Genomic DNA, 57,671 nt, shown 5'->3' with positions numbered 1-57,671 from the left:
CAGTACGGTCTGAGCCCGATCTCCGCAGGCTACTACACCGCCGCCTGCGTCTTCGGCGGCAGCCTGATGCGCCCTCTGGGCGGCGCCCTGGCCGACCGTTTCGGCGGTATTCGCACCTTGCTCGGCATGTATAGCGTGGCGGTGGTGTGCATCGCCGCCGTGGGCTTCAACCTGCCCAGTTCCTATGCGGCGCTGGTGCTGTTCGTCTGCACCATGCTCGGTCTCGGCGCAGGCAATGGCGCGGTATTCCAACTGGTGCCGCAGCGCTTTCGCCGGGAAATAGGGGTCATGACCGGGCTGATCGGCATGGCCGGCGGCATCGGCGGTTTTGCCCTGGCGGCGGGCATGGGTGCGATCAAGCAGAGCACCGGCAGCTATCAACTGGCGCTGTGGCTGTTCGCCAGTCTCGGGGTCCTGGCCTGGTTCGGCCTGCACGGGGTCAAGCGCCGCTGGAGAACCACCTGGGGCTCCGCCGCCGTGACTGCGGCGCGGGTCTGAGGGCGTCATGGGCCTGCAATTGAGCCACGCCGAGGCCAGCGCCACCGGACCGCGGGCGGAAAATCAGGACGCCCTGCGCCGGGTCACCCCGGCGCCGGACCTGGCCGCAAGCAAAGGCCTGTTGTTCGCCATCGCCGACGGTGTGAGCCAGTGCGCCGACGGCGGCCTCGCCGCCCGTTCAAGCGTGCAGGCCCTGGCCCTGGACTACTACGCCACCCCGCAAACCTGGGCTGTGGCCCAAGCCCTGGAACGCCTGCTGGTCGCCCAGAATCGTTGGCTCCAGGCCAACGGCGGCGGCCAGCCACTGCTCACCACCCTCAGCGCTTTGGTGTTGCGGGGCCGGCGCTTCACCCTGGCCCATGTCGGCGACTGCCGGGTCTACCGCTGGCACCGGCAGCAGTTGCAACGCATCAGCCAGGACCACGTCTGGGAGCAACCGGGCATGCAGCATGTGCTCAAGCGTGCCCTGGGCCTGGACCAACATCTGGTGCTGGACTTCCTCGACGGCGAACTGCGCCAGGGCGAAAGCTTCCTGATGCTCAGCGATGGAGTCTGGGCCACCCTGGGCGACAGCGCCATCGCTGCCATTCTGCGTGACCAGACGGACCCGGACAGCGCTGTACAGACCCTGGTCCGCGCCGCCCACCTGGCAGGCAGCCAGGACAACGCCAGCGCGCTGCTGGTGCGAGTCGATGAGCTCGGCGAAAGCAGCCTCGGTGACGCCCTGCTGCAGCTGCAGCAATGGCCCCTGCCGCCGCCGCTGAAACCCGGCCAGCGCTTCGAGGGCTGGCAAGTCGAGGCATTGCTCAGCCACAGCCAGCAGGCCTTGCTGTATCGGGTACACGACGAACAGCAACAAACCTGGCTGCTGAAGACCTTGCCCCCGGCCCTGCACAACGACCAGACGGCCTGCCAGGGACTGCTATGCGAAGAATGGCTGCTGCGCCGCGTTGCCGGGCGTCACTTTCCCCAGGTACACCGCGCAACTTCACGCCAGCACCTGTACTACCTGATGCGCGAATACCCGGGCCGCACCCTGGCACAACTGCTTCGCCAGAACGGCCCCTTGCCCCTGGCCCAGTGGCAGCCCCTGGCCGAGCATCTGCTACGGGCAATCGGTCTGCTGCACCGGCGGCAGATCCTGCACCGGGATATCAAACCGGACAACCTGCTGCTGGGGGACGATGGCGAACTGCGGGTACTGGATTTCGGCCTGGCGTACTGCCCCGGCCTCTCGGCGGACCCGGCACACCTGCTACCCGGCACCCCGAGCTTTATCGCCCCGGAAGCCTTCGACGGTGAACCTCCCGGCCCGCAACAGGACCTCTATGCGGTAGGCGTCAGCCTGTACTACCTGCTGACCGGGCACTACCCCCACGGCGAGATCGAAGCCTTCCAGCGCCCGCGTTTCGGCGCAGCGACGAACCCCGGCCGCTACCGCCCGGACCTGCCGGAATGGTTGGCACAAAACCTGGAGCGCGGGGTGAATGCCGATCCGGCACAGCGCTACGAAACTGCCGAAGAATGGCTGCTGGCGCTGGAACAGGGCGAACGCCGCAGCTTGAGCACCAGATCGCGGCCATTACTGGAACGCGAACCGCTGAAAGTCTGGCGCGGCATCGCCCTGCTCGCCTTGCTGCTCAACCTGATCTTGTTGCTGTCACTGCTGCATCACTGAGGCCATCGGGTGGGTGGCCTTGCCCCTCAAACTCCCGACAAACCTCAGGCCCCTGCGTCCCTAGGAGCCGTTGATCCAAACGCGACCCGATCTGCCACAAAGAGCCGAAACAGGGCATAGCGTCTCAATTCAGTGCAACAGCCGAGATCAGCACGCACAGAACCTTCATCAAAGCTCAATAAAACCAGCACCTCGGCCACTTGGCACAGGCGCTGCATTGCGTCAGGCAACAGACATAAAGCCCGGCCTTCAACGACGAAGGCAGGCTTCCCGAGAGAACGGGATCGGACAAAGGCGTCCTCGTCAGGCCACTGACGGGACGCCTTTTTTGTTTGCGCGCATTTTGTCGAGCCAGGCGTCACTGACCCTGCCTGAGCTCCGGAGAAGCCCATGAAAAGACTCAAACTGGTGATGATCGGCAACGGCATGGCCGGGGTCCGCACCCTGGAAGAACTGCTCAAGCTGAGCGATGAGCTGTACGACATCACGGTCTTCGGCGCCGAACCCCACACCAACTACAACCGCATCCTGCTGTCGCCGGTGCTGGCCGGTGAACAGACGTTCGAGGACATCGTCCTCAACGACCTGGACTGGTACCTGGACCACCACATCAAGCTGCTGCTCAACCGCAAGGTGGTAGAGATCGACCGGATCAGGCGCCGGGTGATCGCCGAGGACGGCAGCGAAGCCGAGTATGACCGTCTGCTGATCGCCACCGGCTCCACGCCCTTTATCCTGCCGATTCCCGGCAAGGACCTGCAGGGGGTGATCGGCTATCGCGACATTGCCGACACCCAGGCGATGATCGACACGGCCAAGACTCACACGCATGCGGTGGTGATCGGCGGCGGCCTGCTGGGGCTGGAGGCCGCCAACGGCCTCAAGCTGCGCGGCATGGATGTGACCGTGGTGCATATCGGCGAATGGCTGCTGGAACGACAACTGGACCAGACCAGCGGCCAGTTGCTGCAAAGCGCCCTGGAAAGCCGCGGCCTGAAGTTCCGCCTGTGCGAACAGACCCAGGCCCTGATCGATGCCGGCAATGGTCGGGTCGGGTCGGTGCAGTTCAAGAATGGCGAGATCATCCCCGCCGATCTGGTGGTGATGGCCGCCGGCATCCGCCCCAACACCGAGCTGGCGGAACGGGCCGGCCTGCCCTGCAACCGCGGGATACTGGTCAACGACACCCTGCAAACCTTTGACCCGCGCATCTACGCCATCGGCGAGTGCGCCAACCACCGCGGTATCGCCTACGGCCTGGTGGCGCCGTTGTTCGAACAGGCCAAGGTCTGCGCCAACCACCTGGCCCAACTGGGCTTCGCCCGCTACCAGGGCTCGGTGACGTCCACCAAGTTGAAGGTCACTGGCATCGATCTGTTTTCCGCCGGGGATTTCATGGGTGGCGACGGTACCGAAACCATCACCCTCGCCGACCCCATTGGCGGGGTCTACAAGAAGCTGGTGATCAAGGACGACGTGCTGGTCGGCGCCTGCCTGTATGGCGACACCGCGGATGGCGGCTGGTACTTCCGGCAGATCCGCGAGCAGCAGGCCATCGGCGAGATCCGCGACCACCTGATGTTCGGTGAGAACGCGTTGGGCGACGTCGGCCATCAGGGCCAGGACAAGGCCATGAGCATGGCCGACACTGCCGAGGTCTGTGGCTGCAATGGGGTGTGCAAGGGCACCATCGTCAAGGCCATTCAGGAACAGGGGCTGTTCAGCGTCGACGAGGTCAAGAAGCACACCAAGGCCGCCAGCTCCTGCGGCTCCTGTGCCGGGCTGGTGGAACAGATCCTGATCAATACCGTGGGCGGCGCGGCGGACGTCAAGCCGAAAAGCGAAAAAGCCATCTGCGCCTGCAGCGACCTGAACCACGGGCAGATCCGCCAGGCGATCCGCGACCAGCACCTGCTGACCATCGCCGGCACCATGAGCTACCTCAACTGGCGCACCCCTAACGGCTGTGCCACTTGCCGTCCGGCGCTGAACTACTACCTGATCTCCACCTGGCCGGGGGAAGCCCGGGACGATCCGCAATCGCGGCTGATCAACGAACGGGCCCACGCCAACATCCAGAAAGACGGGACCTACTCGGTGGTGCCGCGGATGTGGGGCGGCGTGACCAATCCGTCCGAGCTGCGACGCATCGCCGATGTCGCCGACAAGTACCAGGTGCCCATGGTCAAGGTCACCGGCGGCCAGCGCATCGACCTGCTGGGCATCCGCAAGGAAGACTTGCCCGGAGTCTGGAAAGACCTGGACATGCCGTCCGGCCACGCCTACGGCAAATCCATCCGCACCGTGAAGACCTGCGTCGGCAGCGAGTTCTGCCGCTTCGGCACGCAGAACTCCACCCAGCTGGGAATCGAGCTGGAACACGACCTGTTCAACATGTGGTCGCCGCACAAGGTCAAGCTGGCGGTCTCCGGTTGCCCGCGCAACTGCTCGGAAGCCGGGATCAAGGACGTGGGCATCATCGGCGTCGATTCGGGCTGGGAGATGTACATCGGCGGCAACGGCGGGATCAAGACCGAGGTGGCGGAGTTTTTCGTCAAGCTCAAGACCGCCGAAGAAGTGCGCGAATACAACGGCGCCTTCCTCCAGCTGTACCGCGAAGAAGCCTTCTACCTCGAACGCACCGTGCACTACCTGCAACGGGTCGGCATGGAACACGTGAAAAAGGCCGTGCTGGAAGACCCGCAGCGGCGCAAGGCGTTGAACGAGCGCCTGCAGTTTTCCCTGTCCTTCGAGCAGGACCCATGGCAACAGCGCCTGGCCGAGCCGCAGCTGAAAAAAGAGTTCGAGTCGATCCCCGTAAAACAACTGGAGGTGCCGGCATGAACTGGCTGGATATCTGCGCCCTGGAAGAGATCAATACCCTGGGCTCGCGCATCATCAAGGGCCCCAAGGGCGATATCGCGATTTTTCGTACCAGCGATGATCAAGTCTTCGCTCTCGACGATCGCTGCCCGCACAAAGGCGGCCCCCTGTCCCAGGGGTTGATCTACGGCAAGCGCGTGGCCTGCCCGCTGCACAACTGGCAGATCGACCTGGAATCGGGCCAGGCCCAGGCCCCAGACCACGGCTGCGCCCACCAGCATCTGGCCCGAGTGGAAAGCGGCCGGGTGCTGCTGGCCCTGCAGGATGCCGGGTAATGGAGCGCCAGAGCACGGCCTCGACCTGCTGCTACTGCGGGGTCGGCTGCGGGGTACTGATCGAGCATGACGGCCGGCATATTCTCGGGGTCAGTGGCGACCCGACGCACCCGGCCAACTTCGGCAAACTGTGCAGCAAGGGCGCCAGCCTGCACCTGACCGGCGACCACGCGGCCCGCGCGCTGTACCCGGAACTGCGCCTGGGCAAGGCCCTGGCCCGCAACCGCTGCGACTGGGACAGCGCCCTGGAACATGCCGCCGGGGTGTTCGCCCAGGCCATCGCCGGGCACGGCCCGGACAGCGTGGCGTTCTATATTTCCGGGCAACTGCTGACCGAGGACTACTACGCCTTCAACAAACTGGCCCGGGCCCTGGTGGGCACCAACAACATCGACAGCAATTCCCGGCTGTGCATGTCTTCGGCGGTGGTGGGCTACAAGCGCAGCCTGGGGGCCGACGCGCCGCCGTGCAGCTATGAGGATCTGGAGCAAAGCGACTGCGTGATGATCGTCGGTAGCAACATGGCCTACGCCCATCCGGTGTTGTTTCGTCGCCTGGAACAGGCCAAAAGCCAACGCCCACAGATGAAAGTCATAGTGATCGACCCGCGTCGTACCGACACTTGCGACCTGGCTGACCTGCACCTGGCGATCTTGCCCGGCACAGATGTCGCTTTATTTCACGGCATCCTTCACCTGCTGCTGTGGGAGGACTGGATCGACCGGGATTTCATCCAGCAACACACCGAGGGCCTGGTGCAGCTCAAGGCGCTGGTCCGCGACTACACCCCGCCGATGGTGGCCCAGCTGTGCGGCATCAGCCTCGAGCAATTGCAGGAATGCGCCCAGTGGGTGGGCAGTGCGCCAAGTTTTCTGTCCCTGTGGTGCATGGGCCTGAACCAATCCAGCGCCGGCAGCGCGAAAAACAGTGCATTGATCAACCTGCACCTGGCCACCGGGCAAATCGGCCGCCCCGGTGCAGGCCCCTTCTCGCTCACCGGTCAGCCCAATGCCATGGGTGGGCGCGAAACCGGCAGCTTGAGCAACCTGCTGCCTGGACACCGCGAGGCTGCCGACCCGGAACACCGCGCCGAAGTCGCCGCCTACTGGGGCGTGGAGCAACTTCCCGCCAGCCCTGGCTTGAGCGCAATGGAGCTGTTTGAACAGATGCGCAGCGGCCGCATCAAGGCCTTGTGGATCGCCTGCACCAACCCGGCGCAATCCCTGCCGGACCAGAACCGAGTGCACGAGGCGCTGCTGAACTGCCCTTTCGTGGTTCTGCAGGAAGCCTTTGCCACCACCGAAACCGCGGCATTCGCCGACCTGTTGCTGCCAGCCGCCAGTTGGGGCGAAAAACAAGGCTCGGTGACCAACTCCGAGCGCCGGGTTTCCCATGTCCGCCAGGCCGTTGCCGCCCCCGGCGAGGCCCGAGCGGATTGGGCGATCACCGTGGATTTTGCTCAACGCCTGGAGCGATTCCTGCGCCCCGGCCTGCCGAGCCTGTTTGCCTTCGATAGCGCCGCCCGGGTGTTCGATGAGTACAAGGGCCTGACCCGCGGCCGCGACCTGGATCTGAGCGGCCTCAGCCACGAGTTGCTCGACCGCCTCGGCCCACAACAATGGCCCTTCCCTGAAGGCGCGACCCAGGGTACTGAGCGCCTGTATGTACACGGGATCTTTCCCACCGCCAATGGCCGTGCGCGTTTTGTCAGCGACCCTTATGTAGCAGCCAAGGAGCAGCGGGACGCACGCTTCCCCCTGACCCTGATCACCGGCCGCCTGCGCGACCAATGGCACGGCATGAGCCGTACGGGCACTGCGGCGCAGTTGTTCGGCCATGTCAGCGAAGCCTTGCTGAGCCTGCATCCGGACGAACTGCGGCGCCAACGCCTGCGAGATGGAGAACTGGTGAACCTGAAGAGCCGGCGCGGCAGCGTAATCGTGGCAGTGACCGGCGATGACAGCGTGCGCCCCGGGCAAGCCTTCCTGCCCATGCACTTCGGCGATCGCTTCCTCAAGGGCGGGGTCAATGCCGTCACCCAGCCCGCCTTCGACCCCTTGTCCAAACAGCCGGAACTCAAGCACAGCGGCGTGCGCCTGGAACCGGTGCAACTGCCTTGGCAACTGTTCGTGCTGATTGAAGGTGATGTGCAGGCGCATTTCCGGGCCCTACGCCCTCTTTGCCAGGCTCTGGCCTATGTCAGCCTCAGCCTGACCGGTCGCGAGCGCCCGGCACTGGTGATTCGCGCCGCCCATGCGCAAGCACCACAAGCGGCACTGCTTCAGGCCATCGACCGGCAATTGCAGCTCGACACAGGCCCGGTACTGGCCTACGACGACCTCCGCCGGGCCATCGGCAAGCGAGTGCGGATCGAACAGGGGCGAATTATCGCCATCCGCTTGTCCGGGGAAACCCTGGCACAGCATTGGCTGCACGAGCTGTGGCAGCAAGGCCGCGCCGATGAACAACTAAGGCGCTGGCTGCTGGCGCCGATGAGTGCACCGCCAGACGCCAGCGGCCTGGGAGGACAACAGGAGCGCATCTTGTGCAATTGCAGGAACGTCAGCCACAGCGCGGTCTGCGCCGGAATCGCGCAAGGCCTGGATATGGAACAACTGAAACAGCAACTGGGTTGCGGCAGCCAATGTGGCTCCTGCGTGCCGGAGATCAAGCGCCTGCTCGCGGCTTGCGTGCAACCTGTCGTCGCCCTGGAGTGAGGAAACCCTATGAATGCAAAAGTCTGGTTGGTAGGCGCTGGCCCCGGAGACCCGGAGCTGCTGACCCTCAAGGCCGTACGCGCCCTCGGTGAGGCCGATGTGGTGCTGATCGATGACCTGGTGAACCCTGCCGTGCTGGAGCATTGCCCCGGGGCGCGTGTGATTCCGGTGGGCAAGCGCGGCGGTTGTCGCTCGACGCCCCAAGCCTTTATCTACCGCTTGATGCTGCGCTACGCCCGACAGGGCCGCTGCGTAGTGCGCCTCAAAGGCGGCGACCCGTGCATTTTCGGGCGTGGCGGCGAGGAGGCGCAGTGGCTCAAGGCACGGGGCATCGAAGTGGAGCTGGTAAACGGCATAACCGCCGGCCTGGCAGGTGCCACACGCTGTGATATTCCCCTGACCCTACGCGGCGTTGCTCGAGGCGTGACTCTGGTAACTGCTCATACGCAGGACGACAGCCAACTGAACTGGCAGGCGCTGGCACACAGCGGAACGACCCTGGTGATCTACATGGGCGTGGCGAAGCTGGCGGAGATTGCCGAGCAGTTGCTCGGTGGTGCACTGGCGGCGGATACGCCGGTGGCGATGATTGAAAACGCCTCGCTGCCGCAGCAGCGCGAATGCCGCAGCGTACTGGCGAACATGGAACGCGACGCCCAGGTTTTCGCCCTCAAGAGCCCGGCAATCCTGGTTATCGGGGCAGTCGCGGCAACCGCGTCGGTCACGGCCCCTACCTCTGAAACCCAGGTGCAACTGGCCTGACTCTCGCGCCAGGAAGGCAAATCGCAGGCAAAGAAAAACCCGGCCTAGGCCGGGTTTTTCCAAGCTACAAGGCTAATTACTTAGCTTGAGCTTCTACCGAGGCTTCTACGCGACGGTTAACTGCGCGACCAGCTTCAGTTGCGTTGTCGGCAACTGGGCGGGACTCACCGTAACCAACGGATTGAACGCGGTTAGCGCCAACGCCGTACTGGTTAACCAGAACTTGTTTAACGGCGTTTGCACGACGCTCAGACAGCTTCTGGTTGTAAGCGTCAGGACCGACGGAGTCAGTGTGACCTTCAACAACGGTGGTGGTCTGTGGGTACTGCTTCATGAAGTCAGCGAGGTTCTTGATGTCAGCGTAGCTGTTAGGCTTGACGACCGACTTGTCGAAGTCGAACTTCACGTCCAGCTCAACACGAACCACTTCAGCAACTGGAGCTTCTGGAGCTGGCTCTGGAGCTGGAGCTGGTGCTACTGGAGCTGGAGCGACTTTGCCGCCGCTGCCACCGAAGTTCACACCCAGACCGATGGTAGGAGCGTAGTCCCACTTGCCGTTGTCCAGCTTGTAGTCAGCTTCAACGCCAGCACGGGCGAACAGGTTGTCGGTGATGTACCACTTAACACCAGCGCCTGCAGTCAGGAAAGTCGACTGGTCGCGACCGCTGTGGCCGTCGGCCTCAACGTTGGTCATGCTCTTGTGAGCAACACCGCCGGAAACGTATGGACGCAGAGCGTCACCCACGGTACCAAAGTGGTACTGAGCGTTCAGGCCGAAGTTGTCGCCTTTGATTTTCTGGTTACCAGTACCGTCGTTGGAACGGGTGTGGTTGGTCTTGTCGTAGGTGGCGTTCAACGACAGATCGTCGGTCAGGAAGTAGCCGATCGATGCGCCTGGGTTGAAGCCGTCTTCAACGTGATTAACGCTGTCGTTGTACTGTTTTTTGTAAAACAGTTCACCCTCGACCGCGCCTTGGCCTTGCGCCAGAACGCCGAACGAAGTCACGGCAACAATAGAACCAATGGCAATGCCCAAGGTGTTTTTCAGTTTCATCCGTTAAATCCCCATCTGGTGATTGTAAAGCAGTCCCACATACCGGGGGACAACTCGGCGGTAAGTCTATCAGAACTCACCTAGACGTAAGAGATATTTGCGCCGAACTAAGTTTCAGCAATACCTGCAAATTTCTCACGCAATTTATCAAGAGCACGTTTGTAACGCATCTTTGTAGCACTCAACCCCATATGCATGATGTCCGCGATCTCTTGAAATTCCAGCTCTGCGACAAATCGTAGCACCAGAATTTCCCGATCAATCGGGTTCACATGCACCAACCAGCGATCAAGTCCACCCTTTTCCTCAGGTTTCGGCGCCTTCTCTTCAGACGCCTCCTCGAGGGGGTCAAGACTTAAAGCGTCCATCAACCGACGCTTGCGCCGCTCCTTGCGATACTGCGTGATGCATTCGTTGTACGTGATGCTATATAGCCATGTCTTGAACTTCGATTTACCCTCAAAGTTCTTAAGGCCATACAGCACCTTCAACATCACTTCCTGACAGACATCATCCGCATCCCGATCGTTCCCCAGATAACGTGCACAAACATTAAATAGGGTCCTCTGATAGCGCCGCATCAACTCTTCATAGGCGCGTGTTACGTGAAACAGCTCCGTATGCGAGCGCGCAACCAACTCCTCATCAGAGAGCTCACGGGGGTCATAGCGCGTGGATAGCGATTGGGTTTTATTCAAAACGAGTCGTGCCGACAGTCAGGTCAATGTCCGCCGCAGCCCGATGACGAGCATTTTGCGGCGGCATACATTAGCAGGGTTTGCCGGGTTAGCGGCTACTTACATGCTGCTCCAGCAGGATCCGATTGGAGAGAGAGACTAGCTCACCCTCATCGGTCAGCAATGTAGTTTTAACCGTGCCAATCTCTTCGATCTGGCCTTCGACCTCACCAACACGTACTTGTTGCCCAACCTGATACAACTCACGCACATAGATTCCCGCAAGAATCTGCCCGGCAATTTCCCGGCTTCCCAACCCCATGGCCAGTGCAACAGCCAGACCAACGGTAATCAATACAATGACGATCACATGGTTGAGCAGGTCGGTTTTAACCTCCAACTGACTGATCGCCACGGAAATACTGATGATGATCACCAGCCCCTGGGCAATTCGCCCCAGGCCGCTGGCGTAATCCAGGCCTACGCCTTCTGCGGCGCCGCGCACCAGGCCATTGGCCAGTTGCGCCAGCAAAACCCCCACCAGCAGCACCAGCGCAGCACCGAAAACCTTCGGTAAATACAGCGCAAGCATATCGAGCGTAGCCGAAACTCGCTCAAGGCCAAGGGATTCAGCAGCAGAAACCAGAAAAATCAGCAAAACGAACCAATAGACGATCTTGCCGATCAGGGTCGAGATGGGTACCTGCAAACCCGCACGAGACAGCAACTTGGTCAGGCCGGTGCCGCCCATGAGGCGATCCAGGCCCAGCTTGGCCAGCAATTTCGAGAGCAGGGTATCGAGCAGCTTGGCCACCACGAAGCCCAGCAACAGCACCACCAACGCGCCGAACAGGTTCGGAATGAAGTTCGCCACCTTGGTCCACAAGGCGGTCATCGCCGTGACGAGGCTCTGCGTCCAGAGATCCAGTTCCATATTCAATCAGCCTTATCAGCAGTGCGAGCAGAAGATTTACGACGAGAAACCGGCGCAATATGAGCCGATCCGTTATTCAAGGCGATCATCAGCGCCGGCAGCCAGCGGCCCAGAAGGCTGAACAGATCCCCCGCCCCCACCTGACGGTTGGCGGTTTTCAGTACGCGGCCCAGGCAGGCATCGTCATCGCGGCTCGATGGCGAGGCTTTGAGCATGTCACGCAAAGACTGTTCAAACGGATCGTGCATACGCACCTCTGGTGATGTCTGAAAAAGACGCGATCAGATTTATTCGGGTCACATGAAGCATCATCACACCCAGCGCAAACGACGAAACAACCACCATTGCCCCACGGCCACCGCCAACAATAAAAGGCAGGCGATGATGAAACCATAAGGGCTGGCCGAGAACGGAATGCCGCCAACGTTGATCCCCAAAAGGCCGGTGAGAAAACTCATCGGCAGGAAGATCCCGGTAATGATCCCGAAGCGGTACATGGTGCGATTCATGCGCACGCTCAAACGCCGGTCTTCGGCCTCCAGCACAAGCCCCACGCGCTCTCGGGTCAATTCCAGCTCTTCCAGGTAACGGGTCAGACTGTTGTGCAACTCGTTCCAGTAATCACCATCATCCACGGCGAACCAGGGCAGTTTTATCCGGCTCAACTGGGCGAAGATATCCCGCTGCGGAGCAAGGAAGCGCTTGAGCCCGGCAGCCCGCCGACGGATCTGCAAAATGCTGCCGTGCTCGGGGGTATACCGTTCGTCGGCATCCAGTTTTTCTTCCTCGCCATCGACCACTTCCGAGAGGTCGCTGACCAGATTCTGCACCTTGTGGGTCAGGTACTCGGCCATATAAAGGAGGAGTTCGGCAGACGTCTTCGGCCCTCGGCCCTCGGCAAGCTGCACCAGCAGCTCATCGGTGGCGCGCAACTGACGCAGGCGCAAGGAAATCACCCGCTGGGCAGAGGCAAAGATCCGCACCGAGACCATGTCTTCCGGCTCGGCCCCCGGGTTCAGGTTGATACCCCGCAGAAACAGCAGCAACTCCGAGTCCGGGAGCGCCAGCAAGCGTGGCCGGGTGTTTTCCTCCAGCAGCAGGTCACAGCTGAACTCGCTCAGGCCGCTGGAGCGACGCAACCAGGTCTGGGTCTGCGGATGGCTGCGATCCCAATGCAGCCACAGGCTTTCATGGGCCTGCAGTTGCAGGTCGTCGAGCTCAGTCCGGGCAATCGAACGCGCACCGCCTTCACCATCCAGCACCAGGGCATGTACCAGCCCCCATTGCGCGTTTTCTTCCTCGAACATCCGCATCCCTTGTCAGGTCGATTGTTTATTCAGGCATTTTCAGCGGGCTTGGCGAAACGATCACGCCATTGTTGTCGGCGTAGACATACTCGCCAGGGCGGAAAGTCACACCGGCAAAGGTAACCGCCACATTGAGGTCGCCGATGCCGCGCTTGTCAGTCTTCATCGGGTGGCTGGCCAGGGCCTGGACGCCAAGATCGGTCTGGGCGATGACATCCACATCACGGATGCAACCGTAGATCACCAATCCTTCCCAACCGTTTTTTGCGGCTTTCTCGGCCAGCATGTCGCCCAGCAGGGCGCGGCGCAGTGAGCCGCCACCATCCACCACCAACACCTTGCCCTGCCCCTTGAGTTCCACTTGTTCCTTGACCAGCGAGTTGTCCTCGAAGCACTTGATGGTGACGATTTCACCACCAAAGGAATCGCGACCACCGAAATTGCTGAACATCGGCTCTACCACCTGCACCAGGTCCGGGTAGGCGTCGCACAGGTCGGGAGTGAGGTAATGGTTCATCGAGAAACTCCTGTAACAGAAAGAACACGATCGAAGGTGTCGGTGCTGCCTTATATAGATACGCGCCCAGACCGCAGATGTTTAACCTGCAAGGCCTGATGAGCGAACCCGCCTGCCCCGTATTTTCGCAGCCAGGCCAGCGGAACGGAAAGCCGACTCAATAACTGAATGTGACCAGAACAGCGCAATGCGTCATATCTTAGCCGCAAGCGCTATCGAGCGAAATGCCCTTGTCAGAGCCTTCGCCTCAAACCGCAGCCACGGGTTCGGCAACAGAAACCAGCAATGGAGCCTGCTGATCCTTGAGCCAGCACGCGACCAGCGGCCAGACCTCAGTCTGCGCCGGTTTGCTCACCAGCATCTCGACGTGACCGAAATTACCGCTGAATCCCTGCTCGCGTCCCAGGCAGACAAATTGTTTCTGCTCGCTGCCCAACTGCTCGAACAACTTGCGACAGGCCCAGGTCGGATCCTGATGATCCCCTGCGGCACTGACTGCCAGTGCCGGCACCGTAACCTGCGCCAGGCCCGCCCACCAATCCTTATCGGCATCGCCGAAACGACCAAACAATCCATGCCAACGCATGCTCTCCAGAGCCAGCCCGATGGGCTCGTCCTCGGGGCCACGTTTGAGCCGCGAGCCGGACAACTGAGCAAAGCGCTTGATCACCAGGCGCCCACCCCACTCCACCATCGGGATCTTCAAGGGCCAGTAGGTACGGCTGATCTGGGTACCGAAAAACGCCGCCGAAGCCACGCCCGCATCACCCAGGTACTGCCCGCCCAAGGCCGCCGCCAGGGTAGTGCCGCCCAGGGAATGACCGATCCAATGGGGAACCTGCGCACTTTGCTCACGGACGAAGGCGGCAATTGCCGGCAAATCGTACCGAGCGTAGTCGGCGACACGGTTCTTGCGGTAGTCGGCATTGCGGCGCGACAAACCGTGACCGCGCATTTCAGGAATCCACACATCGAAGCCTGCGCGGGCCAGATAGGCCCCCAGCCCGATGCCCTTGGGCGAATACCAGAAACGTCGATTGGAAAAGCTGCCATGCAGCAGGACCACGGGGATCCCCCGGGCTTCAGGCTCATCGGCCAGCCCCAGGCGGGTGACGGCCAACTCCACGGAAGGGTCGGGACTGTTGCCGGGCTTCAAGCGATAGACATCTTCGCTGAGGTCGCCTCGACGCTCGGCACTGATCAAGGCGACCGGAAATAGGTTGCTGCTGCTTTGCATATTCTTCTTGCACAAAAAAGGGCGGCATCCAGAAGAAGCACGCCCTGCTTGAATCTTCAAGAGCCAGCCAGCCTTGCGACCGACCGGCTCTGCACTCACCGATTACGCCGCGCCCTGACCTTCAGCCAGGAAGAACCAGGTTTCCAGTACCGAGTCCGGGTTCAGCGAAACGCTTTCAATGCCCTGCTCCATCAGCCACTTGGCCAGGTCCGGGTGGTCCGAAGGCCCCTGGCCGCAGATGCCGATGTACTTGCCAGCCTTGTTGCAGGCGGCAATGGCATTGGCCAGCAGCTTCTTGACCGCAGGATTACGCTCGTCGAACAGGTGGGCGATGATCCCCGAGTCACGGTCCAGGCCCAGGGTCAGTTGGGTCAGGTCGTTGGAGCCGATGGAGAAACCATCGAAGTACTCCAGGAACTCGTCAGCCAGAATGGCGTTGGACGGCAGTTCGCACATCATGATCACGCGCAGGCCGTTCTCGCCGCGCTTGAGGCCGTTTTCAGCCAGCAGATCAACTACTTGGCTGGCCTCGCCCAAGGTGCGCACGAACGGCACCATGATTTCGACGTTGGTCAGGCCCATCTCGTTGCGCACGCGCTTCAGGGCGCGGCATTCGAGCTCGAAGCAGTCACGGAAGGATTCGCTGATGTAACGCGAAGCACCGCGGAAGCCCAGCATCGGGTTCTCTTCTTCCGGCTCGTAGAGCTTGCCACCGATCAGGTTGGCGTATTCGTTGGACTTGAAGTCCGACAGGCGCACGATGACCTTCTTCGGTGTGAACGCCGCAGCCAGGGTGCTGATGCCTTCAACCAGCTTGTCGACGTAGAAGTCCACAGGATCGTGGTAGCCGGCAATACGCTTGTCGACGCTGTCCTTGATCTCTTGTGGCAGCCCGGCGTAGTTCAGCAGTGCCTTGGGGTGCACGCCGATCATGCGGTTGATGATGAACTCCAGGCGGGCCAGGCCCACGCCGGCGTTCGGCAGCTGGGCGAAGTCGAAGGCACGGTCCGGGTTGCCGACGTTCATCATGATCTTGAACGGCAGCTCCGGCATGGCATCCACCGAGTTCTGCTTGATGTCGAAGCCCAGTTCGCCTTCGAAGATGAAACCGGTGTCGCCTTCAGCGCAGGAAACGGTCACGCCCTGGCCATCTTTCAGCAGCTCGGTGGCGTTGCCGCAACCCACTACTGCCGGAATGCCCAGCTCGCGAGCGATGATTGCTGCGTGGCAGGTCCGGCCGCCGCGGTTGGTGACGATGGCGCTGGCGCGCTTCATCACCGGTTCCCAGTCCGGGTCGGTCATGTCGGAGACCAGCACGTCGCCGGCCTGGACCTTGTCCATCTCGGACACGTCCTTGATGATCCGCACCTTGCCGGCGCCAATGCGCTGGCCGATGGCACGGCCTTCCACCAGCACGGTGCCGGTTTCCTTGAGCAGGTAGCGCTCCATGACATTGGCCTGGGTACGGCTCTTCACGGTTTCCGGACGAGCCTGGACGATGTACAGCTTGCCGTCGTCGCCGTCCTTGGCCCATTCGATGTCCATCGGGCACTGATAGTGCTTCTCGATGATCATCGCCTGCTTGGCCAGCTCGCTGACTTCAGCATCGGTCAGGCAGAAACGCGCGCGATCGGCGGCGTCCACGTCCACGGTTTTCACCGAGCGACCAGCCTTGGCTTCGTCGCCGTAGATCATCTTGATCGCCTTGCTGCCCAGGTTGCGGCGCAGGATGGCCGGACGACCGGCTTCAAGGGTGTTCTTGTGGACGTAGAATTCGTCCGGGTTGACCGCGCCCTGGACCACGGTTTCACCCAGGCCATAGGCGCCGGTGATGAAGACCACGTCACGGAAGCCCGATTCGGTGTCGAGGGTGAACATCACGCCGGCGGTGCCGGTTTCCGAACGCACCATGCGCTGCACACCGGCAGACAGGGCCACCAGCTTGTGGTCGAACCCCTGGTGCACGCGGTAGGAAATGGCGCGGTCGTTGAAGAGCGAGGCGAACACTTCCTTGGCAGCGCGAATCACATTGTCCACGCCACGGATATTGAGGAAGGTTTCCTGCTGGCCGGCAAAGGAGGCGTCCGGCAAGTCTTCGGCGGTGGCCGAGGAACGCACGGCCACGGCGATGTCGGGATTGCCCGCCGACAGTGCGGCGAAGGCGGTACGGATCTCGGTGTTGAGGCGCTCGGGGAACTCGGCCTCCATGATCCACTGACGGATCTGCGCGCCGGTCTTGGCCAGGGCGTTGACGTCATCGACATCCAGCGCATCGAGCGCTGCATGGATCTGGTCGTTCAGACCACTCAACTCAAGAAAATCACGATAAGCCTGAGCTGTCGTGGCGAAGCCACCAGGGACCGATACGCCCGCACCTGCGAGGTTGCTGATCATCTCGCCCAGGGATGCGTTCTTGCCCCCCACATGCTCAACATCGTGTTTGCCGAGCTTATCGAGGGAAACTACGTACTCTACCAAGGTGATCTCTCCACTAACTGTGTTGGAAAAGCTCAGAAGCCGGCTGCTCCAGGGAGCGTTTGCCCGCTATATGGCCTGGACCTGGAAAATAAGTGAGAATGCGGGCCATTCCCGGCCGACAAATCGCGCCTATCATATCCAAGAATCGTCACTAGCTTAAGGCCCAAGCCGCAAATGAAACGATCTGCTTTCTTTATCTCCGACGGTACCGGCATCACAGCGGAAACCCTCGGCCAGAGCCTGTTGGCGCAGTTCGAAAACGTTACCTTCAGCAAATTCACGCGGCCGTATATCGACAGCATGGAAAAAGCGCGGGCCATGGTACAACAAATCAATATAGCCGCCGAAAAAGACGGCCATCGCCCGATTATCTTCGACACCATCGTCAATCAGGACATTCGTGAGATCCTCGCGACCTCCAATGGTTTCATGATCGACATCTTCTCGACCTTCCTCGCGCCCCTGGAACAGGAGCTGAGCGAACATTCCTCCTACTCCGTCGGCAAATCCCATTCCATTGGCCACAACTCCAACTACATGGAGCGGATCGAGGCGGTGAACTTCGCCCTGGACAACGACGACGGCGCCCGCACCCACTACTACGACAAGGCCGACCTGATCCTGGTGGGCGTGTCGCGTTGCGGCAAGACCCCGACCTGCCTGTACATGGCCATGCAATTCGGCATCCGCGCGGCCAACTACCCGCTGACCGAGGAAGACATGGAGCGCCTGCAGCTGCCCAATGCCCTGCGCGCCCACAAGCACAAGCTGTTCGGCCTGACCATCGACCCCGACCGCCTCACGGCGATCCGCAACGAGCGCAAGCCCAACAGCCGCTATTCCAGCTACGCCCAGTGCGAATTCGAAGTGCGCGAAGTGGAAAACCTGTTCCGCCGCGAAAACATCCCCCACATCAATTCCACCCATTTCTCGGTGGAAGAGATCTCGGCCAAGATCCTCGTGGAAAAAGGCGTGGAACGGCGCTTCAAGTAACCTCTGCGCGACCGACGGCGAGGCCCGCACTGCCCCTCGCCTGCCGCCCTACCAGCGGGACAGCCCGCTCTCCTGCTTCAAGGCCGCGGCCAACGCGGCAAAGCCGTCCTGCAGCCGACGATCATCCGCGGAGGTATTGCAGACACTGGCCCGGACGAATTGCGGCACCGCCGCCTGGCCCACGGCAAAGGCTTCGGCAGTGGCCACCAGGTATCCCTGATGCTTGAGATCCGCCTCGATTTCAGAGGCACGCCACGGCTCCGGAACCCTGATCCAGAAATGCGGGCAACCCTCCGGACTGCGCCACTCCAGCCCCTGCAACACCTCCGTGACCAGCTCCTTGCGCCGGGCGATTTCAGCCATCTGCTGCTGACGCAGGCGCTCGGCAACTCCCGTGTCGATCCAGCCCGCTACCAGCTCCAGCGGCAAAGGCGTGGCCATCCAGCAGGTGGCGCGTACCGCTGCGGCCAAACGTCCCACCAGGGGCGACGGTGCATGCAGGAAACCGACCCGCAGCCCTGACGCCACGGCCTTGCTCAGGCTGCTGATCAGCACCGTGCGCTCCGCTGCGAAATGGGCCAGGGGCGCCGGGCGCCGCTCCATCAGCACGGCGTGGGTTTCATCCTCCAGAATCAACAGGTTATGCCGGCGACAGAGCTCCGCCACGGCCTCGCGCCGCGCAGCGGACTGCACCGCAGCCGTGGGGTTTTGCAGGGTCGGGGTGCAATACAGCGCTGAAATGCGGTGCTGCCGGCACGCTTCGTCCAGGGCCTCCGGCAACAGCCCCTGTGCGTCCATCGGCAACCCCAGGAGCTTGATGCCCAACATTCGCGCCGTGCTGATCAGGCCCGGATAGGTCAGGTGTTCAGTGGCCAGCGTATCGCCGGGCTTGAGCAGTGCCAGCAAGGCGACATGCAAGCCGTGCTGGGCGCCGTTGACGCAAATCACCTGCTCGGGATCCGCCTGCAGGCCATCCTGGGTCAGCCAGCGCGCACCCGCGGCGCGATACCGCGCCAGACCGGCCTCGGCGCTGTAACGGGCGATTTGCTGCAGTCCCAAAGGATCTTCTGCCAATGCCCGCAAGCCCTGAGCGATGAAATGGCTTTCCTGGCCGGGAATATGGGTGTTGCGGCTCATGTCGAACAGCGCCTCCGGCTCCTCGGCGACGTTGCGAAAGCCGCTGTCGCGCTGGCGCTGCAAACCGTCCTGGCGCACATAAGTACCATCGCCGACCCGTGCCACCACCTGTCCCAGGCGTTCCAGCTCGGCGTACGCGCGGCTGATGGTGCCAATGGTCACGCCCAGCTTGTCCGCCAGCAGGCGATGAGGCGGCAGCTTGCTACCGGGGGCCAGCGTACCGTCGGCAATGGCCTTTTCCAGGGTCTCGGCCAGTCGCTTGTACTTGGCGCCCACCCCTTCCTGCAGTGCGGAACGCATCATTGACACTGTATCAATACTTACTTTGACAGCCATCATTTTCACCAATAGCGTTACTCAAGGGCTCAATTACCGCAAATGACTCGCCCAATATAGAGGTCAATTGCCCATCACGAAAGGAATGCCAGCGTGAATACCAGCACCGTCATATCCGACACCCGCGCCCTGCCCCGCCCCTGGCTTGCCACCCTGGTGACCTGCACCCTGTTCCTGATTGTCTGCCTGAGTTGGGGCAGCACCTGGCTGGGCATCAAGATTGCCGTGCAAAGCGTGCCGCCACTGACCGCCGCCGGCCTGCGCTTTCTGATTGCCTTTCCGCTGTTCGCCTGTTTTGCCTGGCTGCGCCGCGAGCCGTTGATGTTTCCCAAGGGCAGCCGGGGGTTCCTGGCATTCGTCACCCTGTGCTATTTCAGCCTGCCCTACACCCTGCTCAACTACGGCGAGGTGCACGTTTCCTCCGGCCTGACCGCGCTGCTGTTCAGTTGCATGCCGGTGTTCATCCTGATTTTTTCCGCCCTGCTGCTGCGGGAAAAGATTCACCTGGCGCAACTGCTCGGCATCGCCATCGGCTTTGCCAGCCTGTTCCAGATCATTCGCGGCCAGGGCCTGCTCAGCGACCACAATGAACTCTCGGGAGTAATGGCAATTCTCGGCGCGGCGCTGCTGCATGCACTGTGTTACGTGGTCACCAAGAAACACGGCAGCGCCATCAGCGTCATCACCTACAACACCTTGCCGATCGGCATCGCCGGTCTACTGCTGTGCCTGGCAGGGTTGGGGATCGAGCACCCGGACTTTTCCGCCATCAGCCCGCGTTCCTGGGGCGCCCTGCTGTATCTGGGGCTGGCGGCTTCGGTGGGTGGGTTCATTGTCTATTTTTTCCTGCTGAAACGACTGAACCCGGTGATCCTGTCCTTCGTGTTCATCATTTTTCCGGTGTTCGCGGTGATCATCGGCGCCTGGTACGAAGGCCAGAGCCTGTCCCGGGACCTGCTGCTGTATTCCTCGACCTTGCTCGGCGGTTTCGCCATCACCAAACTGCCCCTGGACAAATGGCTGTCCGGAAAGCCCGCCCGACGCTAAAGAGATTCTGTAGGAGCGAGCTTGCTCGCGAAGGCTTTGAGGACACCGCGTCCGCCCAGTGAGCCCGCGTCATCATTGACGTTCATCGCGAGCAAGCTCGCCCCTACAAGGGTGGGTTTCAGATCACCAGCAGGTCGACGAACCGGTGCACCGGCGTCGCCTCAAGCCGCGCCTGATCCTTGCACAGCTGGAAAATCTGCGTCGCACGCTGGGCTGTGAAACGCGTGGCCAGGTTGGCCTTGAACTTGTCTTCCAGCAGCGGGATGCCTTCGGCGCGGCGGCGCCGGTGGCCAATGGGGTATTCCACCGCGACCTGCTCGGTGCTGGAGCCGTCCTTGAAGAACACCTGGATCGCATTGGCAATGGAGCGTTTGTCGGCTTCCAGGTATTCACGGGTGTAGCGAGGCTCTTCGACGATGTGCATCTTCTCGCGCAACTGATCGATGATCGGGTGCGCGGCATGGAAATCGTCCTCGTAATGCTCCGCCACCAGGGTGCCGAAGGCCAGGGGCACGGCGGTCATGTATTGCAGGCAGTGGTCGCGGTCGGCGGCATTGGCCAGCGGCCCGACCTTGGAAATGATGCGGATCGCCGACTCATGGGTGGTGATGACGATGCGGTCGATTTCGTGCAGGCGGTTGCGCACCAGAGGATGCAAGGTCACCGCCGCTTCGCAGGCCGTTTGCGCATGGAATTCTGCCGGGAAACTGATCTTGAACAGCACGTTTTCCATCACGTAGCTGGCGTATTTCTGCGTCAGGCTGAACTGCCGCTGGCCCTCGGGTTTGAGTGCCAGGTCCTTGTTGGTATGGCTGAACAGCACGTCATAGAAGCCCCACTGCGGCGCCGTCAGGACGCCGGGAATGCCCATCTCGCCACGCAGGGCGATATCCGCCAGGCGCACTCCACGGCTGGAGGCATCCCCCGCCGCCCAGGATTTGCGCGAACCGGCATTGGGTGCATGGCGATAGGTACGCAGCGCCTGGCCATCGACAAAGGCCTGGGACAGTGCCGCCAGCAACTGCTCGCGATTGGCCCCCATCAGCTTGGCGCACACCGCGGTGGAAGCCACTTTCACCAGCAGCACATGATCGAGGCCGACACGGTTGAAGGAGTTTTCCAGGGCAATCACGCCTTGAATCTCATGGGCCATGATCATGGCCTTGAGCACATCATTCATGGTCAGCGGTGCTTCGCCATTGGCCACGCGCTTTTGTGACAGGTGATCGGCCACCGCGAGAATTCCCCCGAGGTTGTCCGAGGGGTGGCCCCATTCGGCCGCGAGCCAGGTGTCGTTGTAGTCCAGCCAGCGCACGATGCAGCCGATGTCCCAGGCCGCCTTCACCGGGTCGAGGCGATAGCTGGTGCCGGGCACCCGGGCACCGAAAGGCACCACGGTGCCTTCGACGATCGGCCCCAGGTGCTTGGTGCATTCGGGAAAACGCAGGGCCAGCAGGCCGCAGCCCAGGGTGTCCATCAGGCAATTGCGTGCGGTATCGAGGGCTTCTCGGGAGTCTATGGAATAATCCAGGACGTAATCGGCAATGTCCTGCAGGACCTGGTCGTAATCGGGACGGTTGTTCAGGTCAACGTTGCTGCTCATGAGCGCTTCACTCCAGTACAGGATGGTAGGTGGTGTCGATTCCTCAGTGACAGGTTCAGGTCAATAACGGCATCGCAGGTCTGCGCCTGCTCAGCGATTCAATCACAACCAGCGGCTGTGGCGAGGGAGCTTGCTCCCGCTGGACAGCAAGCCCCTCCACAGCAAGCGCTTCTCTTCCTAGAAACTGTCGCCGGGCACTCGCACCCAGCCTTCCATCAGCACCCGCGCGCTGCGGCTCATGATGGCCTTGACCACCGTCCAGTCACCGCCGCTCCGGGTGGCTTCGGCGCCGACGCGCAAGGTGCCCGAGGGATGACCGAAACGTACCGCGCTGCGCGCGCCACCACCGGCCGCCAGGTTGACCAGGGTCCCGGGAATCGCCGCCGCGGTACCTATGGCCACCGCCGCGGTGCCCATCATCGCGTGGTGCAGCTTGCCCATGGACATGGCCCGCACCAGCAGGTCAACGTCCCCGGCCTTGATCGCCTTGCCGCTGGAGGCCTGGTAGTCCGCAGGCGCGGCGACAAAGGCCACTTTCGGCGTGTGCTGGCGCTGGGCGGCTTCATCCAGGTGTTTGATCAGGCCCATGCGCAGGGCGCCATGGGCGCGGATGGTCTCGAACATCGCCAGGGCCTTGGGGTCGCCATTGATATCGCCCTGCAGCTCGGTACCGCGATAGCCGATGTCTGCCGCGTTGACGAAGATCGTCGGAATCCCGGCATTGATCAGGGTCGCCTTGAAGGTGCCGACACCGGGCACTTCCAGGTCGTCCACCAGGTTGCCGGTGGGGAACATCGAACCGCCCGCGCCCTCTTCCTCGGCCGCAGGGTCAAGGAACTCCAACTGCACTTCGGCCGCCGGGAAAGTCACGCCGTCCAGCTCGAAGTCGCCGGTTTCCTGGACCTCGCCGTTGGTGATCGGCACGTGGGCGATGATGCTCTTGCCGATATTGGCCTGCCAGATGCGCACCACCGCCACGCCGTTCTGCGGAATGCGCGCCGGGTCCACCAGGCCGCTGCTGATGGCGAAGGAGCCCACTGCCGCCGAGAGGTTGCCGCAGTTGCCGCTCCAGTCGACAAAGGCCTTGTCGATGGCCACCTGGCCGAACAGGTAGTCGACGTCGTGGTCGGCCTTGATGCTCCTGGACAGGATCACCGTCTTGCTGGTGCTGGACGTGGCGCCGCCCATGCCGTCGATCTGCTTGTCATAGGGATCGGGGCTGCCGATCACCCGCAACAGCAGGGCGTCACGGGCTGCGCCCGGCAGTTGGGCCGCCTCGGGCAGGTCCTGCAGGTTGAAGAACACGCCCTTGCTGGTGCCGCCACGCATGTAGGTGGCGGGAATCTTGATCTGCGCTACGAATGCCATGAATTTCAGGTCCCGATAATGACCGGGGCGGCGCCTTGCGGCCCGCCCCCGGTACGTTGCTTAGCTGGCTACTGCCGATTCCAGGAAGTCCTGGGCGAAGCGTTGCAGCACCCCGCCCGCCTCGTAGATCGATACCTCTTCGGCGGTGTCGAGGCGGCAGGTCACCGGCACCTCGAGCCGCTCGCCGTTCTTGCGGTTGATCACCAGGGTCAGTTGCGCCCGAGGCGTGCGCGCGCCGATCACGTCGTAGGTTTCAGTGCCGTCGATACCCAGGGTCTTGCGGTCGGTGCCCGCGAGGAACTCCAGCGGCAGCACGCCCATGCCCACCAGGTTGGTACGGTGGATGCGCTCGAAGCCTTCGGCGACGATGGCTTCCACCCCCGCCAGGCGCACGCCCTTGGCTGCCCAGTCGCGGGACGAGCCCTGGCCGTAGTCGGCACCGGCAACGATGATCAGCGGCTGCTTGCGCTGCATGTAGGTTTCGATGGCTTCCCACATCCGCGTCACTTTGCCTTCCGGCTCGATCCGCGCCAGGGAACCCTGCTTGACCTTGCCGTTTTCCTGGACCATTTCGTTGAACAGTTTCGGGTTGGCGAAGGTCGCGCGCTGAGCGGTCAAGTGGTCGCCACGGTGGGTCGCGTAGGAGTTGAAGTCCTCTTCCGGCAGGCCCATTTTCGCCAGGTACTCGCCGGCCGCGCTGCCCGCCATGATGGCGTTGGACGGCGACAGGTGGTCGGTGGTGATGTTATCCGGCAACACCGCCAGCGGGCGCATCCCGGTCAGGCTGCGCTCGCCGGCTAGGGCCCCTTCCCAGTACGGCGGACGGCGGATGTAGGTGCTCTGCGGGCGCCACTCATACAGCGGCTCGACTTTCGGGCCGGTGTCTTCGTGGATGGCAAACATCGGGATGTAGACCTTGCGGAACTGCTCCGGCTTGACCGCCGCCTTGACCACCGCATCGATCTCCTCATCGCTCGGCCAGATGTCCTTGAGGCGGATTTCCCGGCCGTTGGCGTCCAGGCCCAGCACGTCCTTTTCGATATCGAAACGGATGGTGCCGGCAATGGCGTAGGCCACCACCAGCGGCGGCGAAGCCAGGAACGCCTGCTTGGCGTAAGGGTGGATGCGCCCATCGAAGTTGCGGTTGCCCGAGAGCACGGCGGTGGCGTACAGGTCGCGGTCGATGATTTCCTTCTGGATCACCGGGTCGAGGGCACCGGACATGCCGTTGCAGGTGGTGCAGGCAAAAGCCACCACGCCAAAGCCCAGTTGCTCCAGCTCATGGCCCAGGCCGGCCTCTTCCAGGTACATGGCCACGGTTTTCGAACCCGGGGCCAGGGACGACTTTACCCATGGCTTGCGGGTCAGCCCCAGCTTGTTGGCGTTGCGCGCCAGCAGGCCGGCGGCGATCACGTTGCGCGGGTTGCTGGTGTTGGTGCAACTGGTGATGGCGGCGATGATCACCGCGCCGTCCGGCATCTGCCCCGGGGTTTCGGACCACTGCCCGGCGATGCCCTTGGCCGCCAGGTCGCTGGTGGCGACCCGGGCGTGCGGGTTGCTCGGCCCGGCCATGTTGCGCACCACCGACGACAGGTCGAACTGCAGGCCGCGCTCGTAGCGTGCGCTCTTCAGGCTGTCGGCCCACAGGCCAGTGTGCCTGGCGTAGCTTTCGACCAAACGCACCTGCTCGTCTTCACGGCCGGTGAGCTTGAGGTAGTCGATGGTCTGCTGGTCGATGTAGAACATCGCCGCCGTGGCGCCGTATTCCGGAGCCATGTTGGAGATGGTGGCGCGGTCGCCCAGGGTCAGCGCCGCGGCACCTTCGCCAAAGAATTCCAGCCAGGCCCCCACCACTTTCTGCTTGCGCAGGAACTCGGTCAGCGCCAGCACCATGTCAGTGGCGGTGATGCCCGGCTGCAGCTTGCCGGTGAGCTCGACGCCGATGATGTCCGGCAGGCGCATCCACGAGGCGCGGCCGAGCATGACACTCTCGGCTTCCAGGCCGCCCACGCCGATGGCGATCACCCCCAGCGCATCCACGTGGGGGGTGTGGCTGTCGGTGCCGACGCAGGTATCAGGAAAGGCCACACCGTCGAGCACCTGGATCACCGGGGACATTTTCTCCAGGTTGATCTGGTGCATGATGCCGTTGCCGGGCGGGATCACGTCGACGTTCTTGAAGGCCTTCTTGGTCCAGTTGATGAAGTGGAACCGGTCTTCGTTGCGCCGGTCTTCGATGGCGCGGTTCTTGTCGAAGGCGTCCGGGTCGAAACCGCCGCACTCCACCGCCAGGGAGTGGTCGACGATCAACTGGGTCGGCACCACCGGGTTGACCAGCGCCGGGTCACCGCCCTGGTCGGCGATGGCGTCGCGCAGGCCGGCCAGGTCCACCAGTGCGGTCTGGCCAAGAATGTCGTGGCACACCACGCGGGCCGGGAACCAGGGGAAGTCCAGGTCGTCGCGACGTTCGATCAGTTGGCCGAGGGAAGCGTTGAGGGTTGCCGGATCACAACGGCGCACCAGGTTTTCCGCCAGTACGCGGGAGGTGTAGGGCAGGCTGTCGTAGGCGCCTGGCTTAAGCGCATCGACCGCCGCCCGGGCGTCGAAATAGTCCAGTTGGCTGCCGGGCAGCGTCTTGCGAAATTCACTGTTCATGGTCAGGGCTCGGTCACGGTAGTTTCAAAGGGAGCGCCTGGCACCGTGTTGAATGGGCATCTATCCCCTGTAGGAGCGAGCTTGCTCGCGATGACTGAATCAGGTCCGACATCGCTGTCGGCTGGTCCATCGCTATCGCGAGCAAGCTCGCTCCTGCAGGTGCTGCGGTGCATTCAATCAACAGTACCGGCGCCCTCCCGGTCAGCGGCGCTCGATTGGCACGAACTTGCGCTGTTCAACGCCGATGTACTCGGCGCTTGGACGAATGATGCGGTTGTTGGCACGCTGCTCGAACACGTGGGCGGCCCAGCCGGTCAGGCGCGAGCAGACGAAGATCGGTGTGAACAGCTTGGTCGGGATGCCCATGAAGTGGTACGCCGAGGCGTGGTAGAAATCGGCATTGGGGAAGAGTTTCTTCTGCTCCCACATGGTCTTGTCGATGGCTTCGGACACCGGGAACAGCACCTTGTCACCGACTTCGTCAGCCAGCTTCTGCGACCAGCCCTTGATCACCTCGTTGCGCGGGTCGCTGTCTTTGTAGATCGCATGGCCAAAGCCCATGATCTTGTCCTTGCGCTCAAGCATCCGCAGCAACTCGGCAGTCGCCTCCTCGGGGCTCTGGAAGCGCTCGATCAGCTCCATGGCCGCTTCGTTGGCGCCGCCGTGCAGCGGGCCGCGCAGCGAACCGATGGCCGCGGTGACACAGGAATAGAGGTCCGACAGGGTCGAGGCACAGACCCGGGCGGTGAAGGTGGAGGCATTGAATTCGTGCTCGGCATAGAGGATCAGCGAGACGTTCATCACCTTGACGTGCAAGTCACTGGGCTTCTTGCCATGCAGCAGGTGCAGGAAGTGGCCACCGATGGTCTGCTCGTCGCTGACGCAATTGATGCGCACGCCTTCGTGGCTGAAGCGGTACCAGTAGCACATGATCGCCGGGAAGGCCGCCAGCAGGCGGTCGGTGACGTCGTGCTGCTGGGAGAAATCCTTCTCCGGCTCGATATTGCCCAGGAACGAGCAACCGGTACGCATCACATCCATCGGATGGGCCTGGGCCGGTATGCGCTCCAGCACTTCCTTCAGCGCCTGTGGCAGGTCGCGCAGCTTGCTCAGCTTGGCGCTGTAGGCGGCCAGTTGTTCCTGGGTCGGCAGATCGCCGTACAACAGCAGGTAGGCGACTTCCTCAAACTGCGCATCGGCCGCCAGTTCGCGCACGTCATAGCCGCGGTAGGTCAACCCGGCACCGGCCTGGCCCACGGTGGACAGCGCGGTTTGCCCGGCCACCTGGCCGCGCAGACCTGCACCACTCAATACTTTTGCTTCGGCCATTGCTCTCTCCAATCTTGAATTTGTTAGGGACTTGGCAACTTCACGGGTCGGGGCTCCCCCGACAGTGCAGGAGCGAGCTTGCTCGCGATCCGAGCCCGCGCGCCCCAGCGAATCAGGGGCTGCGCGTTATCGCTGACGGCCATCGCGAGCTAGCTCGTTCCCACAGGGATTGATTCAGCCTTTCTTCTGCGCGAACAGCGCATCGAGCTTCTGCTCGAAGCTGTGGTAATCGATGCGCTCGTACAGTTCCATGCGGGTCTGCATGGTGTCGATCACATTTTGCTGGGTACCGTCGCGACGGATCGCGGTGTAGACGTTTTCTGCGGCCTTGTTCATGGCACGGAACGCCGACAGCGGGTACAGCACCAGGGAAACATCCACGGATTTCAACTGTTCGGTGGTGTACAGCGGTGTGGCGCCGAATTCGGTGATGTTGGCCAGGATCGGGGCTTTCACCCGATCGGCGAAGATCTTGTACATCTCGAGCTCGGTGATGGCTTCCGGGAACACCATGTCAGCGCCGGCCTCGATGCACGCCGCGGCGCGTTCCAGGGCCGACTCCAGGCCTTCCACCGCCAGGGCGTCGGTGCGCGCCATGATCACGAAGCTGTCGTCGGTACGGGCATCCACCGCGGCCTTGATGCGGTCGACCATTTCCTGCTGGGAAACGATCTCCTTGTTAGGGCGGTGACCGCAGCGCTTGGCGCCGACCTGGTCTTCGATATGGATCGCCGCGGCGCCGAACTTGATCATCGACTTGACGGTGCGCGCCACGTTGAAGGCCGACGAACCGAAACCGGTGTCCACGTCCACCAGCAGCGGCAGGTCGCAGACGTCGGTAATACGACGCACATCAGTGAGAACGTCGTCCAGACCGGTAATGCCCAGGTCAGGCACGCCGAGGGAGCCGGCAGCGACCCCGCCGCCCGACAGATAGATGGCCTTGAAACCGGCGCGCTTGGCCAGCAGGGCATGGTTGGCGTTGATCGCGCCGACCACTTGCAACGGCTGTTCGCTGGCGACCGCATCTCGGAAACGCTGGCCTGGAGTGCTCTTGTTGGAACTCATGACTCACCTCGTGGAGTGGCTGTCTGATGGGCGCTGTCCTGGTAGTGACGCGCGATATTGCGTTTCGAGGCGCCGATGTGGCGGCGCATCAACAACTCGGCCAGTTCGCCGTCGCGATCGGCAATGGCATCGAGAATCCGGTGGTGTTCGGCAAAGGCCTGGTGCGGGCGATTGGGGGTCGCGGAGAACTGAATGCGGTACATGCGCACCAGTTGATACAGCTCGCCACAGAGCATCTGCGTGAGGGTGCGGTTGCCGGCGCCCTGGATGATCCGGTAGTGGAAGTCGAAATCCCCTTCCTGCTGGTAGTAACCGACCCCGGCCTGGAACGCCGCATCGCGCTCGTGGGTATCGAGCACCCGGCGCAGCTCATCGATTTCCTCGGTGGTCATGCGCTTGGCCGCCAGGCGACAAGCCATGCCCTCCAAGGATTCGCGGATTTCGTAGAGTTCGATCAGCTCGGCGTGGCTGAGGGACACCACCCGGGCGCCGACATGCGGCACCCGTACCAACAGGCGCTGGCCTTCTAGACGGTGGATGGCTTCGCGCAGCGGACCACGACTGATGCCATAGGTACGGGCCAGTTCCGGCTCGGAGATCTTGCTACCCGGAGCAATCTCACCCTTGACGATGGCCGCCTGGATCCGCCGGAAGACGTTTTCGGACAGGGTTTCAGAATCGTCCTGTGCCTGCATCGGGTGTTCGAGTTGATCCAGCATATTGTCGACACCTTTAAAATCAATGAGGCAAAAATTAGCCAATACACCGAAAACAGTCAAAGGAAAAATAGAGATTGTCGACAATCGTCTAATAACCCTAAGCGCCAGGGCAAGACAAAAGGCCCGCCCCCGGCGCTGGCGCCATAAAACCAGCATGCTAGAATGCCGCCCGCATTGGCCTGTCATCTTTTTATGGCACGCATACGAGGGAGCTTGCGCAGCAATGCCGGTCGCCTTGAACTGAAGAACCCATGCCCATCAGGATCTATGAGACTCAAGGCCCTTCCCCTACTGCTCTACCTGCTTGCCCTGCCCGGCATCAGCGCCGCCGCCGGCAAGACTGTCTACGGCTTGAATGAATACGCTCGGCTGTCCGGCATCGACCTGGAGGTCGCGGCCAAGCTCGACACCGGGGCCAAGACCGCTTCCCTGAGTGCCCGCGACATCAAGCGCTTCAAGCGCAATGGCGAGTCCTGGGTGCGTTTCTACCTGGCGATCGACGCCGCCCATTCCCATCCCATCGAACGGCCTCTGGCCCGGGTCAGCAAGATCAAGCGCCGTGCCGGCGACTACGACCCCGATGAGGACAAGAACTACACCGCACGGCCGGTCATCGCCCTGGATGTCTGCATGGGCAGCGCCTTGCGCAGCATCGAAGTGAACTTGACCGACCGCAGCGCATTCCAATACCCGCTCCTGATCGGCTCCGAAGCCCTGAAACGCTTCGATGCGCTGGTCGACCCCAGTCTTAAATACGCTGCTGGCAAACCCGCCTGCGCCACCGACGCTCATACCGCAGAGTAATTCCAATGCGCTCTCTTACCCTTCATCTGAAAGTCCTGATCGCCATCCTGGTGGTGCTGGGCATTTCGATCACGGCCTATCAGATCTTCGTGCTCGGCATTCCGGTGACCGAAGACGCTACCGACGATCTGTGGAACATCGATGCCAAGGTCGAGTTCGTCGCCAACGGCAAGGACCCGATCAAGATCCAGATGTTCGTGCCGCCCCTGAGCCGCGATTACGTGAGCCTCAACGAGAGCTTCATTTCCAACAACTACGGGGTGGCGGTGAACCGCGTCGACGGCAACCGCAAGGTCACCTGGTCGGCGCGCCGGGCCAAGGGCAACCAGACCCTGTACTACCGCCTGGTGCTGACCAAGCGCTACAGCGCCGAGAAAGCCAAGGTCAAGGGCCCGACCTTCCGTGACAGCATGGCCGTGGAAGGCCCGGAAAAGATCGCCGCCGACGCCCTGCTGGCGCCGATCCGCCAGCATTCGGCGGACGTCGAGACCTTCATCAGCGAAGCCATCAAGCGGGTCAACAACGCCAATGACGACAACGCAAAGCTGCTGCTGGCCGGCGATCCGTCCAGCACCAACAAGGCGAAGATAGTCGAGCTGCTGCTGTCCATCGCCCACGTGCCGGTGGAAAAGGTCCACACCATCCGCCTGGTGGCCGACCAGCCGCAGACCCCGGAGCTCTGGCTGCGCAGCTTCAACGGCACCGACTGGCTGTACTTCAACCCGGAAACCGGTGAGCAGGGCATGCCCAGCGACCGCCTGCTGTGGTGGACCGGCGACGACAACCTGATCACCGTCGATGGCGGCAAGAAAGCCAACGTCACCTTCAGCCTCAACAACAGCGAAATGAACGCCATTCGCCTGGCCAAGCTGACCGACGAGAACACCGACGCCAACTTCCTCGAATACTCGCTGTACGGCCTGCCGCTGCAGACCCAGCAGACCTTCATGATCATGGTGATGATCCCCATCGGCGTGCTGGTGATCCTGGTGCTGCGCAACCTGATCGGCCTGCAGACCCTCGGCACCTTCACCCCGGTGCTGATCGCCCTGGCCTTCCGCGAGACCCAGTTGGGCTTTGGCATCGTGCTGTTCACGGTGATCACCGCGCTCGGGCTGTCCTTGCGCTCCTACCTCGAACACTTGAAGTTGCAGATGCTGCCGCGACTCTCGGTGGTACTGACCTTCGTCGTGGTGCTGATCGCCGCCATCAGCCTGTTCAGCCACAAGCTGGGCCTGGAACGCGGCCTATCGGTGGCACTGTTCCCGATGGTGATCCTGACCATGACCATCGAACGCCTGTCCATTACCTGGGAAGAGCGCGGCGGCGGCCATGCGATGAAAGTCGCCATCGGCACCCTGTTCGCCGCCTCCCTGGCGCACCTGATCATGAGCGTGCCGGAGCTTACGTACTTCGTCTTCACCTTCCCGGCGATGCTGCTGATCCTGGTGGGCTTCATGCTGGCGATGGGTCGCTACCGCGGCTACCGCCTGACGGAGCTGGTACGTTTCAAAGCCTTCGTCAAGGCCGACTCCTGATGTTCGGCCTGTGGAAGACCTGGAAAGCCCTGGAAGCGCGGGGAATCATGGGCATCAACCGGCGTAACGCCGACTACGTGCTCAAGTACAACAAGCGCAGCCTGTACCCCATCGTCGATGACAAGATCATCACCAAAGAACGGGCGATCAAGGCCGGCATCCATGTGCCGGAACTGTACGGGGTGATCTCCACCGAGAAGGAAATCGACAAGCTCGACGCGATCATCGGTGAACGTAACGACTTCGTGATCAAGCCGGCGCAAGGCGCCGGCGGCGACGGCATCATTGTGATCGCCGACCGCTTCGAGGGCCGTTATCGCACGGTGTCGGGCAAGATCATCAGCCACGAGGAAATCGAGCACCATATTTCCAGCATCCTCACCGGCCTGTATTCCCTGGGCGGCCACCGCGACCGGGCGCTGATCGAATACCGGGTGACCCCGGACCAGATCTTCAAGAGCATCAGCTACGAAGGCGTGCCGGACATCCGCATCATCGTGCTCATGGGCTACCCGGTGATGGCCATGCTGCGCTTGCCGACCCGCCAGTCCGGGGGCAAGGCCAACCTGCACCAGGGCGCCATCGGCGTCGGCGTCGACCTGGCCACCGGCCTGACCCTGCGCGGCACCTGGCTGAACAACATCATCACCAAGCACCCGGACACCACCAACGCGGTGGACGGCGTGCAACTGCCCTATTGGGACGGCTTCATGAAGCTGGCAGCCGGCTGCTATGAGCTTTGCGGCCTGGGCTACATCGGCGTGGACATGGTGCTGGACCAGGACAAGGGCCCGCTGATTCTCGAACTCAACGCGCGGCCGGGGCTGAACATCCAGATCGCCAACGACTGCGGCCTGACCCAGCGCACCCACGCCATCGAAGCCCACCTTGAGGAGCTCAAGGCCCAGGGCATCGAGGAAAGCGTCGAGGAGCGGGTACGCTTCGCCCAGGAACTGTTTGGCCATATCCCTGCCGTGGAAGGCTGATAGCGCCTGCCGCAGGGTGCGAACGGAAGGTCCTGCGGACCTTTTCGCAGCCTGCGGCAGCAGCTACAGGTCGGTGAATACGCCACGAACCGGGCAAACACCGACATCCCCTCTAGGAGCAACTCCTGCAGAGGCATACAATCGCCAACCGCGCTCCGATGGCTGATTTGCCCCGCATGTTGACCTGTTCCGTACACCCGCTCCCCTACCGCACCAACCCCGCCGAGTATTTCGCGGCAATCGAGCACGCCCCCGGCGCCGTGCTGCTGGACAGCGGCCGGCCCAGCGCCGAGCGCGGGCGCTATGACCTGCTCAGCGCCTGGCCCCTGGCGCAGTTGACCGTGGCCGCCGCAGAAAGCGGCAGGGGCTTTCTCCAGCGCCTGCGGGACAACCTGGGGCAACTGGGCCCGGCGCAACTACCCGCTCCTTATGAACTGCCCTTCGCCGGCGGCCTGATCGGCTACCTCAGCTATGACTTCGGCCGCCATCTGGAGCGCCTGCCAAGCCAGGCCCGGGATGACCTGCAACTGCCCGACGCACGCTTTGGCCTGTATGCCTGGGCGCTGATCAACGACCACCAGGCAGGCACCAGCCAGCTGGTGTTCCACCCCAGCCTGGATGACACCGAGCGCCAGCGCCTGATTCAACTGTTCAGCCAGCCGCTGCCCGTGTCGCAGCCGGCATTCAAGCTGACCGGCGCCATGCTGGCTGATCTGAGCGCCGAGGACTACCGCCAGGCGTTCCAGCGCATCCAGCACTACATCCAGGCCGGCGACTGCTATCAGGTGAACTTCGCCCAACGCTTTCGCGGCCAGTACCAGGGGGATCCCTGGGCGGCCTATTGCGCCCTGCGCGCCGCCTGCCCGACCCCGTTCTCGGGTTTCCAGCGGCTGCCGCAAGGCGGTGCGGTGCTGAGCCTGTCGCCGGAGCGCTTTGTCCACGTCAGCCAGCGCCGAGTGGAAACCCGGCCGATCAAGGGCACCCGACCGCGAGGCCGGGACGCTGCCGAAGACGCGGCCAACGCCGCCGAGCTACTGTCCAGCCCCAAGGACCGGGCGGAAAACCTGATGATCGTCGACCTGCTGCGCAACGACCTGGGGCGCACCTGCCGCATAGGCTCGGTACGGGTACCGGAGCTGTTCAGCCTGGAAAGCTACCCCAACGTGCACCACCTGGTGAGCAGCGTCACTGGCGAGCTGGCGGACGGCAAGGACGCCCTGGACCTGATCGCCGGCAGCTTTCCCGGCGGCTCGATCACCGGCGCGCCGAAGATCCGCTCGATGCAGATCATCGACGAACTGGAACCCACGCGGCGTGCGCTGTACTGCGGTTCGCTGCTGTACCTGGACGTGCGCGGAGAAATGGACAGTTCGATCGCCATCCGCAGCCTGCTGGCCAAGGATGGGCAGATCTGTTGCTGGGGCGGCGGCGGAATAGTCGCGGATTCCGACTGGCAGGAGGAATACCAGGAATCCATCACCAAGGTGCGGGTGTTGCTGGAAACGCTGCAGGGGCTTTAGGGCCTCTTCGCCGGCAAGCCGGCTCCTACAAGCGCGCGCCGTTCTCCCCCCGTAGGAGCTGGCTTGCCAGCGAAGGCGTCGGCAGGATTTGTGAAAAATCCAAGGGTCTCTTCGCCGGCGAACCGGTTTACAGGCTCAAGGTGCGGTTGGAAGCCTTGATGAACTCCTGCTTCAGCTCAGCAAAGCTGTGCACCGCCGGGAACTGCGGGAACTCGCGGATCACGTTGTCCGGGGCGTGGAACAGGATGCCGGCATCCGCCTCACCGAGCATCGTCGTGTCGTTATAGGAATCCCCCGCCGCAATCACCCGGTAGTACAGGCTCTTGAAGGCCAGCACCGACTGGCGCTTGGGGTCTTTCTGGCGCAACTGATAGCCGCTCACCCGGCCGCCGTCATCGGTGATCAGGCGGTGGCAAAGCAGGGTCGGAAAGCCCAGCTGGCGCATCAAGGGCTGGGAAAATTCATAGAAGGTGTCGGAAAGGATCACCACCTGGAAGCGCTCGCGCAGCCAGTTGACGAATTCCACCGCGCCGTCCAGTGGCTTGAGGGTGGCGATCACTTCCTGGATGTCCGAAAGCTTCAGGCCGTGTTCGTCGAGAATCCGCAGGCGCTGTTTCATCAGCACGTCGTAGTCGGGAATATCCCGGGTGGTTGCCTTGAGGGATTCAATCCCGGTTTTTTCGGCAAAGGCGATCCAGATTTCCGGGACCAGTACACCTTCCAGATCGAGACAGGCAATTTCCACAAGACACTCCCATTGGTTCTGATTATTTAAATTGAGCGAGCAAAAGGACTGCCGAACTCTAGCGATTCGCCTGCACAGGCGCAACGCAGAGGAGCGCGCCAGGGCGGTGTGGATTTTGTTAAGATCGCCCCCCTATAGAGCGCACAGCGCCACCGACCTGTAGGAAACCGCCCTGATGACCCCATCGTTCGACGTCGCTGAACTCGCCGCGACCTATGCCAACAAATCCGCCCAGGACATTCTCAAACTGGCCTTTGCCCAGTTCGGCGATGACCTGTGGATTTCCTTCAGCGGCGCCGAGGACGTGGTGCTGGTGGACATGGCCTGGAAGCTGAACAAGAACGTCAAGGTGTTCAGCCTGGATACCGGCCGCCTGCACCCGGAAACCTACCGTTTCATCGATCAGGTGCGTGAACACTACAAGATCCAGATCGAGCTGATCTCGCCGGACCACAGCAAGCTCGAACCCTTCGTCAAGGAAAAGGGCCTGTTCAGCTTCTATAAGGACGGCCATGGCGAGTGCTGCGGTATCCGCAAGATCGAACCGCTGCGGCGCAAGCTGTCCACCGTCAGCGCCTGGGCCACCGGCCAGCGCCGTGATCAGAGCCCGGGTACCCGCAGCCAGGTGGCGGTGCTGGAAGTCGACACAGCCTTCTCCACGCCGGAGCGCACCCTGTACAAGTTCAACCCACTGGCACAAATGAGCAGCGAGGAGATCTGGGGTTACATCCGCATGCTCGAACTGCCCTACAACAGCCTGCATGAACGCGGCTTCATCAGCATCGGCTGCGAGCCCTGCACCCGCCCGGTACTGCCCAACCAGCACGAGCGCGAAGGCCGCTGGTGGTGGGAGGAAGCCACCCAGAAAGAATGCGGCTTGCACGCCGGCAACATCATCAGCAAAGCCTGACCCCCTTCCCTGCGGGCGCGCCTGAAGGACGTCCGCACTGAAAGCCAACCCGCAGCAAAACCTGTACACAAGAATGTCACCGTCGGTGCCATTTTTGTGTGCACTTCAAAGATTCCCCGCCCCAAAAGGTTACAAGCCTTTCCTGCGCCGATATCCATTGGGCGCCAAGCCGTGCCTGGCGAAAAATAAATACCTGTTCAAACGGTCAATTTTTAATCTCGTCTTTTCAGAAGGTTAGGAATAACCCATAACAAAACGAAATCAGCAGCCAATTTCATAGTCGTGAAATTGGCACAGAAGTGGCTTTAGTGGATTTATGTTTTGTATACAAAAAAACCAAAACATACATACACTAACCGTCCGCACGCCTGACCCACGACTCAAGCTGCAGATGCCCCGAACCCAGTGATTCCTCCCCTGTGACGAAGATTGTCGAGCCCCCTCGCTCAAGCACAGTCATCCAGGGCCGGAGTCAGGAGCATGCCGGAATGCGTACCAGCCCTTCCAACAACATCGCACTGGATCTGCCCTCCTCGCTGCATTCGCACAACGTCCAACAACCTGTCGCCGATGCGGCCCCCATCGCGCTCAGCCCACGCCTGCACAACCGCGACCTGGCACCGACCAAGGTCGAAGGCCGGCGCTGGGGTGGCTACAGCATCTTCGCCTTGTGGACCAACGATGTGCACAACATCGCCAACTACTCCTTCGCCATCGGCCTCTACGCCCTGGGCCTGGGCGGCTGGCAGATCCTGCTGTCCCTGGGGATAGGCGCGGCGCTGGTGTATTTCTTCATGAACCTGTCCGGCTACATGGGGCAGAAGACCGGGGTGCCGTTCCCGGTGATCAGCCGCATCAGCTTCGGCATCCATGGCGCGCAGATTCCGGCACTCATCCGGGCGGTGATCGCCATCGCCTGGTTCGGCATCCAGACCTACCTGGCCTCGGTGGTGTTTCGCGTGCTGCTCACGGCCATCCATCCGGGCTTCGCCGATTACGACCACAACTCGATCCTCGGCCTCTCGACCCTGGGCTGGGCCTGCTTCCTGGTGATCTGGCTGGTGCAACTGGCGATCCTCGCCTATGGCATGGAAATGATCCGGCGCTACGAAGCCTTCGCCGGGCCGATCATCCTGCTGACCGTGGCCTGCCTGGCCGCCTGGATGTACACCCAGGCCGACGGGCAGATCGCCTGGTCGATCCGCGAACCTCTGACCGGCAGCGAAATGTGGCGGCAGATCTTCGCCGGCGGCGCCCTGTGGCTGGCAATCTACGGCACCCTGATCCTCAACTTCTGCGACTTTGCCCGCTCCTCGCCGTGCCGCAAGACCATCAAGGTCGGCAACTTCTGGGGCCTGCCGGTGAACATCCTGGTGTTCGCCACCATCACCGTGCTGCTGTGCGGCGCGCAGTTCCAGATCAATGGCCGGGTCATCGAAAGCCCCACGGAGATCATCGCCTCGATCCCCAACACACTGTTCCTGGTCCTGGGCTGCCTGGCCTTTCTGATCGTGACCGTGGCGGTGAATATCATGGCCAACTTCGTCGCCCCGGCCTTCGTCCTCAGCAACCTGGCGCCCAAGTACCTGACCTTCCGCCGCGCCGGGCTGATCAGCGCGGCGCTGGCGGTGCTGATCCTGCCGTGGAACCTGTACAACAGCCCGCTGGTGATCGTGTATTTCCTCTCCGGCCTGGGCGCCCTGCTCGGCCCGCTGTACGGGGTGATCATGGTGGACTACTGGATCCTGCGCAAAGCCCAGGTCAACGTGCCGCAGCTCTATAGCGAAGACCCGCAAGGCGCCTATTTCTACAGCCACGGGGTCAACCTGCGGGCAGTGGCGGCCTTTATTCCCGCGGCGCTGATCGCCATCGTGCTGGCCCTGGTGCCGGGTTTTGCCAGCGTCTCGCCATTCTCCTGGCTGATCGGCGCCGGCATCGCCGGGATGCTCTACCTGATCATCGCCAAGCGCCAACCTGGCTACGCGGACGTCAGCGGCGAAAGCATCGCCGTGGACAACGTCAGCCATTGAACCTGCCCGGCCCGGCGCGCCGGGCCTGAACTGCCCAACCTGCAAGGAACCCTCATGCGAATTCTCGTGGTCAACGTCAACACCACCGACTCCATCACCCAGGCCATCGCCCACCAGGCACAAAGCGTGGCAGCGCCGGGTACCGAGATCATCGGCCTGACTCCCTACTTCGGTGCCGAATCGGTGGAAGGCAACTTCGAAAGCTACCTGGCGGCCATCGCCGTAATGGACCGGGTGCTGGCCTACGACCAGCCCTATGACGCGGTGATCCAGGCCGGCTACGGCGAGCACGGCCGCGAAGGCTTGCAGGAACTGCTGAACGTGCCAGTGGTGGACATCACCGACGCCGCCGCCAGCACTGCCATGTTCCTTGGCCACGCCTACTCGGTGGTCACCACCCTGGACCGCACCGTGCCGCTGATCGAAGACCGGCTCAAGCTCTCCGGCCTTTATGACCGCTGCGCCTCGGTGCGGGCCAGCGGCCTGGCGGTACTGGAGCTGGAGGAAGACCCGCTGCGCGCCGTGGAAGCCATCGTGCGCCAGGCCGAACGGGCAGTGACCGAGGACAAGGCCGAAGTCATCTGCCTGGGCTGCGGGGGCATGGCCGGCCTGGATGAACAGATTCGCTTGCGCACCGGGGTGCCGGTGGTGGACGGAGTAACGGCAGCAGTGACCATTGCCGAGTCCCTGGTGCGTCTGGGGCTATCCACCTCCAAGGTACGCACCTATGCCACGCCCCGGCCCAAGCGAGTGCAGGGCTGGCCCTTGCGGGCGGGGCGCTGAGGCCGGCGGTACATAGAGTCGTCGCCAGGCCGGCTCCTACAAGGCGCTGAAGGCCTGAGCCAGGCCTTGCTCGGCGAACTGCTCAATGACGAAGTCGACGAAGGCCCGCGTCTTGCCCGGGAGCATCTTGTGCTCGGCGTAGTAGATCGAGGTAAAGCCATCGTCCACGTACCAGTCCGGCAACACCCGTTGCAAGGCCCCGGAACGCAGGTAATTGACGGCAAACGGCATGCTCACCAAGGCCAGGCCCAGCCCTTGGGCCGCGGCGATGCAGGCGGCCTCGGAATCGCTCATGGTCATGCTGGCCTTGAGCTCCAGCGGGCACATCAGCCCTCCCCGACCGGTCATCTGCCAGGTGCGGATGCGCCCGGTCTGGGGGGAGCGGATAAGAATCCCCCGGCAATGCCGCAGGTCTTCGGGCCCGTTGATCGGTGCCCGCCCCCGCAGGTAATCGGCGCTTGCCACCAGCACCCGGTGAGCCGGCGACAGCCGCCGGGCGACCACTCCCTGGGGCAATTCGAAACCGCCGCCAATGGCCGCATCGAAACCTTGGCCGATCAGGTCCACCTGGCGGTTGTCGAAATGCCAGTCGGGATGAATATCCGGGTAGCGGCGCAAAAAGGCGCCGAGCATCGGCACTATGTACAGCCCGCCAAACACCGTGCCCATGCTGACCTTGAGCGTCCCCGCCGGGCGCCCCTGGGCATCGGCCAGGGTGCTGACCGCGTTCTGGATGGTCTGCAGGCTGTCGGCGACTTCCGCGAGAAACAGGCGGCCGGCTTCGGTCAGGGTCAGACGTCGGGTGCTGCGCTGGAACAGGCGCACACCAACCCGGGTTTCCAGCTTGGCCACGCTCTTGCCCACCGCCGCCGGGGTCAGGCCGAGCCGCCGCGCCGCCTCGGCAAAGCTGCCGACTTCAGCGCTGCGGACAAAACATTCGATACTGCTAAAGGCTTCCATAGAGGCCACTCTAAACTTTTGGTTTACACAGAGTATAGGGATTACCGGCTACACAGAGGCTAATCCGCGGCAGATACTCGCTCCAAGCACAAAGGCACCCGGCCTTGAATCTCTGGAGAAGCACATGAGCACATATGACCTCAGCGGCAAAGTAGCCTTGATCCAAGGCGGTTCCCGCGGCATCGGCGCAGCCATTGTCGAGCGCTTGGCGGCAGAAGGCGCCAGCGTCGCCTTTACCTACGTCAGTTCGGCGAGCAAGGCCCAGGCCCTGCAGGACAGCATCATCGCCAAGGGTGGCAAGGCCCTGGCGATCCACGCCGACAGCGCAGACGCCGAGGCCATCCGCCGCGCAGTGAACGACAGCGTCAAGGCCTTTGGCCGACTCGATATCCTGGTCAACAACGCCGGGGTGCTGGCCATTGCGCCATTGGACGAGTTCAAGCTGGAGGACTTCGATTGGACCCTGGCCATCAATGTGCGCAGCGTATTCATCGCCACCCAGGAAGCCGCACGACACATGGGCGAAGGTGGCCGCATCATCAACATCGGCAGCACCAACGCCGACCGCATGCCCTTCGCCGGTGGCGGCCCCTACGCCATGAGCAAGGCCGCGCTGGTGGGCCTGACCAAGGGCCTGGCCCGGGACCTTGGCCCGCGGGGCATCACCATCAACAACGTCCAGCCCGGCCCGGTGGATACCGACATGAACCCGGCGGACAGTGACTTCGCCGCGAGCCTGATGGACCTGATGGCTATCCGTCGCTATGGCCATGCCGAGGAAGTCGCCGGTTTCGTCGCCTACCTGGCCAGTGCCGAAGCGGGCTATATCACCGGCGCCAGCCTGACCATCGACGGTGGCTTCGGCGCCTGATCCTCACCCGCATAAAAAAACCGGGCCGGGGCTCTACGCCCCGGCCCGACCACCGTGCAACCGGTGCGCAGGATCAATCAGGGTTCGCGGCGCATACGATGTTGATGATTCGATCAGGAACAAAGATGAACTTCAGCAAGCGCCCGCCAGACAGCCAGCGTTGTACCGTTGCATCCTCCAGCACCTGGGCCTTCACCGCCTCTTCCGTCATCCCCCGCTGCAGCATGATGCGAGTACGCAACTTGCCATTGATGGAGACCGGGCATTCAAACTGCGCCTCATACAGCACACTTTCGTCGGCGACGGGATAGCCGCAATCAAGGATCGACCGCGAGTGCCCCAGCGCCTCGGACCATAGCTCTTCAGTAATGAACGGCGCATAGGGGTGCAACAGCTTGAGCAACAGCTCCAGCACGCCGCGCTTATGGCACTGCAACACGCTGAGCTGGTTCACGCAGATCATCAGAGCGGCAATCGCAGTGTTGTAGGACATATCCTCGGTGGCACGCCCCACCTTGGCAATCGCCGTGTGCACCGCCTTGAGTTCCTCGTCGCCGGGCTCAAGGTCATCCACGATCACCGCGCCCTGCTCGTCCAAAAACAGGCGCCAGACCTTCTGCAGGAACTTGTGCGGGCCATCGATGGATTGCGTCGACCAGATGGCGGTCTGGTCGATCGGCCCGAGGAACATTTCATGCAGGCGGAAGGTATCGGCCCCGTAGACCTCGATCAGGTCATCGGGGTTGACCACGTTGTACTTGGACTTGGACATCTTTTCCGACAGGCGATCACACAGGAACACGCCTTTGGAGCAGACGAACGTGCCTTCGGTGTAGGTTTGGCGCCATGTGCGAAGAGCGTCGATATCCACCTGGTTCTTGTCATTCACCATGCTGATATCGACATACAGCGGCTGCACGTCCCGCCCGTCCTTGAGATCGGCAGAGACGAATTCATGGGTCGCCTTGTCCCGATAGATGATCGCCGAGACGCCGAGGATCATGCCTTGGCACAGGACCCGCTTGAAGGGTTCGGAAAAACTCAGCAAGCCGCGATCCTTGAGGAAATGCGTCCAGAAGCGCGAGTACAGCAGGTGGCCGGTGGCATGCTCGGATCCGCCGACATACAGATCCACGGCCTGCCAGTAGGCCAGCGCCTCCTTCGACACGGGCTCATGGCTGTTGGTCGGATCCATGTACCTGAGGAAGTACCAGCTCGACCCGGCCCAACCGGGCATGGTGGTGGTTTCATACTTAAAGCCGCGGTAGCGCCAGCTACTGGCTCGCTCCAAGGGGGGCTCACCCTCGCTGGTCGGCAGGAAGGCCTCGATATCGGGCAGGGTCACCGGCAGGTCCTGCTCGGGAACCACGCGAGCAATGCCCTGCTCGTCGTAGTACACCGGGATCGGCTCGCCCCAATAGCGCTGGCGGCCAAAAATCGCATCGCGGATGCGGTAATTGAAGGTGCGCTTGGCGGTTCCGGTCGCCACCAGGCGCTGCAGAATCCACTCGGTGGCCTCGGCACGCAGCATGCCCGTGGCTTCCTGAGAGTTGATCAGGCGGCCTTCATTGATCAGGAACGGCTTGGCGGCCTGCTCTGCCCCCTCATAGATATGCACCACGGGCAGATCGAAGGCCTGGGCAAAGTTGAAATCCCGTTGGTCTCCGGAAGGTACCGCCATGATGGCGCCCGTGCCGTAATCGGCCAGGACGTAGTCGGCAATCCAGATCGGCAGGTTTTCGCCGGTCAAGGGGTGGACGGCGTAGGCGCCGGTGAACTGGCCGGTGATCCGCTCGGCCTTGGCCATCCGTTCGCGCTCGGAGCGCAAGGCCGCTTCTTCGCGGTAATTGGCCACTGCAAGCTTGAGAGGCGCTGAGGTGATTGCCTCGACGGCATCATGCTCAGGCGCCAGCACCAGGAACGTCGCGCCATACAGCGTATCGGGGCGGGTGGTAAAGACCTTGATCGCGGTCTGCGAATCACGCACCTGGAAATCAATTTCCGCGCCCTGGGATTTGCCGATCCAGTTGCGCTGCATGTCCTTCAAGGCTTCCGGCCAATCCAGGCTATCGAGCCCCTCCAGCAGGCGGTCGGCATAGGCGGAAATCCGCAGCATCCACTGCTTCATCATCTTTTTCTGAACCGGGTGGCCACCCCGCTCGGAAAAACCGTCCTTGATTTCGTCGTTGGCCAGCACCGTGCCCAGGGCCGGGCACCAGTTCACATAAGAGTCGGCGCGATACGCCAATCGGTAGTTCATCAGGAACTCCGACTGCTGCAAAGGCGAGAAAGCGGCCCACTGTTGCGCGCTGATGGTTGTGGTCCGCGAATCAGACCAGGCATTCACCCCGGCATTGCCGGATTGTTCAAAACGCTGGATCAGGGTATCGACAGGCTGGGCCTGGTGGGTATCGAGGCAGAACCAACTGTCGAACAGTTGGGAGAATATCCACTGCGTCCAGTGATAGTACTGAGCATCGGAAGTCTTGATCTCGCGGTCCGGGTCATAACAGAAACCCAGTTTTCTCAACTGCGACTTGAACGTGGCAATGTTCTTGTCAGTGGTTACTCTTGGGTGCTGTCCGGTTTCGATTGCATACTGTTCCGCGGGTAATCCGAAAGAGTCGAAACCCATGGGATGCAAAACATTGAAACCGGCCATTCGTTTAAAACGACTATATACGTCAGTCGCAATATATCCGCGCGGATGCCCAACATGCAGACCGGCACCCGAAGGATAAGGAAACATGTCAAGGCAATAATATTTAGGCAGAGAAGTATCTAGTTCAACGGAGTAATGCTTTTCATTTTCCCAGCGAGCGAGCCATTTATCTTCTATCTTCCTGATACTTTCCGTCTTCATGAACAACTCCTGAAAAATGCCGCACGCACTCATTTACGAGGGCGGAATATATTACAGTCGACTACCATTCGCAACGCGCGGCAGATTGCTTTAGGAGACGCATTTAATGTTCGAATAAGCTGTTTTCGGGTTTGCGCCCAAGCATATAGGTACACCCTTGTTGAGCATTAGATCTGCCGCAGATTGCCCAGTTGCGATCATCTCGTTCAGCGCTTGCAGATAACCGCTCTCAAGCTTGGATGCTCCCTGATACTGCAACCCCTGGGCGGCCAGCCCGACCAGGCGTCCAATCCCTTCGGCCAGCGAGTTTCCCGCCCCATCGACCCCGGCCATGCCGAACTCCGCCGCCTGGGCATACTTGCGATTCAACTCGGAAGGCGCCTGCGCGCCGAGCATGTCCAACGCGGCATCAAGCGCCTCTTCGCTATAGGCCAGGCCCTTCCAGAAGGCCGCGAGTGAAGCGGCGAAGTGAGGTGCACAGGTATCGGCCGAGCGAAACTCGACAATGTTCTTCAGCCGGGCCTCAGGGTAGAGGGTACCCAGATGCATGATCCAATCCTGAAGCGTGGCAGCGCCCGAGGCAGCCCCCAGGCGCATGTAGTCGCGAAAACTCAGGTCGTTCATGTGGATCAACTGCCCTTCACGCTGAATGAACAGCAGTGGTTTCTCCAGGGCCCAGTCAACATAGTGCTCAAAGGCATGGGCGCTGAAGTGTGCGCGCAACATGAACTCGGGAATCCCGGAGCGTTGTTGATCGAATTGGGTCCAGGCATGCATCCGATGACTCTTATAGCGGCTGGTGACCGCCGAAAAGTACGGAGAGTTGGCGAACAAGGCGACGATGTAAGGCTGACAGGCAACCCCCAACTGCAACAACTTGCCCGCATGCTGCTCGGAGAAGTAGTCGACGGAAATCTGCATCGAGGCCGTCATCTTCTGCCCGGCCGAGGCCCCCGAGACCTTTTCCAGGATAGGCATCATGTGCAAGTAGCGAGTACGCGGCACCGTCGCCACCGACGCCACGCCCCCGTAGGGCCGATAACCGATGGGCAGCAACGAAATGGCCAGGCCCTGGCAGACCCGATCCAGTTCCCGCAGAAACACTTCGAGTTCGATCACAACATCGGACACCAGACGCAACGCCGATGAAGAGAACTCCACCTGGCCACCAGGCTCCAGGCTGATGACCGTGCCGCCGCGCCTCAAACCGATGATCAAGCCATCGTCATAAACGGGCGAGTAGCCGTATCCCAGCAAGCCCTTGAAGATGCTCGACAGGCTGCGCAAGCCAAAAAACGGCACACTCAGGGAAGTCGCCTTATCAATCAGGATCAACTCGTATTCAAGTCCGATCAATGCCGAAGTCCGGCGTTTGATATGCCGATGAAAATAGGCAATACAATCTTCCTTGGTGATGGCTCTTGCGCCCAATACTTCCAGCAATTCAGCGGCCATATTGATTTCCTCCTACTAAGCCAGCAGATCCTGGAGATCAGTGAGTGCCATCACTAACGTGTCGATATCTTTGCGACTGTTGTAAAGATGCATCGAGACCCGCAAGGCGCCATTAATTCCACTGTTGCGGTAGAGCGGCTGGTTGCACTGGTAGCCGGAACTCAGTGCAATGTCGTAACGATCGGAAAGAATCCGCGAGACAAATCCGATATCCACCTTGCCGACGGCAACCAGAGGAAAAATCGGCAGGTGCTGCGGCCCGATGGGGAAGGCGATTTCAATATTGCGCACCGATTGAATCTGCGACAGGAAATAGCGCTCCAGATCCTCATCGTGGTCTTGAACCCACTGCCCGCCCAAGCTGTTTATATAGTCGACCGCCGCCCCCAGCCCGATGGCCCCTTCAATGTTCGGCGTGCCGGCCTCGAACCGACCGGGGCCGGATTGATAACTGACATCACCCTGCCCCACTTTGTTGACCATGCCGCCACCATAGCGATAGCTCTGCATCGACGCCTGCAGATCACGCCGCATGTACAGCACGCCAACCCCCGAGGGGCCGAACATCTTGTGCCCGGAAAGGGCGAGAAAATCACAACCGATCTGCCCGACATTGACCGGGATATGGCCAACGGTCTGCGCCGCGTCCAGCAGGCTCAACGCCCCCCGTGCCCGGGCGATCTGACAGATCTGCCTGACGGGTTGCACGTTGCCGGTGACATTCGATGCGTGGCAGACCGCGACCAGACGGGCCGGATCGGCGGCGAGCAACGAATCCAGATGATCCAGGTCGATACAACCGTTCTGATCCAGACGGGCAACCGTGACTCGACACCTGGACAACCAGGGCAGGAGATTGGAATGGTGCTCCAGGGGCGAAACCACGACATGGTCGCCATTGCCCAACGCCAGCCCATGGGCGAGCAGATTGATCGAGTCCGTGCAATTGGCGGTAAAGACCACTTCATCGGCGCTGCACCCCAGAAAGCAGGCCAGCTTGTTGCGCGACGACTCAAACAGTTGGGTGGACAACTGAGCATACTGATGATTGGAGCGCCCGACATTGCTACCGGCATGCAGGTAAAAATCAGTGATGGCGCTGATCACCGACGCGGGTTTCAACGAGGTGGATGAACTGTCCAGGTAGATCCGCTGATTATCCCGAAAGAACGGAAAGTCACTGCGCGCATTCGGCAACACCATGCATTTCACATCCAAGGCTTGCATAACATTCTCTCTTTTTTTATTGAGGGACGACTCTTCACGGACCCGCTATTTGATAATCGCGAACTTTCCCGAGGCTTGTGGCGCAATGCTTGGAACGGCCATTGATTCAACAGTACGCATGCGGCCAAACCAGCCACGCAGGCACCGCTCAACGGCCGGCAGGTCGGCGTCGTATTCCGGGACATCGGAAACGTAAAACAGCGTGACCTTGTGCTCGGTCACCTGCAGTTGATACTGCCGGACCCAAGGCGCGGAAACGGCGAACAGCTCATCAAGATCGGCGAGGGTCTTGAGCTCCCCATCATCGGTCACCAGGCAGTCCCTGATACGGCCATGCAGCTTCAGCAAAGGAATGTCATCCACGGCGCCGAAGACCCTATTCGACCACTCACCTTCCGGCACTTCGACAAGATCCCCGGTGGCATAGCGCAACAAAGGCATCAGCGGGTTTTTCCAGGACGTGACAATCAACTCGAACAGATTGCGCCGGGCCAGGTACGGTTTGAGTTCGACCAATGTGTCGTGGCCACAACGGACGAAAGTGCCACTGCGGTTCTGCATGAACAGTACGCCCAGCTCCGTCGAGCCATACATGCTCAGAACCGGCAAACCATAGGCGCTCTCGATGAGCCGGCGAACATTGGCGGTCATGTACTCGTAGGAAGCTGCGATGTAGTCAGGGATGTACAGAGGCTCAGTAATCCGGTACTGCGCACGCTTGCTCAGGAAGATCGCGAGATAGGTCGGATCTATCTCCAGAAGCTTTGGCGCAAACATCCGCAGTTCCGCATCAATGCGCTGGATATCGGTGAGCGTCCAGCGCGTAGGGTCCGGATGCGTATTGAGGCTCAGCACCCCATTGTGGATGCGCTGCTGGTAGTCCGGGTCGTCAAGAAAGCACGACACCGCGGAACAGGCCGCCGTCGTCAGTACTGCTTTCCTGTCATGCTCCATCGAATAACCAACCATGTCCGCCACCCGCTGATAGGCGCGCGTGAACTCACGTCCCCACCAGCCCTTGTAGCGAATGATCTGGAGAATCTGGGAGCTGCTCCCGGAGGTATTGGCGAACTCCACATCGCCGCCCTCGATGCCGACACGCATCGCCTGGGTCATGAAGTTTCCAGGAAACCCGGAAATGATTGCCTTCTTGTCCAGCAGCGGAATACCGGCGGGGTCGCCCGCCTTGAAGAATAAATCGAGGCGCTTCATCAAAGGCTGATAAAGGGGCACCTGGAAGTGTTCAATTGACATGTTGCCGACTCCTTGTGGCAGCCTCACTGGCGAATGTTTTCCATATCTGCAGGTGCTCGGGATGATTGAGCAGGGTCTTTTCTATATGCCCCTGCAGCCCCAGGACGAAATGCTCGTGACTGGCCAGCTCGACCGCCTCGATCACCCCATCGGCAGCCCTCGCGCAGGCTCTCAAGCCTGGCGCCAGGCGCTTGATCGCCTGGTGGTGCACCGACGAAACGCTGAAACTGCGCTTGTCGATAATCCGATAGAGCCGGCTCTGCGGGTCGACGTCCACAGGGTGATAGTTGATCCAGCCATCGGGGTCGATCCCGTGCTCGACCCCTCGATCGGGGATCTCCTGATACAGCGAGCCGCCTTCGGCAACGTTGATCAATTGCAGGCCTCGGCAAACGCCGAGAATCGGTAGCTGTCGTGACCTGGCCTGCCGGTACAAGGCCAACTCCAGTAGGTCACGATCCTTGTCGGGACTGAGCATCAGCGGCCGCTTGTAAGGCTCGCCAACCCCTGATACCTGCGCCGAATAGCTGACCTCGCAATCCTCGCCGTAATGGCTCGGACAAAGGTCCTGACCGGAGCCCAGCAACAGTCCATCGGCCATGGCGAACAGGCGCTCCAACGCCTCAACGGGCATCCCCGGCACCACCACCAGCGGAACACAGCCCAGGCTGATCAGCAGCTCGGTGAAACTGCAATTGAGAACATTCATCGCCAAGGCAGCGGAGTGATTGATAGCCAGCCGCTGGCGTGCGGCGCTGATGAGAATAACGGGCTGCATCATTCAATTCCCTGAATAGGTACCTGCACAGCGCCTACGCGCAGTGCCCAGGCTTCATGGCGTCGGCGTCAGTGACTGGCGCGCAGGCAGCGCATCGAGGTAGCTGGCAATCGAGTCCAGCTTCAGTCGGTCATAGGAGTAACGCTGGTCCGGCTCGGTATCGGGCATCTTGGTGCCGGCACGCATGGCCGATTCGACGAAGATGCCCAGCAAGGGATTGACCTCAAGGACATAGAACTTGCGGTCGGCGGTCGACTGCACCATGTCGACGATCGTCCCATTGATTCCCAACACCTGGGCGGCCTTGAGCGCAACTTCAACTTCGCCCCCCAGGATGCGCGGCGTCATTTCACCGCCCGCGGAAATGTTGGTCTTGAAGCTGTGTTTCTTCTTGCGGCTGTAGCCGCCCATCAACTCGCCGTTGAAGATCTCGACCCGACAATCGTAATCGCCAAACTCGATGTATTGCTCAACGTAGTAATCACCGAGAAAGTGCGCCGTCGCCTGGATGAAGTCGATGAACTGTTCAGCCTCCACAAAGCGCATCACGCCCACGGCCCCATGGCCCGAGCGGGGCTTGTAGACCAGGCTGCCCCAGCGCGCAAAGAGTTGGTGAATGACCGCATCATCAATCTGGCTACCCAGCAGTGCGGAGTCGGGTACGTTCACTCCATGCATGCGCAACAGCTGGTTGGCCTTGAACTTGTCGCGACAGTTGAAGAATGAAACACACTCGTTCACCACTACTACGCCGCTGTCTTGCAACGCCCGAAGAATATCGGCCTGATACGGCGACTGCTCATCGGCGTTCATATGAAACAGGGCATCGAACTCACTGAGGCAGCGCCCACAGGCGGTATAGACCTTCCCGGAAATGACATGGCATTGGCGCATGTCGAAATCGGAAAAAACCACAAAGCCTTTTTCCTCAAGCAACTCACGAAGCATTTGCTTGGGAATATGGCCGTTGTCGTTTTCATACATCCACAGTACTACCGAACGACGACTTCTGGCTGAAGTGCTCATCGCACAATCTCCGCGTTGCTATCTGCTACCGAGGGTGGGCATGGCGTGCCGTGGCACGCCATGCATGATTCAGAGAATGACCGAGAGCGGGTCTTTGTAAGACTCGCGCTGAGTCAGGCCATACCACCAGCGACGAACGTTCTCATAGTTGAATACGATGCTTTCGCTCTGCGCCTTGAGGATGTAATCGGTGTACTGGACAAACGCCAGGTCGGCCAGGGACAGCGAGTCCCCCACCAGGAATCGCCCCTCCTCGCCAATGGCGTGATCCATGGCGGCGTAGATGGCGTTCAGCTTCTCCTCGGCCTCCTTGACCACTGCCTGGTCAGTCTGCCCGCCGTACATGGGCAGGAACAGCTTCTGCCAGACCAGGGCATAGGCCTGGGGCGTGAAATAGCTGGAGTCCACGCTGAGCCACTGGTCCATCCGCGCAATGTCTTGCCGGCCCTGCGGAATCAACGAAATACCGGGTAGGATCGCCTCCAGATAACGGTTGATAGCCTGCGACTCATAAAGGGTCAGGTCACCGTGGATCAGCACCGGAACCTTGCCGAACGGGTTAAGACTCAAGTGCTCGTCCGACTTGTGCGCACCGGTCCCCAGGTCGATGCTGACAAACTCCACCGGCGTGTTCTTTTCCTTCAGAACCATCAGCACACTGCGGGTGCAGGCGCTGTTTTCGTTGCCGATCAACTTCATGCGGCGCGCAGTCATTTACCCATCCCCATTTGCGACCCCATGTCCAGGGTATTGCCGAAGGTCCAGCCCTTGCGGATCACATTGCCGTCAAAGTAGGCAATATCCATGTTGTCCACGTTGACCACCCGGTTGGACGCCGGAATACCTTTGAGAGGCCCCTTGTGCGTCGCGGTGAAGATCCCCTGGTGAATCACGAAGTCCCCTACCGACCACATGTTGGTCATGTTGATGGAGGCATCGGGGAAGGCTTCGGCCAGCATCACGAAGTCGTCCCGCGAATGGTCCTTGCCCACGGCCAACCCGGGGACCATCTGGTCATCCCATTCGATGTCGTCGCTCATGCAGTCGAGCCACGGCTCCAACTGCTTGCTCAGCAGCAGCTCGTTGTAGTGGCGCATCTTGGCCAGGTTCTCGAAGCGCGGCTTCAGCGTCTTGCAGTCATAGATCTCGCACGGCTCGGTCAGTGACGGCACGCTGCGCCCCTGATCGTTGATCACGCCGAGCTGGATCAGCAGGGTGTAGGGGTCCTCGTAGGTGTGCTCCTTGGTCACGCGGAAATCACTGTCGAACCAGAACAGGCTGGCGGCGATCAGGCCAACCTCCTTGTTGCTCGGCTCAACGCCCATGTAGGCCTGGACGTGCCGCCCCTTCCAGCCCCACACGGCGATGAGCACATTGTCCTTGAGAAACAGGATGCGGTCGGCCAGTTGCATGTCGGCGAACGTGCCCTGCCACTCCTGGTAGTGCTCGAGGATCTGCATCACGCCGATGCGGTCAGGCTGTCCGGGAGATTTGCGAATGGCATCTGCCGCGTACAAAGATGCCAAAGACTTGTAGTCTTTAGTACGGACCGCAGTCAGATAGCTCTCACGAAATAAGGTTAGGCTCATCTTTATTACCAACTTTGTGAATGAATGGGTTCAACTTTGCACTGCAGCAGTACTTCAGGCATCGGGTCATCACTGGGGGACTCGAAGTCCATGCCAAAGACTTCCTTGTTTTCCTGCTTTATCCACTTGTCAAAGGGATGCTGGGAGCTCGCCAACTTTGCGAATGCCGCATTCAAATCTGGCGCCGCCAAATAACAGATAAAAAGCTCCATCTCGCCAAAAGGCTGCAGGAACCAGTTCTCCTCAACCGTATCGAGGCGCTCCAGAAACTGGCGAAAATCGGCATTGCGTTCATTGCGGATCAACTGGGCAAACTTCAGGAAACGCTCTTTCTTGTCACCGGGTAAAGGCACCGCAAAAGCAATGGTCTGCATAAAACACCTCAGTTGCGCTTGATAAACTCTAGGCACACGCCCGGTTCGGAAGTCATGAACAACCGGGCTTTCAATGTCGGTTCATTCCCATTCACTGCGCGCAACTCATAACGTTGCGCAATACGCACCAGAATCGTCTTCCCCTCGCCCTCGGCCAGATGGATGCCGATGCACTTTCGAGCGCCCGCGCCAAACGGCAGGTAGGCATACTTGTGCACATGCTTGATGCGTTCCGGTGCAAAGCGTTCCGGGTCAAACTTCAAAGGCTCTTGCCAATATTCCGGATTGCGATGCAGGCCCCACTGGGCAACGATGAAGTCCGCGCCCTTGGGAAACAGATAGTTCTTGTACTGATAGTCTTCCAGCACCACTCGGCTCATGCCCCAGGAAGACGGATAGAGCCTGAGGGACTCCTTGAATACCCAGTCGGTGTAATCGAGGCGCTTCAAATCTTCCAGGGTGCAGAGTGCATTGCCGAGTTCAGCCTCGACTTCCTCATGCAGCTTCTGTTGTTCTCGTGAGTTGTTCGCCAGTAGATAGAGGGCGAATGCCACGCCGTTCGCGGTGGTTTCATGACCGGCCAGAAACAGGTTCATGACTTCATGCCGGAGTTGGATATCCGTCATCCCCTCCCCGGTGTCTTCGTACACCGCAGACATGTACATCGATAACAGGTCGTTGTGCTGGACCTTCTTGTTCTGACGACGGTCGTGGATGATGGTGTAGATGATCGCGTCGATTTTCTTCTTGGCGTTCTCATACGCCTGCTCATCGGCGGCGCTGATGCTCGCAGGTGACCACAACTTCAGCAGCGAATACTCCTGCAAGACCTCGAGGGCCGCGGTGACATCGCTGGAAAAACGCAGAATGTCCGTGGAGAACAGACACTTGATGACAATCCGCAGGGTAAGCTTTTTCATCTCCTGAGTTGCATCGAGAACACCTTCGGAACGAGCATCCCACTCATCGAACATCTCGTTGATGCATTCGTGAAATACGTTGCCGAAAGCGTCAACGCTGCGCTTGCTGAAAGAAGGATTGGCGATCTTGCGCTGACGCTTCCATTCGTCTCCGATCAGCGTCGACAGCCCATTGCCAATAGCCGGGCTGATCTTTTCCATGGTCTCGGCGCTTTTGGAAAAAAACCGCTCGTCACCAATCAGCATGCTTTCGATAAAGGGCGCATCGGCGATGAGATAGCCGTTGATGCCCCGCAGGTAAACAATATTCCCGTACTTTTCCAACGCCCGCGTGGTCAGGCCCAGGGGGTCCTTCAACATGTAGGAAGGGTCATTGAACTCGGGAGAAACATCATCGCTGCCCGGTACCACATCAAAGCCAGAATCAACCAGGAGTGCCGCTTCCGTCGCTTGCGGCAAATCGCCCTTCCTCAAGTCTTTCAAATTACTCATAGCTGGACACTCTCATAGTTATCACGATTTACAGATAAGACTCTTGGCTCACCATTTACAGCAAAGAAGTTAAGCGACCAGGACACTTCCAGATTCAGGACGTGGTGCCACCAACCGGCCGGCAAATACAACATATCGCCAGGCCGAAGCTCGCAAACAGTGGATACCGATTGTTGATAATCCGGAAACTTCTCAGCCAGGTAGTTTTCCGGATCCACGCGACTGGGCTCATACATCAAATTCCCACCGACACTGGCCGGGTAGAGAAATTTTGTTTCACTTGGAGCAAAAAGACGTATTTTTTTGCGCCCTTTCAATTGCACCAGAAAGTTATCCACCATATCCCGATGCAATCTCAGCCCGGTACTGGCAGGGCCTATCCACCATCTTGGTGTATTGAATACCTCGCGCGCGAAAACACTCGGAAAACAGTAGGTATCGTCCAACGCAGGCGGTACGGTATTGGCCGCCATATAACCGCTGGCAGACGCTTGTACGGCATATAAAGACTCTACATATTCCGCAAACGAGGTTTTCCGGTACTTGGGTGGCTGAGCATTTTCCAGATCGTATTCTTCAAGAAGAAGACTCACATCCAAGTTACCCACCCGATTGACTATATGCCCGACAGGCATCGAGAAGATCGGCCATGAAACTGCCGCATTGCGCACAATGACCGGTTCTCCACGACGTAAATAAGGTTCGATATCCCTTTCATCAGCGATCACCTGGCAAAACGGAAAATCCTTTCCTTGAGTGCTACGGATCCCCAGTTGAGCAATGCGCTGAGTGTCAACCAAGGCATTGTTGAAAATAAAATTCAACAGCTTCATCACATCGACAGAAATAGCGGAGTGGTCGTTGTCTGCGCTAATCAACAACTTCCCGGTATTGAACAGCGTCAGCGGATCATCGACCTTGTTTGCCAAAGCCTGGAGAGTCATATCACTGAGCACGATAGTGGCGCGTGGTTGGTACTCCTGCGCGGCAAACGACCAGCTCAGTGTTTCAGAAACTTCCATGCAGCCCAGATGAACTCCAGACTCAAGTTGCCAGTGATAGCTCCCTTGCAGGCCACGAAGTGCCCAGGCAGGAACTTTTTCACTCAATGTCTCGATCAATCGAAGGTTGGAAACTGCATTTGCCAACATTGCATAGGCTCCCTGCCAGGCCAGATCAAAGCTCAAACAACAGATCCTTATATTCGTGCCTGAATACAAGACCTATTGCATACTCGATATACCGCACAAACAGCGCGGCATAACCTTTGCTATCAGGTGCTAGATGTTCTGCAAGTTTAATCCACTCTCCAGCATTGGAGAAACGCGCATAAAACAACTGCGTGAACACATAGTCACTGGATACAGGCTTCACACCGGAAAAGTGCTGTTTACCGAAAAATGATATAACCGGCTGAATGCTGCTTGAATTTCGCCCAAACAACTCAAGCAGCCAAGCGTGATAAACATCTTCCTGCAATGCTCTGTCATCAGTTGCCTCACGACTCAGCAAAGCCTTGATGTCGCTGGGCAAGAGTCGCCCCTGGTCATCCCTGCCAAGCAATTTTGCCAAGTCCGTCCAATACGCCGAGCAGTCATCAAGATGTTGCTCCAGATAGAGCGCTATAAATTGGCTGAACGACTTATCTTTGCGATGAGCCTGGCACATCAGGGTGTTGGAGACGTAGTTGAAAAAACTGTATATCCGTTCTCGATCTCCCAGAGCACTTACCAGAAACTCTGGAAAATGAAAGGTCGGCCATTTGGAGTCCGTGGCGATAACACCATCACGACCAAAGGAGTAAGTGGTATCACTTGCAACAAAACCCTGAGTCCGACCTATTCCAAATACCCGAGTACTGGGAATCACATACCCCGCCTCGTACTTGTTTGTCAGTCCACTTTCTTCGAGAAATGCCAACGTACGAGCAATGGTGTATCTGTCCGCATGCGCATTCCCCAGAAAGAACGAGATGAGATTGGAGTACTCAATTGGCGCACTGGCGGTAAACTTCGCCTGCTCTTCCAGCTTTCGCGTTCTTTCCTCATGAATTTCCGCACGTATCGAAGACAGGCTTTTGAGAAAGGTAACGGCCTGCTCTCTCTTGTACGGCACCTTCGCCCGCTTCAGGTTATCTTCGTCCAACGAAAGAATATCGTTCATGGCGCCGGTGTAACCGGCACGCATCATCGTCTTCAGCTCATCGTGACCCAGCGAAGGCAGCGAATATCCTGACCATTTAATCTGGCGCTTCTTATAACGCTCATTAAGACGAATCACCCGCTCGGCCAGCTCCAAGGCGAAACCAGCACCACCGATATTCAGTTCAGAGCAGATAAACCAGAAGTCATAGAGATCGTTTTTTAATAGAAACTCCAGGTCGGCTTCGACCACATCCAGATTACGCTTGTCAATCCGCTTGCCCTTGACGTCAGGTTCAACACAAAAATAGCACTGGAACGGGCATCCACGCGAAACCTCTACAGCAATGGTCGGTGGGGTTTTCGACTGTAATGCCGGGCCGTAAAAGGCCTTGATCTCGTTAACGATATCCAGCCGGTACTCGGTCACTTCGGCTGGCTTGTAGAAACCGACATCGTTATATAGGTACTCAGCCCCGTTCTTGTGAATCAGACCAGGCACAGCCCCCAGGTTTCGGCCGGAGAGAGTGTCGTTGAAGGAGCGAAAGAAGCCGTCTGGACAGCCCTGCAAGCCGAGATCGATTTCCAGATAGTTAGCCAACTTTCTGGCATGAGTGGTAAAACCAAAGCCACCCATGATGATAGGTGCATCCGTCAACTCCCTCACTAGGCGAATCAGGCGCCGGCTGTCTTCAACGGGGTAATAGGTTCTAAAGTAATTCCCAGGCTCGCCATCTACGGCATCATAATTGGAAAGATCAAGGGAGTCCCCTTGCCGCAGATGTATACCAATCATCTTCGGACGCTGGGTCTTTATCACGTTTTTAAGATATTCGTACCAATGTTCAACGTATAGCAAATCAATACGTGTGACCCTGATATCGAATCGCCGAGCAATCTCACTAATCTGAACAAAGGCATACGGATATATCGGACGCCACGGTAAGTTACAACAATTCAGCAATAAGAAATCGGTTTCCTGCATACTCACGGCGCGTCATCCCTGTACAACAGTGCAGAAAGCTATTTAGTTAGCCAAGAACATTGGCAGCTTGAAAACCGCCTTGCGTGAATTACAGCCCTGACAAATCTCCATATTGCCCAACTGTTTCACCCTGCTTTTCACAATCTTCTTCAGGTTGTCATCATCAATATGACCAATATTTGATACGTGCCCAAAATCCTGGAAACAACCGAGTATCTCGCCGGTATAACTGATACTGACGCTGCCATCGCCAATTGCACAAAAATTTCTATTTTCAAGGGTACCCAGCAGGGCATTCAGCATGAACTTGACCTTGCCCATGCCTGTTTTGTACTCGCTCTCAGACAGGTTCAAACCCAACTCGCGCACAAGTTTCTGACGGTATTCACTTTCGAGTTTGGCGTTGATATCCCCCCCTCGGTTCCAGAGCGGGAACAGATAGATCCGCTTGAAACCCAGGCTACGCAAATGTGCGACGGTCGCTGGCAATGTGCTATAGATTGCCGGGCCGCCAGTCAAATGGACAATGACCTTATCCGCCGCGGCCTCGGCCAACGCGGCAATGTTGCGCCAGATTTTCTCGTGGTTCAGGCCAATGTGAACCTTATCGAAAACCTCTTTCTGAATAGAACTGACAGACAGCCTGATGACATCAACGTTTTGTACACAGGCATCTATATTGCGCTGATTGAAAGTGACTGCCGTTGTTGTCACGTCAGTCAAGACTCCGGAGCGACGCATCATTCGCAAGAGCTCATGAAACTCTGGATGAATGGTCGGCTCCCCTCTGCCAGCCAAGTCCAGTTCCCAGACGTAGGAAGGGTCTATCTGCGAAACTATCTTATCCATGGTCTCCAGCGAAATAAAACCATAGTCCTTGATCACTGAGCGGGGGCACATACTGCATGCTGCTGGGCACGATGGCGTTGCCTCAACATTGACAAGTACCTTCTTAAGCACGGGCAGTTCTCTCCATTGATTTTTATATTCCCTGTGGAGCTCATCTAGACTGCCGGCGCGTTCAAACAGCGCAGCCCGTCCGTCCTTCAACAATCTAGAGACATTACCGCTCATCTGTAACTACCACTATTGGTAGGTACTCAGCGAGACGAAGTCTTTACTCTTTCTATTCCGGCAAGACGCCATCGAACAAGTTGCTGGCAAGCGCCCATTGCCACATCTTTTTTCTGACGCCAAACTTACATCTACGCATGTTTCATATTTATAAACTTGATTTCCATCGTAGAACTGGTCAGATTCGCGACGCAACTCGATGTCACCGCAGTACGAAAGGTGACTATACAAGGAGGGTATTTATGAAAAGCTGGCAAGATGACTTACTGATGATAACGGACCTGAAACTTTCCGAAGCTCAAATAGTCAAGCGGATTCAAGATGCGGCTACAACGCTTGAGTTCGAGTACTGTGCTTACGGGCTACAGGTGATTTTTCCCGAGGAGAAAGTCGTGATGTTCAACAACTATCCTCGCCAATGGCAGAGGCGCTACGACACTGAAAACTACTTGGCCACTGATCCAGTAGTGGCGCAAGGTAGACAATCCCAGGCACCGATCATATGGGAGGACGCGGTGTTTCGCGAAGCACCTGTATTTTGGGAAGAAGCACGGGCAGCTGGACTTAAAGTTGGATGGTCGCAGTCAAGTACCAATGCTGCCGGTGCAGCCAGCATGCTATCACTCAGTCGATCGTCACAACCCATCACCCGCCAGGAACTGGATGCCAACGAAATAAAAATGCGCTGGCTGGTAAGTGTGGCTCACATCACACTTTCAAACCGGATCAGCACACGTCTTGCCAACCCCTACGAAGTTAAGCTGACCTCCCGTGAGAAAGAAGTTCTAAAGTGGACCGGCAGCGGGAAGACCTCATTTGAAATATCCTGCTTGCTGGCCATTTCAGAAAACACGGTAAACTTTCATATCAAGAACTCCATTCTAAAACTAAGTGCTGCCAATAAAACTGCGGCCGTTGTCCAAGCCTTCCTCACAGGACTACTGATCTAAATAACAATAATAGAAAATAATAAAACAAACCCAAACCGAAAACTTTCTCTGCCTTCACATTCCCCTTTTGCACCTCAGCCTCAGGAACCCTTCTGCTCTTGAGCCATGCTGGCGCCGGCTGCCC

Annotated in this window: 46 protein-coding genes and 1 pseudogene (1 of these 47 running past the window's edge); 17 read left to right on the top strand and 30 right to left on the bottom strand. The window is 60.2% G+C overall.

Translation table 11 applies throughout. The features are described from left to right. From KI242_RS09835 to cobA, 6 genes and pseudogenes are all read left to right on the top strand, one after another. Nucleotides 1–498 (top strand): annotated as a pseudogene (locus KI242_RS09835) (nitrate/nitrite transporter); it begins 713 nt to the left of the window's first position. A 7-nt stretch (nucleotides 499–505) separates the two neighbouring features. Then, a complete protein-coding gene (locus tag KI242_RS09830; RefSeq protein ID WP_174394950.1) occupies nucleotides 506–2,176 on the top strand; it encodes a bifunctional protein-serine/threonine kinase/phosphatase in 1,671 nt (556 codons plus the stop codon). Between the two features lie 390 nt (nucleotides 2,177–2,566). Then, nucleotides 2,567–5,020: a nitrite reductase large subunit NirB gene (nirB, locus tag KI242_RS09825; RefSeq protein ID WP_015634754.1), complete on the top strand. Its 2,454-nt coding sequence runs from the start codon at nucleotides 2,567–2,569 to the stop codon at nucleotides 5,018–5,020. Next, nucleotides 5,017–5,334 carry a nitrite reductase small subunit NirD gene (nirD, locus tag KI242_RS09820; RefSeq protein WP_015634753.1) on the top strand — a complete coding sequence of 106 codons (318 nt, stop codon included), beginning with the start codon at nucleotides 5,017–5,019 and terminating at the stop codon, nucleotides 5,332–5,334. The genes nirB and nirD overlap by 4 nt, the downstream gene beginning before the upstream one ends. Next, nucleotides 5,334–8,051: a nitrate reductase gene (locus KI242_RS09815; protein ID WP_015634752.1), complete on the top strand. Its 2,718-nt coding sequence runs from the start codon at nucleotides 5,334–5,336 to the stop codon at nucleotides 8,049–8,051. The genes nirD and KI242_RS09815 overlap by 1 nt, the downstream gene beginning before the upstream one ends. 9 nt (nucleotides 8,052–8,060) lie before the next feature. Next, entirely contained in the window at nucleotides 8,061–8,813 is a 753-nt protein-coding gene (gene cobA / locus KI242_RS09810) for a uroporphyrinogen-III C-methyltransferase (RefSeq protein ID WP_015634751.1), read from the top strand. Between the two features lie 76 nt (nucleotides 8,814–8,889). Here the strand turns inward: cobA and KI242_RS09805 are convergent, their stop codons facing one another. The 8 genes from KI242_RS09805 to ppsA all read right to left on the bottom strand — a co-directional run bounded on the left by KI242_RS09805 (nucleotide 8,890) and on the right by ppsA (nucleotide 17,017). Continuing rightward, nucleotides 8,890–9,867, bottom strand: a complete 978-nt coding sequence (locus KI242_RS09805) for an OmpA family protein (RefSeq protein ID WP_011060196.1) — start codon at nucleotides 9,865–9,867, stop codon at nucleotides 8,890–8,892. Between the two features lie 107 nt (nucleotides 9,868–9,974). Beyond that, nucleotides 9,975–10,565 (bottom strand): RNA polymerase sigma factor SigX, encoded by a 591-nt coding sequence (gene sigX, locus KI242_RS09800; protein ID WP_011060195.1) that lies wholly within the window; start codon nucleotides 10,563–10,565, stop codon nucleotides 9,975–9,977. Between the two features lie 88 nt (nucleotides 10,566–10,653). Further along, nucleotides 10,654–11,478 carry a mechanosensitive ion channel domain-containing protein gene (locus tag KI242_RS09795; protein ID WP_008048604.1) on the bottom strand — a complete coding sequence of 275 codons (825 nt, stop codon included), beginning with the start codon at nucleotides 11,476–11,478 and terminating at the stop codon, nucleotides 10,654–10,656. Nucleotides 11,479–11,480: 2 nt separating this feature from the next. Beyond that, nucleotides 11,481–11,726, bottom strand: a complete 246-nt coding sequence (locus tag KI242_RS09790) for a hypothetical protein (protein ID WP_011060193.1) — start codon at nucleotides 11,724–11,726, stop codon at nucleotides 11,481–11,483. A 63-nt stretch (nucleotides 11,727–11,789) separates the two neighbouring features. After that, nucleotides 11,790–12,785, bottom strand: a complete 996-nt coding sequence (locus KI242_RS09785) for a zinc transporter ZntB (protein ID WP_011060192.1) — start codon at nucleotides 12,783–12,785, stop codon at nucleotides 11,790–11,792. 25 nt (nucleotides 12,786–12,810) lie between these two features. Next, a complete protein-coding gene (gene rraA / locus KI242_RS09780; protein ID WP_011060191.1) occupies nucleotides 12,811–13,302 on the bottom strand; it encodes a ribonuclease E activity regulator RraA in 492 nt (163 codons plus the stop codon). A gap of 247 nt (nucleotides 13,303–13,549) precedes the next feature. After that, complete coding sequence (locus tag KI242_RS09775) at nucleotides 13,550–14,539, bottom strand: alpha/beta fold hydrolase (RefSeq protein WP_015634749.1); 990 nt, start codon at nucleotides 14,537–14,539, stop codon at nucleotides 13,550–13,552. A 102-nt stretch (nucleotides 14,540–14,641) separates the two neighbouring features. Then, the gene (ppsA, locus tag KI242_RS09770) at nucleotides 14,642–17,017 is read right to left on the bottom strand and encodes a phosphoenolpyruvate synthase (protein WP_041116859.1); all 2,376 of its coding nucleotides are present in this window, start codon (nucleotides 17,015–17,017) and stop codon (nucleotides 14,642–14,644) included. Nucleotides 17,018–17,191: 174 nt separating this feature from the next. On the opposite strand from ppsA, the gene KI242_RS09765 reads away from it, so the two are divergent. Next, complete coding sequence (locus tag KI242_RS09765) at nucleotides 17,192–18,010, top strand: pyruvate, water dikinase regulatory protein (RefSeq protein ID WP_011060188.1); 819 nt, start codon at nucleotides 17,192–17,194, stop codon at nucleotides 18,008–18,010. Nucleotides 18,011–18,058: 48 nt separating this feature from the next. On the opposite strand, the gene KI242_RS09760 is transcribed toward KI242_RS09765, so the two are convergent. Then, nucleotides 18,059–19,483, bottom strand: coding sequence for a PLP-dependent aminotransferase family protein (locus KI242_RS09760; RefSeq protein WP_015634746.1), 1,425 nt, complete (start codon nucleotides 19,481–19,483; stop codon nucleotides 18,059–18,061). Nucleotides 19,484–19,576: 93 nt separating this feature from the next. On the opposite strand from KI242_RS09760, the gene KI242_RS09755 reads away from it, so the two are divergent. Then, nucleotides 19,577–20,530, top strand: coding sequence for a DMT family transporter (locus KI242_RS09755; RefSeq protein ID WP_212806075.1), 954 nt, complete (start codon nucleotides 19,577–19,579; stop codon nucleotides 20,528–20,530). A gap of 118 nt (nucleotides 20,531–20,648) precedes the next feature. Here the strand turns inward: KI242_RS09755 and prpD are convergent, their stop codons facing one another. The 6 genes from prpD to KI242_RS09725 form a co-directional block, all read right to left on the bottom strand. Next, on the bottom strand, nucleotides 20,649–22,133 hold the full coding sequence (prpD, locus tag KI242_RS09750; RefSeq protein WP_053157060.1) for a 2-methylcitrate dehydratase: 1,485 nt from the start codon (nucleotides 22,131–22,133) through the stop codon (nucleotides 20,649–20,651). Nucleotides 22,134–22,310: 177 nt separating this feature from the next. Then, the gene (gene prpF / locus KI242_RS09745; RefSeq protein WP_015634743.1) at nucleotides 22,311–23,501 is read right to left on the bottom strand and encodes a 2-methylaconitate cis-trans isomerase PrpF; all 1,191 of its coding nucleotides are present in this window, start codon (nucleotides 23,499–23,501) and stop codon (nucleotides 22,311–22,313) included. 60 nt (nucleotides 23,502–23,561) lie between these two features. Then, entirely contained in the window at nucleotides 23,562–26,156 is a 2,595-nt protein-coding gene (gene acnD / locus KI242_RS09740) for a Fe/S-dependent 2-methylisocitrate dehydratase AcnD (RefSeq protein WP_011060183.1), read from the bottom strand. 201 nt (nucleotides 26,157–26,357) lie between these two features. Further along, the gene (prpC, locus tag KI242_RS09735) at nucleotides 26,358–27,485 is read right to left on the bottom strand and encodes a 2-methylcitrate synthase (protein WP_011060182.1); all 1,128 of its coding nucleotides are present in this window, start codon (nucleotides 27,483–27,485) and stop codon (nucleotides 26,358–26,360) included. 174 nt (nucleotides 27,486–27,659) lie between these two features. Beyond that, nucleotides 27,660–28,553: a methylisocitrate lyase gene (prpB, locus tag KI242_RS09730; RefSeq protein ID WP_011060181.1), complete on the bottom strand. Its 894-nt coding sequence runs from the start codon at nucleotides 28,551–28,553 to the stop codon at nucleotides 27,660–27,662. Further along, nucleotides 28,550–29,272, bottom strand: coding sequence for a GntR family transcriptional regulator (locus KI242_RS09725; RefSeq protein ID WP_123473754.1), 723 nt, complete (start codon nucleotides 29,270–29,272; stop codon nucleotides 28,550–28,552). The genes prpB and KI242_RS09725 overlap by 4 nt, the downstream gene beginning before the upstream one ends. A gap of 267 nt (nucleotides 29,273–29,539) precedes the next feature. On the opposite strand from KI242_RS09725, the gene KI242_RS09720 reads away from it, so the two are divergent. From KI242_RS09720 to pabB, 4 genes are all read left to right on the top strand, one after another. Continuing rightward, nucleotides 29,540–30,076, top strand: coding sequence for an ATP-dependent zinc protease (locus KI242_RS09720; protein WP_152686055.1), 537 nt, complete (start codon nucleotides 29,540–29,542; stop codon nucleotides 30,074–30,076). A gap of 5 nt (nucleotides 30,077–30,081) precedes the next feature. Then, complete coding sequence (locus tag KI242_RS09715) at nucleotides 30,082–31,614, top strand: inactive transglutaminase family protein (protein ID WP_011060178.1); 1,533 nt, start codon at nucleotides 30,082–30,084, stop codon at nucleotides 31,612–31,614. Beyond that, on the top strand, nucleotides 31,614–32,600 hold the full coding sequence (locus tag KI242_RS09710) for an alpha-L-glutamate ligase-like protein (protein ID WP_183000794.1): 987 nt from the start codon (nucleotides 31,614–31,616) through the stop codon (nucleotides 32,598–32,600). The genes KI242_RS09715 and KI242_RS09710 overlap by 1 nt, the downstream gene beginning before the upstream one ends. A gap of 176 nt (nucleotides 32,601–32,776) precedes the next feature. Beyond that, complete coding sequence (pabB, locus tag KI242_RS09705) at nucleotides 32,777–34,120, top strand: aminodeoxychorismate synthase component I (RefSeq protein ID WP_053150022.1); 1,344 nt, start codon at nucleotides 32,777–32,779, stop codon at nucleotides 34,118–34,120. Nucleotides 34,121–34,247: 127 nt separating this feature from the next. Here pabB and thrH read toward each other — a convergent pair whose 3' ends face one another. Continuing rightward, nucleotides 34,248–34,865 carry a bifunctional phosphoserine phosphatase/homoserine phosphotransferase ThrH gene (gene thrH / locus KI242_RS09700; protein ID WP_212806074.1) on the bottom strand — a complete coding sequence of 206 codons (618 nt, stop codon included), beginning with the start codon at nucleotides 34,863–34,865 and terminating at the stop codon, nucleotides 34,248–34,250. 175 nt (nucleotides 34,866–35,040) lie between these two features. Between thrH and KI242_RS09695 the strand changes: the two genes are divergently transcribed. The 3 genes from KI242_RS09695 (at nucleotide 35,041) to KI242_RS09685 (ending at nucleotide 38,588) form a co-directional block, all read left to right on the top strand. Next, complete coding sequence (locus KI242_RS09695) at nucleotides 35,041–35,775, top strand: phosphoadenylyl-sulfate reductase (protein ID WP_011060174.1); 735 nt, start codon at nucleotides 35,041–35,043, stop codon at nucleotides 35,773–35,775. A 488-nt stretch (nucleotides 35,776–36,263) separates the two neighbouring features. Further along, nucleotides 36,264–37,805, top strand: coding sequence for an NCS1 family nucleobase:cation symporter-1 (locus KI242_RS09690; RefSeq protein WP_011060173.1), 1,542 nt, complete (start codon nucleotides 36,264–36,266; stop codon nucleotides 37,803–37,805). A 54-nt stretch (nucleotides 37,806–37,859) separates the two neighbouring features. Further along, the gene (locus KI242_RS09685; protein ID WP_212806073.1) at nucleotides 37,860–38,588 is read left to right on the top strand and encodes an aspartate/glutamate racemase family protein; all 729 of its coding nucleotides are present in this window, start codon (nucleotides 37,860–37,862) and stop codon (nucleotides 38,586–38,588) included. Between the two features lie 36 nt (nucleotides 38,589–38,624). Here the strand turns inward: KI242_RS09685 and KI242_RS09680 are convergent, their stop codons facing one another. Beyond that, nucleotides 38,625–39,548, bottom strand: a complete 924-nt coding sequence (locus KI242_RS09680; RefSeq protein ID WP_011060171.1) for a LysR family transcriptional regulator — start codon at nucleotides 39,546–39,548, stop codon at nucleotides 38,625–38,627. A 124-nt stretch (nucleotides 39,549–39,672) separates the two neighbouring features. On the opposite strand from KI242_RS09680, the gene KI242_RS09675 reads away from it, so the two are divergent. After that, entirely contained in the window at nucleotides 39,673–40,419 is a 747-nt protein-coding gene (locus KI242_RS09675) for a 3-oxoacyl-ACP reductase family protein (protein WP_212806072.1), read from the top strand. A 73-nt stretch (nucleotides 40,420–40,492) separates the two neighbouring features. On the opposite strand, the gene leuS is transcribed toward KI242_RS09675, so the two are convergent. The 13 genes from leuS to KI242_RS09610 form a co-directional block, all read right to left on the bottom strand. Then, entirely contained in the window at nucleotides 40,493–43,282 is a 2,790-nt protein-coding gene (leuS, locus tag KI242_RS09670; RefSeq protein ID WP_212806071.1) for a leucine--tRNA ligase, read from the bottom strand. A 90-nt stretch (nucleotides 43,283–43,372) separates the two neighbouring features. Continuing rightward, on the bottom strand, nucleotides 43,373–44,737 hold the full coding sequence (locus KI242_RS09665; protein WP_053150011.1) for a glutamate-cysteine ligase family protein: 1,365 nt from the start codon (nucleotides 44,735–44,737) through the stop codon (nucleotides 43,373–43,375). Between the two features lie 15 nt (nucleotides 44,738–44,752). After that, the gene (locus KI242_RS09660; protein WP_053150009.1) at nucleotides 44,753–45,964 is read right to left on the bottom strand and encodes a cysteine desulfurase; all 1,212 of its coding nucleotides are present in this window, start codon (nucleotides 45,962–45,964) and stop codon (nucleotides 44,753–44,755) included. 45 nt (nucleotides 45,965–46,009) lie between these two features. Then, nucleotides 46,010–47,218, bottom strand: a complete 1,209-nt coding sequence (locus KI242_RS09655) for a hypothetical protein (protein WP_053150007.1) — start codon at nucleotides 47,216–47,218, stop codon at nucleotides 46,010–46,012. Further along, nucleotides 47,208–47,999 carry a gamma-glutamyl-gamma-aminobutyrate hydrolase family protein gene (locus tag KI242_RS09650; protein ID WP_212806070.1) on the bottom strand — a complete coding sequence of 264 codons (792 nt, stop codon included), beginning with the start codon at nucleotides 47,997–47,999 and terminating at the stop codon, nucleotides 47,208–47,210. The genes KI242_RS09655 and KI242_RS09650 overlap by 11 nt, the downstream gene beginning before the upstream one ends. Before the next feature lie 51 nt (nucleotides 48,000–48,050). Then, on the bottom strand, nucleotides 48,051–49,022 hold the full coding sequence (locus tag KI242_RS09645) for an ATP-grasp domain-containing protein (RefSeq protein ID WP_052914305.1): 972 nt from the start codon (nucleotides 49,020–49,022) through the stop codon (nucleotides 48,051–48,053). Between the two features lie 69 nt (nucleotides 49,023–49,091). Continuing rightward, nucleotides 49,092–49,736, bottom strand: coding sequence for a glutathione S-transferase N-terminal domain-containing protein (locus KI242_RS09640; protein WP_212806069.1), 645 nt, complete (start codon nucleotides 49,734–49,736; stop codon nucleotides 49,092–49,094). After that, nucleotides 49,733–50,611 (bottom strand): ester cyclase, encoded by an 879-nt coding sequence (locus KI242_RS09635; RefSeq protein ID WP_072451610.1) that lies wholly within the window; start codon nucleotides 50,609–50,611, stop codon nucleotides 49,733–49,735. Before KI242_RS09635 ends, KI242_RS09640 begins: the two co-directional genes overlap by 4 nt. Before the next feature lie 5 nt (nucleotides 50,612–50,616). Next, nucleotides 50,617–50,985: a hypothetical protein gene (locus KI242_RS09630; RefSeq protein WP_212806068.1), complete on the bottom strand. Its 369-nt coding sequence runs from the start codon at nucleotides 50,983–50,985 to the stop codon at nucleotides 50,617–50,619. Between the two features lie 8 nt (nucleotides 50,986–50,993). Continuing rightward, on the bottom strand, nucleotides 50,994–52,397 hold the full coding sequence (locus KI242_RS09625) for a cytochrome P450 (RefSeq protein ID WP_204378527.1): 1,404 nt from the start codon (nucleotides 52,395–52,397) through the stop codon (nucleotides 50,994–50,996). Further along, nucleotides 52,394–53,584 (bottom strand): cupin-like domain-containing protein, encoded by a 1,191-nt coding sequence (locus KI242_RS09620; RefSeq protein ID WP_077933627.1) that lies wholly within the window; start codon nucleotides 53,582–53,584, stop codon nucleotides 52,394–52,396. The genes KI242_RS09625 and KI242_RS09620 overlap by 4 nt, the downstream gene beginning before the upstream one ends. Beyond that, on the bottom strand, nucleotides 53,574–55,529 hold the full coding sequence (locus tag KI242_RS09615) for a radical SAM protein (protein ID WP_141323324.1): 1,956 nt from the start codon (nucleotides 55,527–55,529) through the stop codon (nucleotides 53,574–53,576). Before KI242_RS09615 ends, KI242_RS09620 begins: the two co-directional genes overlap by 11 nt. Nucleotides 55,530–55,565: 36 nt before the next feature. Further along, nucleotides 55,566–56,597, bottom strand: a complete 1,032-nt coding sequence (locus KI242_RS09610; RefSeq protein WP_077933626.1) for a radical SAM protein — start codon at nucleotides 56,595–56,597, stop codon at nucleotides 55,566–55,568. A gap of 242 nt (nucleotides 56,598–56,839) precedes the next feature. Here KI242_RS09610 and KI242_RS09605 point away from each other — a divergent pair, with 242 nt between their 5' ends. Then, nucleotides 56,840–57,547 (top strand): autoinducer binding domain-containing protein, encoded by a 708-nt coding sequence (locus tag KI242_RS09605; RefSeq protein ID WP_072451613.1) that lies wholly within the window; start codon nucleotides 56,840–56,842, stop codon nucleotides 57,545–57,547. Nucleotides 57,548–57,671: the final 124 nt, after the last annotated feature.

The organism is Pseudomonas sp. Eqa60, assembly GCF_018326405.1.
Lineage (GTDB): Bacteria > Pseudomonadota > Gammaproteobacteria > Pseudomonadales > Pseudomonadaceae > Aquipseudomonas > Aquipseudomonas protegens.
This window is presented reverse-complemented; position numbering and strand designations above follow the sequence as displayed.

Coding starts and splice junctions, on each gene's coding strand:
- KI242_RS09805 (WP_011060196.1), bottom strand. CDS start 9,867: ATGAAACTGAAAAACACCTTGGGCATTGCCATTGGTTCTATTGTTGCC.
- cobA (WP_015634751.1), top strand. CDS start 8,061: ATGAATGCAAAAGTCTGGTTGGTAGGCGCTGGCCCCGGAGACCCGGAG.
- acnD (WP_011060183.1), bottom strand. CDS start 26,156: ATGAACAGTGAATTTCGCAAGACGCTGCCCGGCAGCCAACTGGACTAT.
- prpC (WP_011060182.1), bottom strand. CDS start 27,485: ATGGCCGAAGCAAAAGTATTGAGTGGTGCAGGTCTGCGCGGCCAGGTG.
- KI242_RS09695 (WP_011060174.1), top strand. CDS start 35,041: ATGACCCCATCGTTCGACGTCGCTGAACTCGCCGCGACCTATGCCAAC.
- KI242_RS09610 (WP_077933626.1), bottom strand. CDS start 56,597: ATGAGCGGTAATGTCTCTAGATTGTTGAAGGACGGACGGGCTGCGCTG.
- KI242_RS09715 (WP_011060178.1), top strand. CDS start 30,082: ATGCGCTCTCTTACCCTTCATCTGAAAGTCCTGATCGCCATCCTGGTG.
- KI242_RS09665 (WP_053150011.1), bottom strand. CDS start 44,737: ATGGCCGCTGAATTGCTGGAAGTATTGGGCGCAAGAGCCATCACCAAG.
- KI242_RS09675 (WP_212806072.1), top strand. CDS start 39,673: ATGAGCACATATGACCTCAGCGGCAAAGTAGCCTTGATCCAAGGCGGT.
- prpD (WP_053157060.1), bottom strand. CDS start 22,133: ATGAGCAGCAACGTTGACCTGAACAACCGTCCCGATTACGACCAGGTC.
- rraA (WP_011060191.1), bottom strand. CDS start 13,302: ATGAACCATTACCTCACTCCCGACCTGTGCGACGCCTACCCGGACCTG.
- KI242_RS09760 (WP_015634746.1), bottom strand. CDS start 19,483: ATGGCTGTCAAAGTAAGTATTGATACAGTGTCAATGATGCGTTCCGCA.
- pabB (WP_053150022.1), top strand. CDS start 32,777: ATGTTGACCTGTTCCGTACACCCGCTCCCCTACCGCACCAACCCCGCC.
- KI242_RS09640 (WP_212806069.1), bottom strand. CDS start 49,736: ATGACTGCGCGCCGCATGAAGTTGATCGGCAACGAAAACAGCGCCTGC.
- nirD (WP_015634753.1), top strand. CDS start 5,017: ATGAACTGGCTGGATATCTGCGCCCTGGAAGAGATCAATACCCTGGGC.
- KI242_RS09815 (WP_015634752.1), top strand. CDS start 5,334: ATGGAGCGCCAGAGCACGGCCTCGACCTGCTGCTACTGCGGGGTCGGC.
- KI242_RS09775 (WP_015634749.1), bottom strand. CDS start 14,539: ATGCAAAGCAGCAGCAACCTATTTCCGGTCGCCTTGATCAGTGCCGAG.
- KI242_RS09680 (WP_011060171.1), bottom strand. CDS start 39,548: ATGGAAGCCTTTAGCAGTATCGAATGTTTTGTCCGCAGCGCTGAAGTC.
- KI242_RS09630 (WP_212806068.1), bottom strand. CDS start 50,985: ATGCAGACCATTGCTTTTGCGGTGCCTTTACCCGGTGACAAGAAAGAG.
- KI242_RS09690 (WP_011060173.1), top strand. CDS start 36,264: ATGCGTACCAGCCCTTCCAACAACATCGCACTGGATCTGCCCTCCTCG.
- KI242_RS09655 (WP_053150007.1), bottom strand. CDS start 47,218: ATGTCAATTGAACACTTCCAGGTGCCCCTTTATCAGCCTTTGATGAAG.
- KI242_RS09765 (WP_011060188.1), top strand. CDS start 17,192: ATGAAACGATCTGCTTTCTTTATCTCCGACGGTACCGGCATCACAGCG.
- KI242_RS09650 (WP_212806070.1), bottom strand. CDS start 47,999: ATGATGCAGCCCGTTATTCTCATCAGCGCCGCACGCCAGCGGCTGGCT.
- KI242_RS09720 (WP_152686055.1), top strand. CDS start 29,540: ATGAGACTCAAGGCCCTTCCCCTACTGCTCTACCTGCTTGCCCTGCCC.
- nirB (WP_015634754.1), top strand. CDS start 2,567: ATGAAAAGACTCAAACTGGTGATGATCGGCAACGGCATGGCCGGGGTC.
- prpF (WP_015634743.1), bottom strand. CDS start 23,501: ATGGCATTCGTAGCGCAGATCAAGATTCCCGCCACCTACATGCGTGGC.
- KI242_RS09685 (WP_212806073.1), top strand. CDS start 37,860: ATGCGAATTCTCGTGGTCAACGTCAACACCACCGACTCCATCACCCAG.
- leuS (WP_212806071.1), bottom strand. CDS start 43,282: ATGAAGACGGAAAGTATCAGGAAGATAGAAGATAAATGGCTCGCTCGC.
- prpB (WP_011060181.1), bottom strand. CDS start 28,553: ATGAGTTCCAACAAGAGCACTCCAGGCCAGCGTTTCCGAGATGCGGTC.
- KI242_RS09785 (WP_011060192.1), bottom strand. CDS start 12,785: ATGTTCGAGGAAGAAAACGCGCAATGGGGGCTGGTACATGCCCTGGTG.
- KI242_RS09645 (WP_052914305.1), bottom strand. CDS start 49,022: ATGAGCACTTCAGCCAGAAGTCGTCGTTCGGTAGTACTGTGGATGTAT.
- KI242_RS09625 (WP_204378527.1), bottom strand. CDS start 52,397: ATGAGTAATTTGAAAGACTTGAGGAAGGGCGATTTGCCGCAAGCGACG.
- KI242_RS09725 (WP_123473754.1), bottom strand. CDS start 29,272: ATGCTGGATCAACTCGAACACCCGATGCAGGCACAGGACGATTCTGAA.
- KI242_RS09830 (WP_174394950.1), top strand. CDS start 506: ATGGGCCTGCAATTGAGCCACGCCGAGGCCAGCGCCACCGGACCGCGG.
- KI242_RS09660 (WP_053150009.1), bottom strand. CDS start 45,964: ATGCAAGCCTTGGATGTGAAATGCATGGTGTTGCCGAATGCGCGCAGT.
- KI242_RS09795 (WP_008048604.1), bottom strand. CDS start 11,478: ATGGAACTGGATCTCTGGACGCAGAGCCTCGTCACGGCGATGACCGCC.
- KI242_RS09710 (WP_183000794.1), top strand. CDS start 31,614: ATGTTCGGCCTGTGGAAGACCTGGAAAGCCCTGGAAGCGCGGGGAATC.
- KI242_RS09605 (WP_072451613.1), top strand. CDS start 56,840: ATGAAAAGCTGGCAAGATGACTTACTGATGATAACGGACCTGAAACTT.
- KI242_RS09790 (WP_011060193.1), bottom strand. CDS start 11,726: ATGCACGATCCGTTTGAACAGTCTTTGCGTGACATGCTCAAAGCCTCG.
- KI242_RS09635 (WP_072451610.1), bottom strand. CDS start 50,611: ATGAGCCTAACCTTATTTCGTGAGAGCTATCTGACTGCGGTCCGTACT.